The following is a 57,671-nucleotide window of genomic DNA, read 5'->3' as shown; positions in this document are numbered from 1 at the left end:
CTTACATAAATCTTTTAAGCTATCCCTTTATATACTTGGATTTTTTCTTTTAACTGCCCTATTTTTTATCGTTGCTCATTATTATAATCACCCTGTCTTTCACCATTTCAATCGTCAGATCCAATCTGGGCTTTATAATGCCTATGGAAGGATTGGGTTTGATTTTTTTGGCTTTTTTACGTACGTAGGCTCGATTTATCTCGCACTCCCCTTGACGCTAATACTTGTCTTCTACACCCTTATGATCAAGCGCTACATGCTGTCGCTTCTATTGTTATACAATTTTTTTAGTGTCCGTTTTTTTAATGCATACTTAAAACAAATGTACCAGGAACCGCGTCCGACGCTCGCCCATCTCCTCCCTGCAAGCTCCTATAGCTTTCCGAGTGGTCATGCCATGAATGCGATCGCCTTTTTTGGTTTTCTTGCCTTTTTGCTCGTTACAGCATGGCAAACCCAACACAGACGTTGCACTTGGATATGGCTCATCGCCAGCTGCATCATAGTATGTATCGGCCTCAGCCGTATCTATCTTGGTGTTCACTTTCCTACGGATATTCTAGGTGGTTATTTGGCTGGTGGGGCTTGCTTAATGATCACTCTTGTTCTCTATACTCTCTTTGTAAAGCGACCGAGCGATTCATAAAACAAAAGAAGCCGAACAATTTCTCGGCTTCTCACGGCTTGTTATTCAGTTAGCTTTTTAAGGGATGGCAACCCATGTTCTTCCTTTTACTTTAACTGTGACCGCCCCCTGGGGTAAATCATCCAGCGTCAACGCTGTGATTTCCCTTGTCATTTACTATTTACTTTATTTACAGCAAACGCAGTGAAAGTTTCCATGAAGGCCTTAACCTCTTTCCTTATTCCTCATATATCATTTTTCTCGTCATGCCGCCATCAACAACGAGATTAATCCCCGTAACAAAATCATTGTCTTCCTGTGTAAGATAGAGACAAGCCTTGGCAATGTCCTCTGGCTTGCCAACTCTTTTTGAAAAATGCTGGACATGATCCTCCGCCCGAAGCGTAGAATAATCGCCTGTCTCAATCCATCCCGGAGAAATCGCATTGACAGTGATATGCTCCTCACTGAGTGACGCTGCCAACGCATGAGTGAGCGCAACAATGCCTCCTTTGGTGGCAGCATAGGGCTCGGAATGGGGCTCAGACATCAACGCACGTGTGGAAGCAATATTGACAATGGCTCCTCCCTGTGGATTCTCACGCATCACTTTGGCTGCCTCTCTTGAGCAAAGGAATACACTTCGCAGGTTGGTATGAATGACATCCTCCCACTCGTCTACAGTAAGCTGTGCCATTGGCTTAAATGCCCCTTTTCCAGCATTATTAACTAAAATATCAATTGTACCAAAGGCTTTAGTTGTCTCTTCCATCAAGTGCTGAATAGCCGCTTCACTGCGGACATCTGTTTGGATAAATTGTGCGGTTATTTGCCTGTCACGCAAGTGCTTTACCGTCTCATGACCCAGTCTATCATCTATATCAGCAATGATAATCTTTGCTCCTTTTTCACCATAAGCAAGTGCCACGCCTCGGCCAATGCCCTTTGCCGCACCGGTTACAATAACGACCTTATCAGAGAAGCTCACGTTCGTCTCACTCCTTATTGTCCCATTATCTCTCTTCACGACGCCGCGGTAAACGGAACCAGAGCTGATCAAGCCACTCTAAATCCTCTTCAGTTAATGGTTTGGAATCCGCAGCAGCAAGACTTGCATCTAATTGTTCCGGACGACTGGCCCCCATGATCGCAGACGTAATCCCTGGCTGTTGTGTTACCCAACGTACTGCGGTGGTCACCATATCATAACCATGCTCTTGGCACCACTTTTGATAGCTTTCCACGACATTAAACGTCGCTTCATGCCAATAACGACTCTGATAGAGATCCCCCGCTTTACTTACACCACCAAGACCAAAACGCGTGCCTTCTTCCACCTGATTCCCCCATTTGTAACGTCCTGTAAGCATCCCTCCTGCCAATGGATTATAGCTGATAATGCCCACGCCTTCGCTAACAGCCATTGGAACAAGCTCTTCCTCTATCATCCGGAATAATAGATTATAACGTGGCTGCACGCTTTCAATGCGAACAAAATTTTTCTGTTCAGAAATACCAAGAGCCTTTGCCACCTGCCAGCTGCGCCAATTGGATACCCCGATATAACGCACTTTTCCTTGAGTTACCAAATCGTCAAAAGCCCTCAATGTTTCATCTATCGGTGTACTTGGATCAAATTGATGGGCTTGATAGAGATCGAGATAGTCCGTCTTTAAACGACGCAAGCTTTGATCGACTGCATCAATAATATGCTTGCGGCTCAGGCCACGCTCATTGACGCCAGGTCCCATTGCCCCAAAGCATTTTGAAGCAAGAACGATCTTTTCCCTTTTTCCTTGCAGCCAATCGCCAATAATGGCTTCTGTTGCCCCCAGTTGCTCATAAGAACCACCAAGCGGATACATGTCTGCCGTATCAAAGAAGTTCACCCCTGCATCAAACGCTTTATCCATAATCGCAAATGCGGTTTCTTTATCAGCCTGATTCCCAAAGGTCATTGTTCCCAAGCACAAATTTGTAACTTTTAATCCTGAACGTCCAAGTGATCGTGTTTCCATAGTAACCTCCTTAGATGTGACTCACCGAGAAGAACGGTTTGTCTTATTAGCTTTTACTATAATGGATTGGGAGCAGGAATGCCTGTAAAATGCTTATTTCTCTCCTCACTTTAACGCTGGATGTGACACACCACGGTTATGGGTGCTGATCCCAAGGCGCCAATTGGCCGACGATGCTTTTTCCGCGATCGGTTTGAATGGCTTCAATCACACCGCCAGCAATTTCATCATGTGTAAGCCACCGAGAGGCGCCTGATTCCTCTACAATAAAGCCAAGTAAAATTTCTCGATATAGACAGTGATTAGGGATAGCTACAAGGGGCTTCGAAAGATACGCGGCACTTCCCCTAACTCTGAAAAGGCGCCAGACGTTAGTCTCTGAACCATTCACACCCTTTATTAAAGTATCGAAAGCTTCAGGCGCATCAGAATGAATCCAACTGACGACTAAGTGAATCGCCCCCCGCTGCACTTGTATAGTCTCTAGCATTGTATTGAAGAGATCCGTTTGGCGATAATCAATCGCAACCGGATGGATATCCCCTTCTCCATCAGCTGCCTCCACAACCGCCTGTAAACGCTCCTGATTTCTTCCCATTACAGACACAGCATAGCCTTGCTGAGCAAGCCAGATACTCACCTTCTTCAACATTCCTGTTCCTCCAACAACCAATACATGCTTCTTCATTCTTATTCCCCCATGAACTGATAGTATATGACCATAATTTTATCATGCTTAATAGGCTGCTAGCTTTTAAATGTCCCCTGCCACACTGATTGAGAAAATATGACCTCTTTGACAAAACATGATAATCTGAATATATGAACAGAAAATTGTCAATATTTCTTTTAAAAGGAATATTTTCTAGGGAGTGTGACCATGACTGTGATACGCTTGCTATGTCTAGTCCTATGCTTTATCACACTAGCTTCTTGTACCCCTTCTCACCCGTCTACTGAAAAAGCCAAAGTCTCCCTATCTCAACGTGCTTATAGTCGACAAGCTGTTGATTATTTTGAAGCTATCGCTTTAGGGGCAGAATATGGAGGTGCACCCGTGATTCGTAAGTGGCAGCACGCCACCATTAGTATCCGTCCTTTTGGTACACCAACCACTGAGGATCTTCACACCATAAAACAAGTGGCTCAGGATCTCAATCCCCTTCTCACAACAGTCAAAGTGAAAGTCATTTCTCAGGGTAAAGCCAATATTAATGTTTATTTCGTTCCCGAATATGACTTTCCTCACTACATTCCAAGCTATCATGCCGGAAACCTCGGTTATTTCAATTATCGGTCTAATGATAAGAACGTGATCACCCATGCCGATGTGGTAGTTGACAGTCAAACCATAACTCAAAGAATCCGGAATCACTTAATTCGAGAAGAGATCACTCAAAGCTTTGGCTTAGCTAAGGATTCGATGCGCTATAGTGATAGCATTTTCTATCAGCCGGCTTCCTATGTCCAGGCTTATTCATCTTTGGATAAAACAATCATTCAACTGCTTTATAGCCCCCTCATTCACCCCGGTATGACAAAGAGCGATATTGAAAAAACATTGAAGCCATTCATCCCTAACGAATAGTCCGTCTCTTTAAGGAAAAACTAGACATCAGGAGGTGTAAAACATTGACAGAGACCAGCAACAAGAAGAGAGCTCCACAAGATATTAAAGATATAGCGGAAAAGCAAATGAACGAAGGCGGGATTTGGTCAAGCAGCAACAGCAGCGAAGCTATTGCTGAAAAACCAACTGAAACAAAGACAGAGGACTAGAATCGAAAATATAAGACAGTGGAAGAAATCTAATCAATAAAGAGCAAATCCGCGGTGTAAGCTTCCGAATTTAGGGGGATGCATAACTAATGGTTGCGGCATGTTGACAAATCCAGGGGGGAGCGCAACAAAAGGCAGACCCTTTTTAACAAAAGCCTGCCACAAAATAACGAATAACCCCCGAAGTTTCCAAAAAGAGAACAAATCCGCAAGGTCAGTTTCCAAATCCATGGGTAAGCGTAACAAAAGGCTGCGGCATGTTGACAAATCCAGGGGGGAGCGTAAAAAAAGGCTTCCTCAAATAACAAAAGCCTGCTACACATACAGGGGACTACTTCTTTTTACTTAAAAAGGCCCCATAGTTTTTTCTGGTTTTTATTAAGGTATTTAATTGTTTTCACTCCAAGACAAGTGTTGGACATTCCTTTATGATCTTGTAAGCAAAAGAGAGGCGCAGCATTAAGTTTATTATGATGCCGCCTCTTTGCTCCTTTGATTGTTGCGAATGAACATATAGATTAGCGCAGCGAGTATGCAAGCATAACCGATGAGGCTATATCCGTCTGGCCATTGCTTGAAAATAACAATGCTTAGAATCGTCGAATAAAGAACAGTTGAATAGAAAAAAACTGAAATTTCACTTGCTGGAGCAAATTTATAAGCCAAGGTAATGCCAAATTGCCCAATGGTCGCAAAAACCCCCGCAAGTAAGAGATAGACGAGCTGTTTAAGTGACATCGGCTCATAATAATAAATCGTAAACGGCAGCAAAACAACCGTTGCAAAAAATGAAAAATAAAAAACAACGGTATAATATTTTTCTTTGTTTCCTAAGACACGCAAAAAAGTATAAGCTCCCGCTGCAAAAACAGAACCTAGAAACCCAAAGGCATAAGGAATAGTCGCTGCCGAAAACTCTGGTTTGATAATAAAGAGCGCTCCGACCAAAGCAACGATGACACACAGCCATTGATAAGGTTTAACCTTCTCCTTCAAAAAGAGCGCCGAAAAGATAATGAGTAGGAATGGACTGAGTTTATTCAGCATTTCTGAGTCTGATAAAATCAAATGATCAATCGCATAAAAATTGAGCAGGATGCCCAATGTTCCAAAGGTCGACCGTAATATTAAAATCACCTGATTTTCTTTTCGTCCAAAAACACGTTCCTTGTGATAAAGAACAAAACCAAAGGCGACAACCGCCGACACAAGATTTCTAAATAAGGTTTTTTGTACGGTTGGCAAATCCCCTGATAGCTTCACAAAAACAGCCATCATCGCAAAGCCAAAGGCTGAAGCTAACAGTAATAAAATGCCTTTATTTTTATTGCTCATCATAGCCTCCAACAAATCAAAAGATAACGTGCGACAAGCGCGTGGTCTACTACTTGGACTTTTAAACTTTTTGCGATAGTGGAACAAAAAAACGAACCTACCATCGGCAAGTCCGTTTCTATCGTAATATAGTTTTTGATTATGCGCAAATCACATTGCCTTAGTAATCTTAGGCTTGCTTTTTCGAGAGGTCAGAAAGCTCTTCCCCGAAACGTTCTCTTTCAATATCCCTCAGCGATTTTCCCTGAGTATCTGGAGCCAAGATTACTCCGATAATAAAGTGAATGACCAAGAAGATGATCATGACAATTCCAGCGACTTGAAAGCCAAGCGTATCCATAATTGTTGGCAGTAAAAATGACCAAATCGCGATCCCCGTGCGCACCACAAAGTACATAAAGCCTTGAGCTCCAGCACGATACTTGGTCGGGAATAATTCACTCGCCCACAGGCCATAAAAGGCTTGAGCACCAAATCCAGCGGCACTTCCCCATAAAATAACAAAGGCAAAGAGAGTAAACCAGTTCATTGCAGCAAAGGTTAGCAACAGCCATGCCACAATGCCCATCACTGCTCCTAGCCCAAAGAGAAAACGCCGACTATACTTATCACCAAGCTTCATAAAAACAAAGAATGTAGTGGCCACAGTAAGTCCCCATAGAAGCACTTGAAGCAGGTTAGCTTGGACGTTTGACAGCCCGCCGACATGCTCATAAATATACGGCATAAAATACCCCATGGCACCAGCGGTCAGATTCCAAAAAAGATAGATCCCGACTAACAAAAACAGGGCTTGACGATTCATCTTTAAGCTAAATAGTTCTTTAAAGGAACGCTTCGATACGACCTGTGCTCCTTTATTATTTTCAGCTTTTTCTTGTTCTTCCTTCCAAAGTGTCGATTCCGATAACCCTTGGCGAATATACCATGTTATAAATGCGATAATCAGTAAATGAATAAAAATAATGCGGCTACCTAAAAGTCCGAGTGGCGCAAGTAATACAGCTAATAAAAAGGTAAGGGCAGGGCCGGTTGACCAAGCTAATTGTGCTGTCCCAACATGTGCCGCCCGTTTTTCATGAGGCGCTTCTTCAGCAATATAAGTCCATGAGGCCGGAACGCCTGCACCAACAGCGATACCTGTAATAATAGTACCAATGAGAAGCATCGGCAGGTTAAATGAAAAAGCAATTAGTAAAACCCCGAGCATATAGAGCAGCAAATCATAGGCATAAATAAATTTACGACCGTATTTATCGCATAAATAACCTCCCAATAACGCACCAACTGCCGCTCCAAATGCGTTGGCACTTAACGCGCTCAACAAGCCAATTGCTACACTATTGAGATGGAGGTAGGCCTGCCACAATGATAAACTACTTGCAGCTGCGATAATGGATCCCGCTTCAATGTAATTGGCCATCGCTACTGATATCGTTGCCTTCCAACCTGTCGTTGATCGACTACCAATTTTAACCATCGGTATTCCCCCTTGCGATTGTTGCCTATACGTAGACAACGGATCTTAATGTTGATCAAATACTCACTTGAAGTGAAGCGTATTCAAAAATGGACCTAAGTGACAAATGACAAGTTCTAATCATTTGGATTTTCTTTTGAATATAAAATATTCCAAAGCTGTTATTAAAATGATAGCGCTTTTATCCTTATAAGTCAACATAAAACAAACATATTACAGATTGTTTAATTTTGTTTATTTATTTTTATTTGGTTTAAAAATATCACTGCTTAAAAACCATACTTAAATAGGCCTTTTTGTCTATATATATTGCGGCTAACTCAAAAACACCAGAGTTTTTAACCTTTCGATACATCACCGCTAATTCTGATTTTACGAATGTCTAGTTTTGGTTATATTTTTTTTGTTAACATAATCAGAAAAATTAAGTTATCACTATGCCTTTAACAGCGAAAATCAAAGTTACACTTATACTATCTTCCTTTGAAAGCGCCAGCGAAATTATAAATTGTGCTAGTATAAAAAAATTCTCCTTATGCCATGCATAAGGAGCAGCCCAATCGTGTTAAAATTTTAGTTTTCTATATATTCAATGCATTTTCTTTCATCCAAGCACTCATGAAGAGTGCGACGCCGACGATCAAGGTAATCGGGAGATTGAGGGTATCATTTCAATCCACGCACTCATGAAGAGTGCGACTTCGGTACGTATTTAGTTACCGTAACTTGCTTCGATTTCAATCCACGCACTCATGAAGAGTGCGACAGTGATCGCGACGCAACGATGACGGCAATCATCATTTCAATCCACGCACTCATGAAGAGTGCGACGTCGTTGCAGTCTTGGGGGATGATGATAGTACAGGAGATTTCAATCCACGCACTCATGAAGAGTGCGACGCTTCATAAAAGTTCTGAGGTGTTGGGTTATCAACATTTCAATCCACGCACTCATGAAGAGTGCGACATATTCTACAGCTTTGCATGATTCGTTCGTACTACATTTCAATCCACGCACTCATGAAGAGTGCGACACGTAAAAGCTCGGCGTGCGGTCGCTGCGAAAAGGCATTTCAATCCACGCACTCATGAAGAGTGCGACGTTTTTAAAGTATAGTTACACTACAGTATAGATATTTCAATCCACGCACTCATGAAGAGTGCGACAGCCACGGTTGACGGCGTTAAACGACGTAGTCCCTACATTTCAATCCACGCACTCATGAAGAGTGCGACTTAACTTTCTTTGATTCTTCTGTTTTACTACTCTATTTCAATCCACGCACTCATGAAGAGTGCGACTGCGAAATCTAGTAAAAATCTCCTAATAAAATTACATTTTTACTAAAAAACCGCTTTTATTTTACAATAAAAACCCATTAAAGGAAATGAAAATAATAAAATTAGACGTATATGTGGTGCGAATCTCCCTAGTATTTTATGTTCGCTTCACATTCGCACCTAAGTTTTTGCCTTTTATAATCCTAGTATAACATGCTTGCTTGTCCGTATTTAAGAAAAAGTGGCAAAAAGGATTATACCTTTTAATTAAGGATTTTTATTTATCGTTTTGTTATTTCCCCCATAGATTGATTATGCCCTCCTCTCATTTGGAAACCTGTCCTTGAATTTGTTAGATTGCACGTGACTTTTGTTATAATAATCATGCTATTTGTTACACCCGCATCCTGATTCGGAAACTTATACCTCGGATTTGTTCTTTATTTGTTCTCTTCAGCCTTGATTTGTTCCGTTGGGCTGGAGATTTGTTAAAAGGCGCCTGCCTTTTGTTCCTTTGGAGCCGCTTTTGTTAACTTGTCCCTGTCATTTGTTACGCTCACCCTCTGATTCGGAATTTTGCCCCCTGAGTTGTTCTCCATTTTGTTCACATCAGCATTATGAAGCCTTAAAAATGGCACCGGCTCATTAATGACAATAGAAAAAGCCTAGTTTTCACTAGACTTGGAGTTATTCTAAATAAAAAACTTCATCTAAATCCTCGCTGACTGGACTTGCATCAGGATTAGTCGTCATTAGTGGCTCCATATATGCCCACCATCTTCGACAAACCTCAGTATTGGCCATCTCTGCCCATCTTTCTTCACTTTCAATTTCTAAGTAAGCAAATAGCTGTCCAGTTGGACGATGGAGGAAAATGGAGTAATGATGAACACCATGTTTTTTTAATTCGGCAGCCATATCCGGCCAAAGTTCATCATGGCGGCGTTGGTATTCGTCGAAGGCAGCTTTGTTGACGTACATGATCGACGCTTTTCTCAGCATAGATTCCCCTCTTTTCATTGAATCAGTTTAATAAAAGGCATTACTTTAAAACAGGAACAACCTCGTATTCAATAGCATGCTCGAGCAAAGTCGCACGATAGGTCTCATCTAAGTGATCTGTCATTACACAATCTACATCAGCCAAGGGCGCAATTTGAACAAAGGTCTGACTATCAAACTTTGTGGAATCGACCATCAATATCGTCTCGTCCGCAATGGCCATCATCTGTCTTTTCAATAAAGCCTGCCATTCGTTAGAGTCTGTTAATCCGCCTTTCAAGTCCACGCCTTTGCAGGATAAAAAGGCTTTGTGCACATGGTACATCGTCAATGAGCGTTCTGCCAGCGGGCCTACATAAGAGAGTGATTTTGGTGATAGCATGCCTCCTGTTGAAATGACCTTAATGTGTTCTTTTTTGCTAAGTTCCAGACATACTTTGATAGAATTAGTGATCACCGTAAGTGGCTGGTCTGGCAATTCCTTCGCCATGTACCATGCCGTAGTACTCGCATCCAAAACAATATATTCACCTGGCTGTATGCGTTTGACCGCTTCAACAGCAATCGCTCGCTTCTCAGCCGCGTTCGTAATCTCTCTTTCCGTATAAGAAATCTCTGACTGTTCATCAGCAATGCTGATCGCCCCGCCGTGACTTCTTAATAACAGCTTCTCTTTTTCGAGCTTTTCCAGATCTCTGCGAATCGTCTCCTCAGTTACAGAGAATATTTTGCTTAGCTCTGTGACGCGAATACTTAAGCGTTCATTTACAAGTTCAACAATTTTTTTCTGTCTCTCAGCAACAAGCACCTTTATCCATCCCATCTCTTTATTTTTGTTCTATGTTGTTTTTTTTGTTTTTGTCTGTTCTCATACCACTATACCATAATATGAGGAGAGGGATGTCTCGTCTTTTCTCTAAATACGTTTAAGAGCGAAGGGAGAGAACAGCCTTTTCATAGGTTTTGATGTCGTCCAACCACGCCTCTCTTGTTGGAACACCCATGGTCTCACAATAATAATCCCATACCGCTCCAAAGGGATAGGTTTTAAACTCCTCCATCAATGCCAGCCGTTCTGTAAAATTCCCCTCTTCCTGCAGCGCTTTAAGCTGTTTTGCAGGTGTGAGTAGAGCATAGAGCAGAGCCTTGAGCATGTTCCGTGTCCCAATCACCCAGGCAGCAACCCGGTTGATACTTGCATCAAAAAAGTCTAGACCAATCATCACTTTATCTAACGCATCATTTCGGACAATCTCATGAGCAATTTCACGAAGCTCATCATCTAAAATGACCACATGATCGCTATCCCAGCGCACGGGTCTAGAAACATGTAAAGCTAATTTATCACTGTACAACAGCATTGATGAAATCTTATTTGAGACTGCTTCTGTGGGATGAAAATGCCCCGTGTCTAACAAACATAACTTATTGTTTTTCAAGGCATAACCAAGGTAAAATTCATGAGAGCCAACGACATAGGCCTCAGAGCCAATGCCAAATAGCTTGCTTTCAATTGCATCCAAATTGTAGGCTTCATCAATAGCGACAGCAAAAATTTTATCTAAGGACTCTTTTAAGCGTTGTCTTGGTGTTAAACGATCACTCGGAATATCCTTATAGCCATCTGGAATCCAAATATTTGTGAGAGCAGGAGTTCCAAGCTCCTTACCAAAGTATTCAGCAATCCGCCGGCTAGCAATACAATGCCGGATCCAAAACTCCCTTATTTCCCGATCAGGATGTGCGAGTGTCAGCCCGTCATCAGCCTTTGGATGGGCGAATAAAGTGGGGTTAAAGTCTAGGCCTAGACCATTTTCTTTCGCCCAGCTTACCCATTGCTCAAAATGCTTAGGTTCAAGCTGATCCCTTTCTACAGCCTCCCCAGCCGTTTCCGCATAAATGCTGTGAAGGTTGACACGGTGCTTGCCTGGAATTAAGGACAACGCTTTTTCCAGATCACTTCGTAATTCTTCAGGTGTCGATGCTTTACCAGGATAATTCCCAGTAACGTCAATCCCTCCAGATAATTCATTACGATTCACTTCAAAGCCACCAATATCATCCCCTTGCCAGCAATGAATAGAAATGGGAATCATCTTAAGCTTCTCCAGCACCTCATCAACCGAAATTCCCCATTTTTCATAAGCAGCCTTAGCGTACGCATAATTTTCTCTAATCGTCATGTCCATCATCCTCCTCATTATTGAACAAAATGTTCGGCTGGTAGATAGGTTTTCACGTCAAAAGACTGTCTGATTAACATACGCGCCTCTTGTAAATCAGTAATCTCACCAAGCGCCATGAGCTGTGCACTCAAATTGCCTATCGCTGTTGCTTCAACTGGACCCGCATTGACCCGTTTTTGAGTGGCATTCGCCAGCAGTTGATTAAGATATTCGTTTTGACAGCCGCCGCCAATTACATTGATCGTCTGAAAGGGTCTTTCAAAAATATCTTCAATTTCCTGAACCGCCTTTTTATAACTCAGCGCTAAGCTTTCATAAATGCATTTTGCCAGTTCGCCAGGTGTCTGTGGAACCGGTTGCCCCGCCTCACGACAAGCTGCCTGAACCTCGTCTATCATATGATCAGGGTTAAGAAAACGATCAGCATTAACATCAATCAGCGAATGAAAATGCGTTGCTTCCTTGGCAAGCTCCACAAGCTCACTAAATGAGTAAGCATGATCATAAAGCCGCTTGACTTCCTGGATCATCCAAAGCCCCATGATATTTTTTAAGAATCGGAAGCGGTAGTCGAGTCCCCCTTCATTTGTAAAGTTATAGTCAAGGGCTTTTGTCACACAGATTGGAAAGTGGTTCTCCACACCAATAAGTGACCATGTTCCAGAGCTAATATAAATTGAATCGGCTTGCTCCGGCATAGAAAGCACCGCCGAGCCAGTGTCATGCGTCGCTGGGAGTATCACCTGCATCTCCCAGCCAAAGCAATCGGTCAGTTCCTTTTTTACTGGGCCTAAAACGGTTTTTGGCCTATGGATCTCCTGAAACATCTCCTCATTAAGCCCTAAGGCTTTAAGCAATCCATGATCCCAACGCTTCGTGAAGGCATTTACCAATTGAGTCGATGTTGCATTTGTATACTCATTCGCTTTTCGCCCTGTTAGTAGAAAGTTAAAATAGTCGGGAATCATTAGAAAGGTCTTCGCCTTCTCAAGGACCTTCGGATGCTGTTTTTTTAGGGCATAGAGCTGATAGAGCGTATTAAATTTTTGAAATTGAATCCCAGTCTCCAAATACAGTCTCTCTTTCATGATGATTTGAAAGACTTCCTCCATCATCCCATCGGTTCTTGCATCGCGATACGCAACAGCATCCGTGAGGCGCTCGTCCGCTTCATCAAGAAGGACAAAATCGACTGCCCATGTATCAATACCGATACTTGCCGGTTGGATACCGATAGCTTTACATTTTTGAATCCCCTTACAAATTTCAGCAAAGAGGCGCTCAACCTCCCAGCACACATGACTGTCCTTTTTTACCAACCTATTCTCAAAGCGATAAACCTCCTGAAGCACAAGTCTCCCTGCCTCGATATGCCCGAGTATACATCTCCCACTCGACGCGCCAATATCTATGGCTAAACTATACGTTGTCATACACACCAGCCCTCTTTGTAAACGCTTGCTTTACATCTATTTTACGCTCCAAAAAAGCGAAAATACATGACCTGAGTTATCTTTTTATTGTCCTTATTTGCCAGTTATAGATGAGTACTTCTTGATAACTCCCCTCTTCTTTTAACCAAAACCAATGAAAAAGTTCCCTGTTCTTATTTTTATCATACACAAGAAAGGTTCGGAAGCTGATTGCAATGGAGGGTCCTCGCTTTCCACAGGGGAGTGGTAAGACTTCTCGAGCTGCGCCCTGTGGGGCTGACCGATCTCCCATATCATGAGTCAGCGGCGCCCGAAGAACACACGATTTTAAAGTGTTCCGAGTTTCTCGTGACTTCACACTTTTAGTAGTTTTCCACTGGCCTCCTTTTAACCTGCTGGGAAGAGCACCATTGAAAAAACAGCAACGGATTATGTCATCCGTTGCTGACGATATTGATTGGGTGTCACGCCATATTTCTTTTTAAAGATTCGATAAAAATAACTCATATTATCATAGCCCACTTGCTCAACAATCATAGCAATTGGTGTCTGCGTCGTCTCTAATAATTCCCTGGCTTTGCTAAGTCTCTTTTTCTGCAAGAGTGCTTTAAATGTAGCCCCGGTTTCTTTTTTGATAACTTTACTCAGTCCATAGTGGGTTTGATTCAATTGCTCTGCCAGAGCCTGTAAAGAACCGTCTTTAAAATGACTCTCAATATAATTCAATACTTCAATTAAAAGCTGATGCTGATGAGTGTATGCTTCATCATGCTCAATTTTCTCTAGATGCTTAGTCAATTCAAGCATCAATAATCCCATATACAATTTAATTGTTGGTTCCGACAAGGCGGTGGGCCGCATCATTTCCCATATAATTTTTTGAATAAGCGCCTGAATCTCCTTGACATGTGCCACTTTGAAAAAGAGAAATTGGCCATTCTGCGAGGTGTTATACAAACTATTGATTAAAAAATCAGTGACCATATTTTCAGAGGTTAGAAACGAAAAGATGAATTCAAAGAATTCCGGCTGGATAATAAAGTTAATGATGATGTCTTCTGTTTGACTAGCCGCAATCTCATGTTCAATATGTTGATTGAGAAACAATAACTCACCTTTCCTAAGGGTCAAAGCCTTGTTGCCAACCTTTTGTCGCAGCTGGCCATTAAAAACATAATTCAATTCAATGTAATTATGACGATGCTTCGGAAAATCAACGAACCGTGTATGCTTGCGGATCATGATCATTTTATCAGGATTAAGGAACTTCTCACTTTCAATTACAAAATGTTGCTGACTTGTGTATAGCTCTTTTCTTACCGCTTTATCGGTTTGCACAATCGCTTGTTCCTCATCGGTTAATACCAAGAGCTCTTTTAATAGCACTTCTCTCATACCTGTCATCCTTTACCCTATGAGCTTTTACTTTATTATATAAATTGGCGCATTTCTTAGCCAATTTACTATTAGAAAACTTGGCTTGCACCACTTCGCTGGTACTCCTGATGTGATTTTTGCAAATCACACACTTAGGGTGCCGGCAAGCCCCAGGTGGCGATAGTCAAAGCCCGACTTATACTCTCTTCCCTTATGCGCGTCAGCAAAGTTATACATTCTGATAGTATTAAAAAATGCAGCCAACGAAAGTATGAATCATTGACTGCACCTCTAGTTTTATTAAATTATTTTCAATTATCTCGTGAAGGCTGCCGGGACACCGCCATCGACAGTCAGCATACAGCCTGTTGTTTTTTCTGCTTTCGAAGAGGCAAAAAAAGCAATCGCATCAGCGATATCTTGCGGATAAATATTTACAAGTAATGTCGTGCGCTTGCGGTAGTGCTCCTCAAGCTGATCAGGGGCAATACCGTATGCGGCTGCTCTCTCATTGCGCCACGACGAATTCCAAATCGCTGAGCCTTGTAAAACCGCATCTGGAAGAACGGAATTGACGCGAATACCATACTGTCCCCCTTCTGCAGCAATGCATCTTGCGAGATGGGTTTCAAGCGCCTTAACTGAGCTGTAGGCTGCCGCATTTTTTCCTGCATAAACCGAATTCTTTGAGCCGATAAAGACCATGCTGCCACCAAGTGCTTGCTCTTTCATTTGTTTAAAAGCTTCACGTGCAACCAAGAAATATCCCGTGCCTAAAACGTTGATATTTAGATTCCACTCTTTTAAAGTCGTCTCTTCAATCGGGCTGGATGTCGCCAAACCTGCGTTGTTGACGATGATATCCACACCCCCAAAAGTGAGCGCTGTTTTCGTAAAGGCCGCCTGCACCTCTTCCTCCTTCGTGACATCCATTTTAACAGCAATCGCACGCCCCTCACCATATTCACTATTCATCTCTGAAGCTAACTTTTCCGCACCATCAACATTAAGGTCGGCAATCACCACATGAGCGCCTTCAGAAACGAAGCGACGACAGCTCGCACTGCCAATCCCACCAGCTCCTCCTGTGATAAAGGCAACATGGCGAGAAAATTCGGCTTCAGCGGGGGCAAGGGAGAGCTTGTAGAGCTCCAATGGCCAATATTCAACGTTATACGATTCATTTTCACTTAGGGAGACAAAGCGGCCAAGCGTTGTTGCCCCTTTCATCACAGCAATCGCTCGATGATAAAGTGCTCCGCTGATCCGTGCATTTTTCACATCCTTACCCGTATTCACCATGCCGATGCCTGGAATGAGCACCACTCTCGGTGCAGGTTCAAACATGACGTCTCCTTCATGCTTATTCCGAGCAAAATATTCCTGATAACTTACCTTGAAGTCTGATATACCCGCTCTTAATTTATGAATCAAGCTTTCTATCTCTTCTTTTTGAGGATCCCAATCTATATAAAGAGGGATGCGCTTCGTATGGACAAGATGGTCAGGACAGGCCGCGCCAATCTGTGATAATGTGGGAGCTTCATGACTGTTCACAAATTGTAAGACATCCTCACTGCGATCATAGGTTAAGAGCATCTTTTTATTATCGCTTACTTCCCCGCGAATGACTGGAAGCACTTTAGCCAGAATGGCTTCCGCTTCAGCCTCTGAAAGCGCCGTATATTTTGCTCCACCAAAAGCGGTGGTGTCATCTAATTTACTATTAATATACTCTTCGGCTTCGTTGATCATCGCGATGGTTTTGTCATAGCTTTCCTTAGCCGTCTCTCCCCAAGTCACTAGTCCATGCTTCTCCATTAGAACAAGCTCTGCGTTTGGATTGCTTTTCACACCTTCAGCAATCATTTTAGAAAGGGTGAATCCAGGTCGAACGTAAGGCACCCAAACAAAACGATCGCCATAAATTTCTTTTGCGATTTCCTTGCCATTATCTGCGCAGCAAAGGCTAATGATCGCATCCGGATGCGTGTGATCAACATGGCGGAAGGGCAAAAAAGCATGTAATAGCGTTTCAATAGACGCCCTTGGATGTTTGCTATCAATCATGCAATGGGATAAGTATTCAACCATCTCTTCATCAGACATTGCTTCCCGCTCCATCAAGGGGCGAATATCGTCAAGATTTAAACCTGTAAAATTAGCACGCGTCATCGTTGCTAAATCAGAGCCGCTCCCTTTCACCCACATCACTTCAATAGTGCGTCCCCGGAAATCCTTTTCCATTGTCTTCATTGAGGTATTTCCACCGCCCCAGTTACACACTGAGCGATCACTGCCAATCAAATTCGAACGATACACCAGCTCATCAACCCCTGGGGTTAATTGTTTAGCCACTGTATCCTCCCATAACTGTTTAACCATGTTTAAGCGCCTCCAATAATAAAATCTAGTCAAAATCATATATTCTGTTTATGTCTGTTTTAATTATACAATACTTTTGTTTATTTTTGAATATGTATTTTTGATTTATTTTACATAACTTTTTTAAAATGTTTAACATCCTTATCCACATACGTCCTGTTTTATGATATTATTTAAAAGTTATTCTCGTTATCTATGAATCACATTTTAAAAGGAGTTATTGTGTCTATGCATTTTGACTTACCCATTTATCATTTTTTCAATAATATGGCTAACCATAGTACCATTGTTGATGACATCATGATCTTTTTTACTAAATATTCTCCAGAGCTCTACGCTGCGTTTCTAGTCGTCTCTTGGTTTTTAATTCGAAAATCCCATCTCAAGGAAAGACAAACGCTCGTAACAGCTGTGTTTGCCATTGTGTTTGCACTGATCATTAACATGGTCATTGCTCACATCTGGTTCCGTCATCGACCGTTTACGACATTACCAGCAGGGAGCTATCATCTATTAGTATCACATGACGCTAACGCCTCGTTTCCAAGTGATCATGCAGCAATGAGTTGGGCACTTGCTTCAACCATATGGTTCAGCCAAAAACGTTGGCTACGCTGGACGATCACCATCATCGCTAGCATTGTTACTATTTCTAGGTTGTATGTTGGTGTTCACTGGCCATCCGATCTATTGGCGGGCATCATAGTCGGGTTAATCGCCACATTCATCGCCAGCAAATGTACCTTTATCACTGAACCCCTAACCAAATTCGGAACAAAAATCTTACCTCCGCTTCGAAGAAATCGAGATCTCTCTATTGGTAAGTAATACTAAAACAGCCAACCTCATGATAAGGTTGGCTGTTTTACTTCTATGATTTTTAAAGATGATTAGGTCGATTATTCTCCATTTACAGTAGATGCTGCTAAGTGTTTCAGCTCATCAATCAAGGCTTCTTGCACATACTCATCGACAGTAAGATGCAAGCCATAATGATAATCCTCTCCAGCGACTTCTTGCCAAATAATGTTCCCCTGAACCGTATATTCATTCTCGATTAATTTAAAACGAACAGAGATGTTGACTTGCTGTTCATCTGAAATTGGTATATCAAAGGGTGTTAACAGCTTCATACCCCTTGGACTTAAATCAAGGATATGCCCTTCCCCTTCATGACTGTGTGTTACCTGATCATTAATTCTTTCTATAGTAAAAAGAGCGGCTATCGGCGAATCAAATTCAAATCGAAAAGCCTCGTCTCTTCGTAGTCTCATCTCTCTATCTCCTTAAGTTTTTTTCACACTTCCTTATAATACGAAAACCCAAGACGATTTGCACGTGACTTTAAGAACATTTTTCTACAAATGTCATGCACATGCCTATATTCAAAAATAGAAGGGCTAATGACAGCTTACGAACCATCATTAAACCTTCTCTCTCGAATCGTCATCCATTATTTACATTTAGGGCTTTATTCTATTTCTCTACTGTCTTTTTAATCAGCTGAGCATAGCTTTTAGCACCAATAGGTGTTAAATGCACGCCATCCTCCGAAAAATATGAAGCCTTTCCTCTGCTGGCAGAAAGCCAGTTAATCAAGTGGACATTAGGATAACGCTGTGCCGCTTGACTTAAAGCCTTATTAACAACATCCTGCCAGGGGCGCGGAACACGAATATTTATTAAATAAATTTGCTGCTTTTTATCCAATACCTGAATCAATGCCGTGAGCTGGGATTTCGAAAAGGCCCCGTTTGTTCCTAATTCAATGACGACTTTTCCAGTCAATTGCTCTTTATTTTTAAGCTGGTGTAATAAGGCTGGGGCTTCATGCATCTGCCGACCAACCTTACCATTGATGATGGCCGAGGGTATAAGCTGTTTTAAATACGGTTCAACATCTTTTGTCAGCGAATCACCGATAAGTGTCACCGCCTCCTGTTCATCCGCCGTACTGTTAGTTCCCCCTTGCTTCCTCTCTTGTCCATCATGGACGTCGCTAACAGAAGGAACAGCTTTTTTAGACATCTCCACTGCAGCCCTACTCACTGCACTATGAGCCTCACTGTCTGCTGAAGGCGCATCATCGTCATTAGTTGCTGCAACAGTCACGCTTAAATAGGTTAAGGTGACAATAAATATTGCGCCGGCAATTAACGATAGCCGTTTCGTCAAACGCCCTTGAGCAAGACCCTTAACGGGTATCAAAATTCTGCCTTGCAGGATGGGTTTTTCTACAAAGCGCCATGAAAGATCAGCAATGAGAAAACAAGCTGCCACTTGCAAGAGTGACCGTCCCCAATTAATACCACCTGTATTGACTACAGGACTCGTCAAGACAATGATAGGATAATGCCACAAATAGATGCCATACGAACGCTTGCCTATCCAACGAAGGAGTGGAAAACTCAGAAGCGTGCTCATCCAACTCTTTGGATACACAAGGGCACCTATAACAAGTGCTGTTAGAACAGAGATAAATAGCATTCCACCATGGTATAAATAACTGCTATAGGCATTCCATATCCCCATCATGGACAAAAGCGCGAGGAAAGCCCCGGTTGCTATGTAGTTTAGCCAGCGTTTTGCCTTAAGAGCGCGATGAGCTATCACCTTATGACTCGGTAAAATAACGGCAACACCCGCACCTAAGAGTAAAGAAAAGGCGCGCGTGTCCGTTCCATAATACACTCTGCTTGGATCATGCCCTTCCTGATACAGAAGCACCATCATTAAAGCTGAAAAAGCCACACCTAGCCCCATCAGAGCGAGGAGCACACTTCGCCGTCTCACCCATCTTAGCCCAATGATAAGAAAAAACGGCCATAATAAATAAAACTGTTCTTCAATACCAAGTGACCAGAAATGTCCTAACGGATTGCTTAGACCGAATTGATCAAAATAAGAGACTTTGTGAAAAACGAGCCACCAATTACTCACATAAAGCAAGGTTGCTAGAACCAAGCCTTTGGATTCAAATAACTCGTTTTGATGGCTTATAGAGACCCAAATCAATACAACACTCATGACCAGTAGCATTGCCGGGAGTAATCGCTTGACTCGTCGCATCCAAAAAGCCCTCAGGTTAATGCGTCCTTGACTGTCCCACTCAAAAAATAAAAGATCGGTAATTAAATAACCCGATAGCACAAAAAAGACGGTAACGCCTAAAAATCCCCCCGGCATAAAACTAAAATGGAGATGATAAGCAATCACCGCAAGGATAGCAATGGCACGCAATCCATCTAATCCAGGCATATATCGCCGCTGGGGAACAGAGCTTGTTTGATCCTCTTCCAGTTCAGAGGCGTGAGCCTCCTTTTCAAAGGCTGGCATTTCTTTGTACAAGGCGAGAGTGTCCTGGGGGGCCTGAAGCACCTGCTCGACTTGCTTGAAAAAGGAAGGAGGAGCCACAAAAGGAATCCGTTGAATCCATTGTGGATGGATAATAGAAACCTGCCCTCTCATCTCAGAGGACCCTTCTATTCCCCCATAAACTGAAGAAAATCGAAAACGACTATCTGGATAATTCCTCACAATAGCACGCAATTGATGATATGTATGTTCTTCTACTATCAGTTTTATGTCATGGGTCTTTTCCCCATCTTGAAGCTTACAGTCAATCACACCGCTTTCCTGAAGCTTTACTAATTCTAAAGCCCGCATAAAACCCCCCCTTCTTCACCTTATCTCATCCTTTTGTTTGCAGACACAAATCAACAATGGTGCGTTGTAGCTCACATGCTCTCCATCATGCTTGTTGTGCCACAGATACCTACGTCATCTTGTGGATTCAATTCTGCAAACAGGATTAAACACCACTCACAATTTTTCTAGCCATTTCCATAATCTTGCCCTAATCACTTTGTGAGTTTAATCGCTCAAGGTAGGGTTGGCTTTGAAATCTAGATCATTCTTGCAATAGTGTATTTGCTTTGGTCTATTCAGGAAAAAGGCTTTCTTGATTAGACATCCTTGGGATTTCCGAGCTGCTTATTCTATGCTATATAAAATGACTCTATATTTAAATGACCTAAACGGCCACATTGGATGTTGCTTTAACGAAAAATGTATAGCGACAGAAATATTGTGTGTTACTTACTTTCCATACTTTGATTGCTGCTCGCAAAGGCGGTGGCCTCTGATGCAAAGTTGTTGATCACCTTTAATAAGCGTTCCTTCTCCGCAAACAATTTGTTGTATTTTTCATCTAGATGTTTGTATTTGATTTGCTGATCACGGGCATCCGACTCTAATTCACGAATCTTATGCTCCTTTTCTTGCTGACTTCTATTAAGATCTAACATTAATTGGCGATTTGTCACTTCTCGTTCCGTCAAAGTATCCTGTAACTCTTGGATTTCTTTTTCATGCTGAACTCTAAAGGCATTGAATTCATTTTGAAGCTGCTCATTTTGCACCTTCAGATCACCCGCATGATCTTCCATTTTAAGAATCTCTTTGGAAAGATTATTAATCTTCCCTTCAAGAAAATTCTTTTCATGTAAAATCTCTTTTATTTTTGCTTCGAGATCATTGATTTGATCATTACGTTCCTCTACTTGGTGCTTAAGTGCTTCCCGTGATTCAACGATTTCATGCACAACATTATGTAATTTCGTCGTTAATGAGTCCATAATAATAGGCTGATCCTCCACCGTTGATTCCTCTTGCTTAGACTCTTCCACTTGTGCTTCAACGGATTCCTCTGTTTGAACCGCTTGTTCGACCTTCTTCTTACTCGATAATCCTTTAATTAAATTCACCCAAATCCCCCCTGATCATATGAGTGTCTCCCGATTTCCTCGTATTATAAATGATTACTGCAACAAAATAGACATTATCAAAACCGGATTCTATGACTATACTTTTAGAAGTTTTCATTAGTAAAAGACTCACGTTATGTTCTCGTAATATATCATACTGTCAACCCTTTGTCGAAAATTGCCCCCTTATCAAAGTTATTCTCCATTTTTCTACATTATACAACAATGAACAGCAAAATAAACTTAAAAAATGGCGATTCAAACACAAAGCCTATTTTCTTATTTAAAAAGCACACCCATAGGGATAAACTCCCCATCTCCCTTCTGGTTTTTTGACTTCACACGCCGTAATAAAAATGATGAGTAGGGAATGTAAAAATTGTCTGAAGCTAAGCAGGAAAGAAGCTTCCTCTGAGGATCTGTAGGAGTAGGACTATCTTTCTATAAGTAGTATAGGGAACAGTTAGCGCACGTCGATCATTTGATAATTTCGTAATTTTCCAATCGATTAAAAAACTTAGCTTGTAGCACTTTGGATACTTCTGATTGGATTTTCAAATCACACACTAAGGGTACCTCGCAAGTCTCGGGTGGCGAAAGCCAAAGCCCACCTTATACTCTCTTCCTTTGAGAGCATCAGAGAAGTTATATATTCTATAGTATAAAAAGGATACCCTCGTCACAAGGGTATCTCCCTTGAACGTTATAGCTGCTCAAGATCAGCAACATGCCTAATGAGCATAGTAGGTGATTCAGCCTTCAGCTGATTCTCTTGATGGCTCCCCCATGTTACTGCACAAGAGTCGACATGGGCCGCATTTGCCATTTGGATATCAAAGACTGCATCTCCAATCATCATGACTTCTTCTGATTGCAGCTGAAAGGTCTTCATAATATAGTCAATCCCATACGGATGCGGTTTGTATTGAGCGACGTTATCTGAACCACATAACCCTCAAAATAACTAAAAATACCTAAGGCTACGAGATTGCGCTTCAACACTTCCGAATGCTTACTGGAAAGCACAAATAATCTTTTGCCCCTACGCTTTAAACTGTCAAGCACTTCCGAAATACCGTTAAACGGCTTGACCCACTCACTTTCATATTGTTTATACAGTGTCCGGAACGAAGCTAGAAGGTCTGCAAAAGCATCCTCCGTTAACGCCTCCACAGCCATTTTTTTTAAAGATACTTCGATAGGAATGCCCATATAACGATGGATGTCAGCCTCTTCCGGAAGTCGGAGTCCTACATCTAAAAAAGCTTCTTGGGTTGCTTTTACACCACATTGCGAGGAATCTCCAACGTGCCATCAAAATCAAAGATAAGTGCTGTTTTCAAAGCCTTTCTTCCCTTCTGCTCTATGCTTCTTACAAAGAATTACTTCTATTCTAGCACCGAATGTTCTAATAACAACAGTCATGCCTTAACTCGGTACCAGTATTGATAGCCTTCTTTAAAGCCTAACTTAGAATAGAGCCTTAAGGCAGGAGCATTATCCAGAAGGACTTGAAGATAAGCCGTTTCAGCACCATTTGCTTTTCCCCATTTTAATAGGTTTAATATTAACTGCTCAGCAAAGCCTTTCCTTCGATAATACCTGTCAGTGATAATATCAAAGATTCCCAGATAGCCTCGTTCTAACACGCCTAATCCACAGGCAACGGCCGTTTTTCCATGATATAGAGACATGAAACAGGCCTTAGGGATAATGAGCGACAGCATATTTTTCATTATCTCTAGGCTATCCTCATCCTGTTGATTGAAAGTGCACACCTGCTGTAGCCACTCATCACTGAAATGGTCATCCCATTTCACAGTATGTATGACAGGCGCCATGACATTTACCAAGTCTAACGTCTGAACACTCGTTGGATCGACGATACGATATCCGCTTTCCCCTAATTGTCTATCCAAATGACCAGGACTGGCGGTTTCAGTCATTTTGAACACAGTTGGCAACCGTTTTTCTCTATATAATGCTTCAACATAGCATAGCTTTTCTCTCAAATCTTCCGAGGAGCCATATAACGGTTGAATCGAATTAGCCCGCTTAGTAAAGCCATTGGATAGTCGGATAAGCCAACCATCATAGACAAGCGTTTGTAATGATTGCCAAGCGTTGAGAGATAATGCTTCAATGAACTGGATCAATCCATCTCCCCCTTTGTAATCACATATTTTAAAAATCACTAGCACTTTATAAAATGAGAACCTGGATACACCTTATATTAAAAAGCTTGTCTTATTCTTCACCTCTTCGTTAAGCACAGCTTGATGTTCATGCTTTCGCACTCACACACTAAGGGTACCCCCCAAGTCTCGGGTGGCGAAAGCCAAAGCTAGAACTTATAAGGGCTTCTGCAAAACTATAGATGCTGATAATACAAAAAAAGGAACGCTCTCACCCTGCATTCCCTTAACGCTAGAAACAGCTAGAACATTCCCCTGTTCTTCATCTCTTCTCATTCCATGATCTACATACATCAGCCTTCCTACATGAAAGGTTGGGAAGCTATATCTCTCCTAAAGCTAGGGCAATCCCTAAAAGGAAGACAATGATTCCTAAATATAGGAGTAATATTTCAAGTTCAAAAAAGTGTATAATCCAATATTTGATCTTTATTCTGCCTTTACTGCTATTTTTATAATCAAAGATGTTGAATTTCCTAATGTATATGTAGGATCCTATGGCCAAAAGCAAGCCAATGAACATAAAAATTGAACCTGAAATCATCTTTCAAGCCACCTCATTAACTAATAAGTCGTCTATGAATCAACTGATTACAGCATTTCTAAAAACGCCTCAACAAGAGCCATTATTTAGGAAAATACTACTTTAAAAGGCTTATAGTTTCATAGTTCAGTAAGGAGCCCAATGCTCCATATGTATGTTGCAAACCTCATTTCCCTGCTGACGAATAAGCAAAGGAACGGATTAGAAAACATATTATACTCTACTTAGACTGCTAAAGTCATCATTACAGATATCTTTTCTCAGTTCAATCCCCTTAGATCGCTTTCAAAAAGGAGAGCAATGCTACAAGCGACGGTGGAGACCCTTCCATTAAAGCTGATGTTTATTACCATTCATACCATAAATAGTATCATAGTAAGAAAATGTCTATGAAAGAGAGCTTCCCCCTGACTTGATATACAGTGACTATTTTATCAAAGTCTTTACTGAATGCGAATGTCATTTTTGTTAAAATTTGTTCGAATTCAACTGATATCTTTGGAAGACTGCCGCTGCAACAAATATCAGCCTTTCCGTAACATTAAAACAACAACGAAAAAATATAACGCATTAGGGATTAAATGAGAAGGTTTGGGCCCTAATGTGTTTTTATTGAAAATTAAAACTTGGCAATCAACAGTGTTGGTCTGTGGTAAGTGTGATTTATCTTTAAAAATATTTTCACCAAATTTAATTAAGATCCAATTCATTTTTTATGTCAAGAAGCTTTTTGACGTTAAGCTTGTATCGCAGCATACTGCTTTTTGTGGTATGTTCGCTTTTAATACTTTAGCTTTAACATGACAATTTGCAGGGAATTTATGAGAACAAGTGCTGATTAAAAGGGCAAGCTTCACTAGATCAACGAAGGATAAAATTTTTTATTTTAACATTTCCTTTTAAGAGTCATGCATTTTTTAAAGGGAAGTGGGGTTCTCGTCTATCACTTAGGCCGCGTTAAAACATCCCGCTCGGTTGAACAGGATAGAGCCTACCCTGAATTGCAAAGGAAATCCGTCCTGTCTCTTCAGACACAACTAAGACGAGACAGTCGGCCTTTTCAGATAAACCTATGGCGGCCCGATGCCTCGTTCCAAGATTTTCTTCTCCATTATAATGCTCAGCACTAGGAAAGATATTCCCTGCTGAAATAATCATGTTTTTATCGATGAGTACGCCGCCATCATGCAGAGGATTTCCTGGATAAAAAATAGCCTCTAAAAGGGCATAAGAGAGTAAAGCATTTATGGGAATGCCTGAATGGACGTAAGAATGGATTTCATCCCTTCGCTTAATCGCAATTAACGCCCCATGTCTATGCTCAGACAAATGCTGTACCGTAGCTGCTAACGCTTCATAGTGATCGGTATAAGGGGCAAGATACGCTCTCAAGTAATAAGAAGCCGCTGTGGAGTGAAGCGTCCTAAAGAGTGTATTCATCTCTTCAAAATCGTTTAATATACAACAATCATTATGCCCAATAGTTTCGAGAATCTCATCAATCTCCGCTTTTAGATTATGTAACTGATCTTTGAGTAGGGTTTGCATTGCAGTCGGAAGTCCAAGTGCGTCGATATCCAAACATGTCACCCCTTTTTCTAAATAAGCTTTCCATTTTAACAGGAAGTATGCAAGGCCTACGTAATTTCACTTACATAGGTAACGTCATGAGGATTAATTTTTTAATTAAGAGGATAAAGGAAAAAAGCAGCAATATTATTTCAAAAGGCGCAGAGCTTACGTGCTTTTACACGAAGTGTTTGCCAGCGTCACATATATAATGGAGCCAAATAAAAAGAACCATAAAGTTCCAAACGGAAATTTTATGATTCCTATCACAAATCAAAATAAAAAACCACCATAAATATGTATGGTGGAGACGGTGGGAGTCGAACCCACGTCCAAAGGCATCGTAATATAAGCATCTACGAGTATAGTCGACATATTAGCGGTTCGCGAGCACGTCGGCCTGTCGACAGGCACCGGTGTCGCTAGTCTGATTGTTCTCTTCTTCTGCCCTCAGACGGCGAGCGCGAAGCGTATCCCACTAAAGTGAGTTCCTTACCCTACCACGTGGGCGATGGAGGGGGGAACCGCTAAGCTACTTAGGCAGCTAAAGCGTAGTTATTATTAGTTTTGCCAGTTATTGGCTTTGGCGTTTTAACGAGGCCGACCCCCTCGACTCGCAGCTTATATCCGACCTACCCCTGTCGAATCCGGAACGTCCCCATGAAAAGGTTCTAAAGGCTACTTTAAGAGCCTTGAACACAAAGGAAGAACGTTATCCCGGAGGATAAGTCAATTATCAATGAACTACATCTAGTAGTATAGCACGAATGACGCACTATATCAATGGATCCATGCGTTGCCAATTCTTTCATAGATTGCCCAGAGGTGCCAGGCTTAAAAGGCTGGCACCTCATGTCCCGCGTTTATTCCCCCTTTTCAGCACGACGGAGCGCTTTTTGCATTTGTCGTTCAGCTGTTTTCTTCCTCAGGGTATCACGCTTATCATAATTCTTCTTCCCTTTACCAACACCAAGCAATACTTTAGCATAGCCATTTTTCAAGTACATCTTTAAAGGAACGATTGTATAGCCTGATTCTTTGGAAATGCCGATCAACTTATTGATTTCCTTTTTATGTAAAAGAAGTTTCCGTGTGCGCAAGGGATCATGATTGTAACGATTGCCTTGCTCATATGGTGCAATATGCATGTTGTGAAGGAAGACCTCGCCGTTTTCCACGCGAGCAAACGCATCCTTAAAGTTTGCTGATCCTTTTCTAAGGGATTTAATCTCAGTTCCTTTAAGAACAATGCCCGCTTCATAAGTATCTTCTATAAAATAATCGTGATGTGCGCGGCGATTTTGCGCAAGCTGTCGTCCTTGTTGCTCAGCCATAGCGTTCCCCTTCTTTCTATCCAAACGTTCTATCAAGTCCACCATTGGCAAAACTTTGCGTTTCTTATTTTTGAATGCGCCCTCTATAAGTCATCGCGTAGGAGCCAATGATCACTTTTAAGTCTTGTTATAGTATAAAATGAAAATCAAGAGGAAAGCAACCGCTGGCTTGATGCTTTAGATTTCAAAATCAAGTGCCAGCTTATCTTCTACACCGATTTCATCTAAAAAGGCGACAAAGGCTTGATGCTCTGGTGATGGGCCATAATGCTCAAAAGCAGCCATCGATTCAAAACGCACGGTTAAGCCTATTTCATAACCTTTGCTGCGATCGGTAAAATTAAAATTCGTTTGTAGATCCAAAATCCCTGGTAATTTATTTTTCAACTCCCGAAGCCGTTTTAACGCTTCTTCCTTTTGCGCCTTTGTTGTTTCTGGTTTGAATTTAAAAAGGACAATATGTTCAATCACATCAACCACTCCTTCTCTGCCTAAAAATAGCCTTCCCTTTTAATATAATTCAGTCATTAACAATACACAAGGCATGCGATCACAGTACAAAAGCAATAGAGCATGGTATGACGGAAATTTGGCAAAAATAAAAATGGGATTCTAGCTATGTTATCCTTGAATCCCAAATTGTTTTATAAAACATTATTTCGCCTCGTATAGGGTCTCTTCCTTGCTCCGTCGATGTCTTCTGATGGCATTAATGATCGCTAGGGCCCACGCTAAGCCAAAAACAATATAAATAATGGAAATGACACCGGGTGACAGCCCAATAGCATATAAAATGGTCCTTGCGTTGACGAACACAATCATGCCACCGACGGCTACACCTAGAAGATAAGCCGGAAGAATTTTAATAAACCAAGCTGCAATGGGAGCCGCCACCAAACCACTGGCAGCGAAAGCAGCCACGTATAACCAATTGATATCCTGAAAACCGAGGGTAATGAGAAAACCTAATGTGCCTGCAACAGTGACTACAAACTCGCTGGTATCTACAGAGCCTATCACCTTACGGGCAGCAATCCCCTTTTGCGAAAGCAATACAGGGGTGGCAATGGGCCCCCAACCGCCGCCGCCAACAGAATCACAGAAACCGGCAATTAACCCTAACGGCACTAATTGTTTTTTTGAGAACTCTTTCGTGTGTTCTTTAGGATCGAAATTAAACAGAAAGCGAAACACAATATAAAGTCCTAAAATTAACAAAAAGAAGGAGATATAGGGCTCAATCTTATCACCTGGGAGGTTGCTTAAAAAACAGGCACCAACAAAGGCACCAATAGCGCCTGGCAGCATCATACGATATACAATTTTCTTATCAACATTCCCTAAACGAATATGAGAAATCCCTGAAGCTCCTGTCGTCGCAATCTCGGCTAAATGAATTGAGGCTGAAGCAATAGCTGGTGCAATACCAAACGCCAGTAACAATGAAGAAGAGGTCAAGCCGTAAGCCATTCCCAAAGAACCATCAATCAATTGTGCAAAAAAGCCAACAATGACAAAGACGATTAATTTGTTCATCTCAAACATCCTTTAGTTTATTTTAGGGAGTAAAAGGAACCCTGAATTTTTACCTCAAGAGGGCATCCCAATCTATTTAATCCGCATCTTTTTACTTGGTTTTATGCCTATTATCATTAAGTTTTGTACCTGGTTTTAACAGTGGTGCGTCACTTTGGACGGTATTTGGGTACTTTAACCCATTGCCCGTATTTAACGTGACAACTGTCTCCTCCGCCTTAATCCACCCTTTATCTCTCAATTGTCTGGCAGCAGCAAAGGTGGCCGCTCCTTCTGGACAGATAAAAGCTCCCTCTAGCCGTGCCACTCTTTGTTGCTCCTGTAAGACTGTTTCATCGTCGATAGCAATGGCATAACCCTCGGTCGCTTTTAGCGCCTCTAAAATCAAAAAATCACCTAAAGCTTTTGGCACATTGATCCCGAAGGCCACGGTCTTAGAATGAGGCCAAAACTCAGATTCTGCTCGCCCTTCTTCCCATGCTTTAACAATTGGGGCACAGCCCTCTGCTTGAACCGCAACAAGACGTGGCAGCCTATCTCCAATCCATCCTAAGCGCTGTAATTCACGCAGAGCCTTATAAATCCCAATGAGCCCGACACCCCCGCCACATGGATAAAGAATGACATCAGGAACTTGCCAATCTAATTGCTCTAAGATTTCAAGGCCCATGGTCTTCTTTCCCTCAATACGATAAGGCTCCTTTAACGTGGAAGCATCGTAAAGGTCTGGAGCTTCCTTAAGCTCTGCAGCAACCATCTTGCCAGCATCACTAATGAGCCCATCAACTAGATACAAATTAGCACCCGCAATCGTACATTCTTTTCGAGTGATCTCCGGTGCCTCTACAGGCATGACAATGGTTGCTTGGATACCCGCTCGAGACGCATACAGGGACCATGCTGCCCCTGCATTTCCATTCGTGGGCATGATGATACTCTTGACACCTAATTCTAAGGCTTTGGATATGCCGACAGCTGCACCACGTGCTTTGAACGTCCCCGTTGGAATGCTCCCTTCATCCTTCATCAATAAGTGTTTGATGCCCATGGACTCTGCCATTTTTGGCATGGAATTAAGCGGCGTCATGCCTTCACTTAATGAAACCACGTGATGTGCTGATTGCACGGGCAGCAGTTCATGATAGCGCCACAGACTCGTACCACGAATTTGTAAATCCTCAGGATGCCATTGCGCTCTGAGACTATCTATATCATAGTCTACTAATAATGGGGCCCCGCAAGAACACAAATGCTGTTTTTCTGTATGTGCGTAAATTTTTTTACACTTTGGACATTGGAGATGAGAAATATAGCTAAAACGCGGCAACTTATCACCTTCATCTTTATAAAGTTATAGGCCTACAAGGGAGCTTCCTAAGCCATTCCACCTATTTTTAAATTCAGCGACGTGATGATGTAACAGCAATGAGCAAAATGAATTTTCATTTAATTGGTAGTCATTATATATACATTATTCCGATGAGTCAAGTTGGTTTTATTTTTTTTGAATTCTCTTATCCGTTTTTAAGTCTCTTAACAAAAAGCAAAACAACGTGTTAGAGACACACGCTGTCTGATTTTATTCTATTCAACTTTTAGAAATAGAGTTCGGGACGACGATCCTCATATATTGGAATCATTTTTCTTACTTCCTCAACCTGCATGGGGTCAATATCCTCAATGATCAGCTCTTCTTGGTCACTCCCTTCAGCAATAATATTCCCCCAAGGATCAATAATGAGCGAATGACCAGCAAAAACATTTTTCGGATCCTCTCCCACTCTATTGCAGGCAATGACGAAGCATTGATTTTCTATGGCACGACTTTGAAGCAATGTGCGCCAATGGTCCAAACGTGGAGCAGGCCACTCAGCGGGGACAAACAACAGCCTTGCGCCAGAAAGTGTGTGGGCACGTATCCACTCTGGAAATCGGATATCATAACATATTACTGTAGCTGCAGGAATGCCCTCTAATTGAAACTCTCCCTTCGTATGGCCTGCCGCTAAATACTTTTCTTCCTCCATCAGCCGAAATAAATGCACTTTTTTATATTCCGAAATAAGGGTTCCCTTGCGATCATAAACGAATGAGGTATTGTAAATATGAGCACCCTCTCGCTTAGCTACCGAGCCTGCCATAATATTGACCTGATTCACCTTAGCAAGCCTAGACATTAGTGATTGGACAGTGTTCTCTGTCATATTATGTAGACGCGCCAAATCATAGCCTGTCGTCCACATCTCAGGAAGCATGATAAGATCAACCTTCTGATTGGCAGCTTTCTCGATCCATTTCTCAGCCTTTTTAATATTGGCTTGTGGATCTCCAAAGGCGATATCGATTTGCAACAGAGCAACTTTTAATGTCATCCTATCCTCTCATTTCTAAAAGTTTGCTCCCATTATGTCAGTATCTCTTGACTGATGCAACAGATATTCTTTGAAAATAAAAACTTTTCTATTTACAAATCCCTGTTCACAGGCTACCCTTTAATACATAAACCTTTAATCAAGCTAGGACGTGACACTGATGCTACATTTTGAAGCCTCACAGGCCTTACAGCGCTTGCCCAAACAATTCTTTGCCGCTTTATCCCAAAAAGTCAATGCGCTTGTGGAATCAGGAGTAGATGTCATTAATTTAGGGCAAGGAAATCCTGATCAACCGACACCTGCTCATATTGTTCAGGCCTTACAGCACGCAGCGGAAAACCCTCTTTACCACAAATACTCTCCCTTCACTGGACACCATTTTTTAAAAGAAGCGATTGCGACCTATTATCAAAGGGAATATCAAGTCACCGTAGATCCCACCTCCGAAGTTGCAGTCTTGTTTGGGGGAAAGGCAGGCTTAGTTGAAATCAGTCAATGCTTGCTTAATGCTGGAGATATTGCACTCGTTCCCGATCCTGGATACCCTGATTACTGGTCGGGAATTTCTATGGCGGGAGCTGAGATGGCCACCATGCCACTTGAAGAAGCTCACGGCTTTCTCCCTGATTTTTCAGCGGTATCGTCTGAGACGCTGAAACAAGCCAAATTAATGTTTCTTAATTATCCGAATAATCCTACCGGTGCTATCGCTGACACTTCCTTTTTCAAAGAAACGGTTTCCCTTGCTGAAGCCCATCAAATTGCCATCGTGCATGATTTCGCCTATAGCGCCATTGGCTTTGATCAGCACAAACCAATCAGCTTTTTACAAACGCCTGGGGCAAAGGGAGTGGGCATCGAAATCTATACAATGTCCAAAACCTATAACATGGCGGGATGGCGGATTGGCTTTGCCGTGGGAAACCCTGACCTGATTGCTATGATCGATCTCATTCAAGATCATTTTTATGTGAGTTTATTTGGCGGGATTCAAGACGCAGCAGCTCAAGCATTATTGGGACCACAAGACAGTGTAAGTGCCCTGGCCCATACATATGAATCACGACGTAATGCCTTAATAACAGCCCTCAATGAAATTGGCTGGTCAGTCCAACCACCAAAGGGGGCCTTTTTTGCCTGGCTTCCTGTTCCTGCCCCCTTCGACTCGGAAGGCTTTGCTGAACTCCTTTTAAACCAAGCCCATGTCGCTGTTGCACCTGGAATTGGTTTTGGCACCCATGGAGAGGGCTATGTCCGCGTTGGCTTACTTACTGAAGAACAGCAACTTTTAGAAGCAGTCAAGCGTATCGAAGCATTAGGAATTTTTCAATAGGTGAGTCACCCCATTCTCAAACATATAAAAGAGAAAAATAGAAGCCTCTCCTGATCCGAGTCAAGAGCGTAACTTTTGTTAAAATGGGGAAGGCCATTTGTTATTTTGAACCCGGCTTTTGTTCTCTTGCCTCTGTCTTTTGTTACGCTCACATCCGGATTCGGAAACCTGCACCCCAGATTTGCATTCTGCCAATGCGAATCATAGCAAGAAGGGGCCACGAAGCTTTACCCTCTTGCCTTTTAAAAAGCCTGACCCTTATGTAAAGGATCAGGCGCCATGTGTATCATTTATTTTTCTTGCGGCGGTTTGATCTGCTTTTACCATTTTTCTTTCCTTTTGGTCCGCCATTTCCGCTGTTTTTGTGGGCACCGCTGTTTCGATAACCAGATGTTTTCTTTTTGCCAGAGCGCTGCTGTCTTGGTTCCCCTGGACCTGTAATCACTTTGGGACGTTCCTTACGGCGGCTAGGTCGATTTTCTTTTAAGCCGACGACTTCAAAATCAATCGCTCGTTCATCGACATTAACATTGATTACCTTAACCGTGATTTCATCACCAATTCTGAATACCTTCCCTGTGCGCTCTCCAATCAAGGCCATGTGATCCTGATTATAGTGGTAATAGTCATCGACCAAATAGCTGATATGCACGAGCCCTTCAATCGTATTGGGGAGTTCGACAAAGAGACCAAAGCTAGTGACACTACTGACCACACCTTCATAAGTCTCACCGATTTTATCCTGCATGAATTCTGCCTTTTTAAGATCATCGGTTTCCCGCTCCGCGTCAACCGCACGACGTTCCATCTCTGAGGAATGCTTAGCGATATCATAGACTTTCCCATCCCAATACTGCTTCGTTTTCAGATCAATCTGTTGTTCAAAAAGATATTTGCGAATTAAGCGATGAACAATAAGATCGGGATAGCGGCGAATCGGTGATGTGAAATGCGTATAAAAGTCTGTTGAGAGACCAAAATGGCCCAAGCTCTGATCGCTGTATTTCGCCTGTTGCATTGAGCGCAGCATCATTGTACTAATAACGGCTTCTTCTGGCTCTCCCTTAATCTCCTCAAGCAAGGACTGCAGGGTTCTTGGATGAATTTCATCTACTGTCCCTTTAATGACATACCCAAAATTCACAGCAAAATTATAAAACCGCACTAATTTTTCGGGATCTGGATCTTCATGAATTCTGTAGATAAAGGGCAACTCCATCCAGTGAAAATGCTCAGCAATCGTTTCGTTTGCAGCCAGCATAAATTCTTCAATTAACCGTTCAGCTACTGAGCGTTCGCGAATGACCACATCTGTCGGATGCCCGTCTTCATCAACTAAAATTTTTGCCTCGGTAAAATCAAAATCAATCGCACCGCGCTGGCGTCGTTTTTCCGTTAAGATGGCCGCTAATTCACCCATTTGTTCAAAAAATGGAATCAGGTCTTTATACCGCTCAAGGACCTCTTCATCCTCCTTCAAGAGGATTTTCCGAACGTTGGTGTAGGTCATTCGCTCAGTTGTGCGTATGACACTTGGGAAAATCTCATGATTAACGACCTTACCTGAAGGCGTAATTTCCATTTCACACGAGATGGTCAAACGATCAACCTGTGGATTTAAGCTACAGATGCCATTTGACAGGCGATGGGGAATCATTGGGATCACACGATCAACAAGGTAGACACTTGTTCCCCGTTCAAAAGCCTCTTTATCTAAAGCACTCTCTTCCTTGACATAATAACTGACATCAGCGATATGTACGCCTAATTTATAATTGCCATTATCAAGCTTCGTGACGGTCACGGCATCATCAAGGTCTTTGGCATCCTCACCATCAATTGTAACGATCGTTTCCTGACGCAGGTCGCGGCGCCCTTTGATTTCTTCAGAATCAATCTCATCTGGAGCCGCATTGGCCTCAGCAATGACTTCTTCTGGAAATTCAGTCGGAATTCCATGTTTATGAATGATAGAGAGAATATCTACCCCAGGATCATTTTTATGCCCAAGAATCGCAATGATTTCGCCTTCAGCGCTTTTCTTCTCCTCTGGATACTGGGTGATTTTCACAACAACCTTATGACCCTCAGCCGCCCCGCCTGTTGCTTCTTTTGGAATAAAAATATCATTGGCAATACGTGAATCATCGGGAATGACAAAGCCAAAATGCCGACTATCTTGATAGGTCCCTACAACGGTCTGTGTTCCTCTTTCAATAATGCGAACGACGACACCTTCGGGACGATCCCCTGATGATTTTTCGGACAAGCGCACTAAAACGATGTCGTTGTTCATGGCGCCATTTAAATCGCCTTGAGCGACATAGACATCTTGATCATCCGACTCTATAGGTAATATAAAGGCAAAGCCTTTAGCATGCCCCTGCACCTTTCCGCGCACAAGATTCATTTTTTCAGGCAGCCCATAACGGTTAGAGCGTGTTCTTACAATAAGCCCTCGTTCCTCCATGGCATTGAGCGTTTTAACTAAATCTTTAAAATCATCCGAGGCGGTTAAGCCAAAGGTTTCCTCTAAATCTTCAAGGGTTAAAGGCTTGCTCATCTCTTCATTCATAAAAGTTAGAATGCGTTCTTTTAATTGTTCGTTCAAAATAATTCTCCTCCGTTAATATTAGGAGTCCGACCAATCCAATCCCTCGAGAAAATCATAAATATCCTGATGAAGCTGGGCCTTTTCATCTCCCAAGGTGATGACATGTCCCGATTGCTTATACCATTTGATCTGTTTATCTTCGGACTCAACTGTTTCATAAATAATGTTGGCACTGTTGGTATCAATCATTTTATCTAAGCGCCCCTGTACGACAAAAATAGGATTATAAATTAAATCGATATGAGCGCGAACCTCTTCAATTAATTCACTGAGCTTAGCCAGTGTTTTCATTGGTGCATCTTTAAAAGGCTTCATTTCCCTTTCAATTTGTTCTTTCGATTTGCCTTCAAGCTGCTTCCACTCTTGGGCATATTCAATCACACCCTGCCGAATTTTTTCTTCCGTTTTTGTAGACATCGGTGTACACATTGGAACAATCCCTTTTACTGGGAAAGTATAACCAACTTTTAGAGAAAATACGCCTCCTAGTGACAATCCTGCCACCGCAATTTCGTCATAGCCAAGATTTTTGAGATGTTTATAGCCATTTGTGACGTCCTCCCACCAGTCCTCAGGGTCCGTCTTCAGAAGCTCCTCTGGTGGTACACCATGACCCTTATAATGTGGAGCATGTGAGGTATAGCCTCTATCCTGTAAAAAGCGCCCTAACATGCGGACATCAGCAGAATTTCCTGTAAAGCCATGTAATAATAAAACCGCACGCTTTCCCGCTTCAAATGTAAATGGTTTTGGTGGTAATACTTTCATGTTGCCAACACTCCTTACTCATATTCCATGCCGTCCCCTATTCCATCCACTAGGGAACACTTCTATTTCATCTTATCATCATTTGCTACGAGAAGTTGGGAAAACGCCTTGTCCTTACTTTCCCCTAATTCTCTTGCATAAAACCATTTATATCAATATAAAAATACCACAATATACCAATAAATGGAATTAAAAATAAAACAGCACCAGGATTCAGGTGCTGACGCCATCATTTCTTGCTTGCTATCAATTAATAGTAAAAGCCAAGAATAAACGCTGCAACAAAAAAGACAATTGCACAGATAATTGTTGTCCGATGTAAAAATTTATCTAAACCACGCGCTTTTTGTTTTCCAAAAAGTTGTTCTGCACCACCGGTAATGGACCCCGACAGGCCTTCGCTCTTTCCTGGCTGTAAAAGCACGATGGCAATGATGCAAAGCGCCGCTATGACAATCAGCGTAATTAATAAGGCTTCCATATGACTCCTCCTCAAACGAATCACAAACATTACTTTTAATTTAACATAGTTTGCTCAAAAAGGGAAATGCCTTTTCATATCGGAGCTCGGGCTGTAGCACACCAAACAAATCTATAGAAGTCTAATCCCCAACAGGCATAGTGGGAAGAGACAAACAGAGCCTTCCATAATGGTTTGACAATACAGTAAGAATTTTGCCGCTCGATTCTCTGCTTCAGCCCCTTCGCTGCTTTACATTAGAAAACTTGGCTTGCACCACTTCGCTGGTACTCCTGATGGGATTTTTGCAAATCACACACTTAGGTTGCCCACAAGCCTCAGGTGGCGAAAGTCAAAGCTACACTTATACTCTCTTCTTTTATAAGCGTCAGCGAAGTTATACATTCTGATAGTATGAAAAAAACCGGGCGAAAAGCATGCCCGGTCCTTACTTGGTATAGAGCATCATCCAATATGAAAGAGGCTTCGCTGCCTGGTCAAGTGGATGAGAGCGCAATGTGCGAGATTCGGAACACTCTAAAACCGTGTGTTCCTTGGGCGCCGCTGACTCATGATGCGGAGACTAGAGTCCTGCGGGAGCGGGAGATCGGTAAGACCTTAACAGTGCGAAGGCACGAGGAGGCTTACCACTCCCCCGCAGAAAGCGAGCGGCCTGAAGCGGAAATCTGCACCGTCCTCATGATCAGAAATTTTATACTTGCTTTTCTTTTGAAAAAAACCCCTCAACTTTCATTGAGAGGTTTCTCTATTAAATAAAATTAGATGTTTTTCAAGTTATAGAATGCCGTTTTACCTGCATAGTGACCTTGTTCTTCTAATTCGTCAGCAATGCGAAGTAATTGGTTGTATTTCGCAACGCGGTCGGTACGAGAAGGTGCACCTGTTTTGATTTGACCTGCGTTGGTTGCAACAGCAATGTCAGCAATTGTTGTATCCTCGGTTTCACCAGAGCGGTGTGAAATAATTGCCGTATAACCTGCACGTTTGGCCATTTCAATGGCTTCAAAGGTTTCAGTGAGTGTACCGATTTGGTTCACTTTGATGAGGATCGCATTACCGATACCCTTTTCAATCCCCTCGGAAAGCTTTTTAGTATTCGTAACGAAAAGATCATCGCCCACAAGCTGTACACGATCGCCAAGTTCAGCGGTAAGCTTCTTCCAGCCTTCCCAGTCGTTTTCGTCCAAGCCGTCTTCGATAGAAACGATAGGATACTTATCAAGCAGATCACGATAAAGCTCGATCATTTCTTCTGATGTTTTTGTTACACCTTCGCCTTTAAGAACATACTTGCCATCTTCATAAAGCTCTGATGAGGCCACGTCCATAGCAATTTTAACTTGCTCACCTGGCTTATAACCAGCTTTTTCAATCGCCTCAATGATGGTTTGGATGGCTTCTTCATTAGAACCAAGGTTAGGAGCAAAGCCACCTTCATCGCCAACAGCTGTATTCAACCCTTTGCTTCCTAATACCTTTTTCAAGTTATGGAAAATTTCAGCCCCCATGCGAAGTGCTTCTGGGAAGCTTTCAGCCCCAACAGGCATAACCATAAACTCTTGGAAGTCCACGTTATTATCAGCATGCTCTCCACCATTTAAAATGTTCATCATTGGTGTTGGAAGTGTCACACCGCTGAAGCCACCAAGATAACGATATAATGGAATTTCAAGATAAGCGGCTGCAGCATGAGCAACGGCCATGGAAACACCTAGAATAGCGTTAGCGCCTAGCTTCCCTTTGTTTTCAGTACCATCAAGGGCGATTAACGCGCGGTCAATAGCCACTTGATCGAGTGCATCGTAGCCAGCAAGAGCTGGAGCGATCACAGTGTTCACATTTTCAACGGCTTTAAGCACACCTTTACCTAAATAACGATTTTTGTCACCGTCACGAAGTTCAACGGCTTCATATTCACCCGTTGAAGCACCACTTGGAACAAGGGCGCGACCAACAGCACCAGATTCTAAAACAACTTCTACTTCAACAGTAGGATTACCACGAGAATCTAAGACTTCGCGGCCATAGATATCAACGATCATAGACATGAACTGTCACTCTCCATTTCAATCACATTTAAATTTATTTTTGTATTAATGTTGCACCCGTCATTTCCTTAGGTTGCTGAACACCTAACAAATCAAGCAGGGTTGGTGAAAGATCAGCAAGCTTGCCATCCTCACGAAGGGTCACACCTTCTTTGGTGACGATGACAGGAACTGGATTTGTCGTATGGGCAGTTTGCGGCTTGCCATCCAAGGTAACAACCTCATCTGAGTTCCCATGGTCAGCTGTGATAATTGCATCGCCACCTTTAGCAAGGAGCGCTTCAATGACACGACCAAGACATTCATCCACCGCTTCGATGGCTTTAATCGTTGGCTCCAGCATACCAGAATGGCCCACCATATCTGGATTGGCGAAGTTCAGAATAATAGCGTCGAATTTTTCTGCCTCAATTGCTTTGACAAGCGCATCAGTCACTTCATAAGCACTCATCTCAGGCTTCAAATCATAGGTGGCAACCTTTGGTGAATTGATTAAAATGCGCTCTTCACCTGGGAATTCCTGCTCACGGCCCCCGCTAAAGAAAAAGGTTACGTGTGGATACTTTTCAGTTTCTGCAATTCTAAGCTGGGTCATTCCCGCTTGTGAAACAACTTCACCTAACGTGTTATCCAAATTCGTTGGCTTGAATGCGACTGTTCCATTAACTGTTTCACTGAAATGTGTGAGACAAACAAAATGAACATCTTTAGGATACTTGTCCCCACGGTCAAAGCCACGGAAATCATCATTCGTGAAGACCTGAGAAATTTGAATAGCACGGTCTGGACGGAAGTTGAAGAAAATGATGGCATCACCATCTTCTACCGTGGCTACTGGCGCCCCATCTTCCTGCTTGATAACAGACGGAAGCACAAATTCATCATAGATTTCATTTTTATAGGAATCATCGACAAGAGCGATTGGATCGGTATAATCAGGACCTTCAGCATAAACCATCGCACGATAGGCCTTTTCAATCCGCTCCCAGCGATTATCGCGGTCCATTGCATAATAACGTCCAGATAAAGTCGCAATGGCGCCAACACCGATTTCATTTATTTTTTCTTGTGTTTCCTTGATATATGTTTTAGCAGACTGCTGGCCAACATCACGGCCATCAAGAAAGCCGTGGATGAAAACATCCTTGATATTTTCTTTAGCCGCTAGCTTTAATAAAGCAAACATATGATCAATATGGCTGTGAACACCGCCGTCAGATAATAGCCCCATGATATGAAGCTTTTTACCCTTTTTCTTGACGATTTCCATAGCCTCTAAGAAGGTTTCATTATTATAAAATTCACCTTCCTTTATTGAAAGGTTCACACGAGTCAAGCTTTGATAAACGACGCGACCAGCCCCAATATTGAGGTGACCAACCTCAGAGTTTCCCATTTGTCCTTCAGGCAAACCAACAAATTCACCGTCAGCACGCAATGTTGCATGGGGATACTTTCCCCAGTATTTATCAAAGTTCGGTTTCTTTGCTTGAGCAACAGCATTCCCCATCGTTTCCTTGCGACAACCAAAACCGTCTAAGATGATAAGGGCATGTGGTGTTTTACTCATGATTAGCCGCCTCCAGTAGTTGGAGGAAGGCATCCGATTCGAGGCTTGCTCCTCCAACGAGTGCACCGTCGATATGTTCCTTGCCAAGAAGCTCAGCAATATTAGCAGGCTTTACGCTACCGCCGTATTGAATGCGGACAGCATCAGCAGTCGCTTGGTCATATAATTTAGCCACTGTTTGACGGACAACGCCGCAGACTTCATTGGCTTGATCAGAAGAAGCTGATTTTCCTGTGCCAATCGCCCAAATAGGCTCATAGGCAATGACCGTTGCCTTAACTTGTTCAGTACTAAGACCTTTCAACGCTTCAGTCACCTGAGCTTCAACTAAACGATTGGTTTGTCCAGCTTCACGCTCTTCCAAGGTTTCACCTACACAAACAATAGGTACTAGCCCATGGTTAAAGGCAGCATGTGTCTTCTTATTGACCGTTTCATCGGTTTCAGCAAAAAGTGCTCGGCGTTCTGAATGACCTAAAATAACATATTGAACACCAAGATCTTTCAGCATGACAGGACTGACTTCTCCTGTGAACGCACCGCTTTCTTCGAAGTACATGTTTTGGGCACCAATAGCGATAGCCGTCCCCTTTGTTTCTTTAACCAGTGCGTCTAAAAACAATGCAGGTGCACAAACCACTGCATCGACAACGTCATTTGCTGGAATAGAACCTTTTATCTCTTGGATGAATTGTGTTGCTTCACCAAGTGTTTTGTTCATTTTCCAGTTCCCTGCAATAATCGGTTTTCGCAACAGAGACCCCTCCTATTCCTTGTCGTTTAAAACCGCTACACCTGGAAGTGTCTTGCCCTCCATTAATTCGAGAGAAGCACCTCCACCTGTAGAAATATGATCCATTTTCTCAGCCAAATGGAATTTTTCAGCTGCCGCAGCAGAATCGCCACCACCAATGATAGAATAAGCATCGGATGCAGCCAGCGCTTCAGCCACGCCTTTAGTTCCTTTAGCGAAGGTATCCAGTTCAAAGACACCCATTGGTCCATTCCAAATCACAAGTTTAGATTCTTTGATGACCTTGCTATACGTTTCAACCGTTTTTGGACCAATATCCAATGCTTCCCAATCGGCAGGAATGTCACTGATGGCCACCACTTTTGTGTTTGCAGATTCGGAAAAATCATCCGCTACAATCACATCCTCAGGCATGTAAAAATGAACACCCTTAGCTTTGGCTGTTTCAATGAATGAACGCGCAAGATCAATTTTTTCTTCATCTAAAAGTGATTTTCCCACTTCATACCCTTGTGACTTGATGAAGGTATAAGCCAGTCCACCACCAACAATTAAATTATCCACTTTATCTAACAGATTTTCAATAACGCCGATCTTGTCCTTGACCTTTGCACCACCGATGATCGCAGTGAAAGGACGGCTTGGATTATCGAGTGCCTTCCCAATGACCTCAAGCTCTTTTTCTAATAAAAAGCCCGCAACCGCCGGTTTGAGATATTGGGCAACCCCTTCTGTCGAGGCATGTGCTCTATGAGCAGCCCCAAATGCATCATTGACATAAACATCAGCAAGAGCTGCAAATGCCTTGGCTAATTCAGGATCATTTTTCTTTTCACCTGGCTCAAAACGAACATTTTCAATTAAAATGACGTCGCCAAATTGAGCGTCGTTGACAGCTTTATTGACTTCCTCACCAATGACCTGATCGGTTTTTACCACTGGCTTGCCGAGTAGATCGCTCAAGCGCTGCGCAACCGGGTTCAGGCGAAGCTCTTCTTTCACTTGTCCATCAGGACGGCCTAAGTGTGAGGCTAAGATCACCTTTGCACCTTGTTCAATGAGGTATTGAATGGTAGGAATAGCCGCACGAATCCGAGTGTCGTCCGTAATCTTATTGCCCTCTAAAGGGACATTAAAATCAACTCGACAAAAGACCGTTTTTCCTTTGAGTTCGATATCACGAATCGATTGTTTTGCCATGTCAAAACTCCTCCTTCGCCAAGCTATAAATAATATGTAGCGGTAGACAAAGTCAAAAGAGGAGGCATAAAGTCTCCTCTTCGCCCTGACTATCCCTGTACTATATTATAGGCCTTTTTTAGCAATATAATTTACGAGGTCAACAACACGGTTTGAGTAACCGGATTCGTTGTCATACCAAGAGATAACTTTTACAAGATTATCTTCAAGGACCATGGTGGAAAGCGCGTCAATAGTAGAGGAAACTGTCGCACCATTGTAGTCTTTTGAAACAAGTGGTTCTTCGCTGTAAGCAAGAATACCTTTCAAGGCACCTTCAGCTTCAGCTTTTAATGCTGCATTGATTTCATCAACAGTAACATTTTGATCAAGCTCTGCTACTAAATCAACCAAGGAAACGTTTGGTGTTGGCACACGCATGGCCATACCATTTAATTTTCCTTTTAATTCAGGTAAAACAAGGGATACAGCTTTTGCAGCACCAGTTGTTGTAGGAATGATGTTTTCAGCTGCTGCACGTGCCCGACGGTAATCTTTATGTGGTAAGTCTAAGATTTGTTGGTCGTTGGTATAAGAGTGAACAGTTGTCATCAAGCCACGTTTGATGCCGAATTTGTCGTTTAATACTTTAGCCATAGGCGCTAAGCAGTTTGTTGTACATGATGCATTGGAAAGCACATGGTGGTTAGCTGGATCATATTTATCTTCATTAACACCCATAACGATCGTGATGTCTTCATCAGAAGCTGGAGCAGAGATCACTACTTTTTTCGCACCTGCTTCAAGGTGTTTCGCTGCATCAGCACGTTTTGTAAAACGGCCTGTTGATTCAACAGCCACTTCTACACCAAGATCTCCCCAACCAAGCTGTGCTGGGTCACGTTCGGAAAGGACTTTGATTTCTTTGCCATCAACAACAAGATTGTTGCCATTAACAGAAACCTCAGCATCTAATTTGCCATGCACTGTATCATATTGTAAGAGATGTGCAAGCATGTTAGCATCTGTCAAATCGTTAACTGCTACCACTTCAACATCTGGGTTTTTTAAAGCTGCACGGAAAACGTTACGTCCAATACGACCAAAACCATTAATTCCAACTTTTACTGCCATTTTAATTCCTCCTAAAAATGATTGTTTTGTAAGATTTGTTGCGCAGCCCCTTCGTCGGTTACGAGAACTGAATCAGGGCCCTTCTTAAAAAAGGCTTCAATAGCATTTGCCTTTGACTTTCCTCCAGCAACCGTAATTACTGGACGCTCGTCATTAAGTTCCTCTAACTGCAATCCAATTGTCTTGACCTTATGGATGACTTTCCCGTTTTGATCAAAATAATAACCAAACGCCTCGGCCACTGCGTGTTCTTTACGAATTTTATCCAAAAGTTCTTGACTCGAACGCCGCCGTTTAGCCATAGTCATAGCGTCACCAATGCCATGGATAACCATTCCTGCTGACTGTATCAGAAGAAGTGATTCTCTTATGGAAGGCTCCATGCTCAAAGAATGATAAGACTCCTCGCTCAACTGATCAGGGACATGAAGCATGCGATAGTGACCATCGGCCTTTTCTGCCATTTTGGCACAAATCGTGTTGGCCTGATTTTCCACTTGCTCCCCAAGTCCTCCACGTGCGGATACAAATAACGGCTTCTTCTGTGATTGCTTGAAAGGATGCATCATTTCTGCCACAGCAGCTAATGTGGTTCCTCCCATGATAGCAATGACCGTGTTATCCGTGATCAAGGATTCCATCACTTTGACACAGGTCAACCCCATTTCATTCTTGACCCATGGTTGTTCATCACTATTACCGGGTACAATAACGACGCGAGATAAATGAAGGATGTTCTTTAATTGTTTCTCCAATTGCGGGATTCCTGATACATGCTTCATCACATTCTCAAGACGATGGAGAACACGCTCTCCTTCATCGGTCAAACGCATCCCCGTGCTTTGTGAATGAACAAGACCTTGCTGACTGAGAAAGACCACCTCACCTCGTAGGACTCTTTCAGTCATACCTAAATGAGTGGATAACACTCTCCGGCCAATGGGTTGCAAAAAATGAATGGATTGCAATATGCGATAGCGGTTAGACATAATAGTGATGACATCGGGGACGAGCTTTTTTTGTATATTGATTAAATCATCCAATATGCCTTCCCCCTGGACTTAAATTGTCCCGCATAGTCATATAATGTCCCGTCATTACATTTATTATTTTAGCGATAAAAAAAACACTTTTCAAGTGAAAAGTGTCAGGATTTTGTAATATTATTTTTTTATATACGGCATAAGCGTTTTCTCTATCTCTTGATAACTTATCCGACCAGCTGCTGCAACTTCTCCATCAACGGCCACAACTGGGATCATCAATTGATACTGTTCAAGTAACGCATCGTCCGAATAGATATCAATCTCTTTATAAGACAGGTCATGCGCCTCACACAGCAGATCAAGCCAAGCCTTCACTTCGTCACAAAGCGGACAGCGTTCCTTACTATATAAAATGATCTTCGGCTGAATCATGTTCATCGGATAAACCCCTTAAATATAAAAATGATTTAAGGCAACCCTTCAAAAGTATTTCTTTTTCCAAAAGATCAGTGCAGTAATAACAGAAAGTGTCGCTGAGATTAATATCGCGATGATAAAGCCTAAAGGATTATGCTCCAAGGGCAGCTTTACAAAGTTCATGCCGAAAAAACTCGCCACCATCGTTGGTAAAGAAAGCACGATCGTGATGGCTGTTAAAAATTTCATGACGATATTAACATTATTCGATATAACCGAGGCGAAGGTATCCATTAAGCCATTTAAAATATTGCTGTAAACCTCAGCCATCTCAAGCGCCTGCTTGACCTCAATCATGACATCCTCAAGCAGATCCTTGTCATCCTCATACATTTTGAAATAATTCAATCTAAGAATCTTTTCCATAACAATATTATTCGCTTTTAATGATGTCATAAAATAAACGAGTGTTTTTTCAAGACTGAGCAATGAAAACAGCTCTTTATTCTTCATCGATTCATGCAATTCACGTTCAATTTCATTAGTCTTCCGATTGATCTGGCGGAGATATTTTAAATAATATGTCGCCATCACATATAATAATTGCAATGTAAAACGGGTTTTTTTATAAGTAAAAAAGCCCTTGATACGATTTTGGGTAAACTCATTAATGATCGGATTATCATCCAAACAAACGGTGATAAAGCAATCCTTGGTCACAATAATACCAAGCGGAATGGTATCATAGAGCGCAGAATCACTATCATCCTTGACATGGATGGGAATATCAACGATCGTAAGCACATCATTTTCTTCTTTTTCGATACGCGATCTTTCATCGTCATCCAAAGGGTCTTTAATAAAGTCTTGAGGAATTTGTGTATGCTCAACGACCCTTGTGATTTCTTCTTGAGTTGGCGCAATAAGATTGATCCAACAGCCCTTCCTAATCTGATCAATTTCTCGAAACTGCCCATCTACTGATGTTAAATAGATGTTTAACATGCGTGTCACCTCCACTAGTTTCTGGAGGTCGTATCACCTAGAGATAAAGAGGTTGATAACGACAATCGTTATGTGACCTACAATAATTGGTGCTCGCCCTCCACCTTAAATACTCAGAATCAGGACGACTGCCCTCTTCACTTTGCATTGCGCTACCAACCCCTTTCATCCTTTTTTTAATAGCCTATGCATTCTTATCTTACATGGTATCACGGGATTGTACAAACAAATTCCTTTTAAGCATGAAAAACTGACACTTTGTTTGTTTCCCACGGCTATACCTATCAGTGGTCCGGTTAACGTTCACGGTGATCGTAACGGCTTTTGACAAGAACACGCGCCCATCCCTACGCCCCACCAAAACTAAAGAAAAAGGATTAGCTGGGCATACGGCTAATCCTTGTCATTTTATTAATATCAAGATAATATGGCGCGCCCGGAGGGATTCGAACCCCCGGCAGACATGGTACCGGAAACCATCGCTCTATCCAGCTGAGCTACGGGCGCTAGGCAATAGTCTAATTCAAAAGACAAGTACAAGTATACAGGATATCAAGGAACTTTTCAAGTCATGAATAAAACCGTAATAAACAACAAATTTTAACATTAAAGACTCAAATCAATGCGTGCAAAAGTGTGTTAGAAAAACCGTTTCACACCTTAACCAATAAACAGCACGTGAGCTTGGGGCGTCTCATGAAGGCTTTCTTGGCTTTTTTAGCCTCATCTCTAAAATGACAACAAGCAAGGAGGAATCTTTTTATGACAAAATGGATAGTCACGGGTATGGCTTGTCTTGCTCTCATACTTACTGGTGTTTTTGTTCTCGACAATCACCCTGACAGGTCAAAGGCTTCTGGAAACCATGCGACTTTTGAAGGGGTGAACTTAAGCTGCGCTAACTGTCAGGCGAAGGCAGAGCAAGCACTCAGCAATATCATCGGCATTGAGCATTACACACTCTCTCCTAAAAAACAAACCATTACTGTCTCTTTTGATCCAAAAGTGATGAAGGCAGACTGGATTGAAAAATCATTAGAAGCCGCCGGCTTCCAAGCAACAGACATCGCACCCTAAACTCAGAAAATCGCTTCAAAACACCCATAGCGTGATTTATACAAAAGGTGAGTTTCTGTGAAGCATAACCAGCTCTCTTATTATAGGAGCTGGTTTTCATTATATGGCCATTGGCGACCCGCATTTTCTTAGTGCGGTCTGATTGTTAATTTGAAACCTGTATTTGTTTTGCCAGCACTTTTGTTAAAAAGTTAGGGGCTTTTGTTAAAATGTATCTGGCTTTTGTTGCGCTCAACTGGATTTGGAAATTTACCCTACGGATTCGTTCTCTTTTTGTTAATTCCGAGCTCTATTTGTTATTGTGTAGCTGGTTTTTGTTAAAATGGCCAGGTCTTTTGTTCCTTTGTAGCTGGTTTTTGTTAACTTACTCCTGGCTTTTGTTGCGCTCACTTCTGGATTCGGAGGCTTACCCCTCGGTTTTGTTCTCTATTTGGAAATTTCGCGTTTTATTTGTTATTTTGGCTGAGGCTTTTGTTAAAATGCCAACGCCTTTTGTTACTTTGCAACTGGCTTTTGTTAACTTACTCCTGGCTTTTGTTGCGCTCACTTCTGGATTCGGAGGCTTGCCCCTCGGATTTATCCTCCATTTGTTTTTGGCGCCCCCCGCTTTGATTAGGTAATTTATAATTCGCCCTCTTTGAAAATTTTTAAGCCTGCTTATAGTCTTTATTCTCGACTTTCTCATAAGATAAATGAGAAAAGGTGTGGTTTCATAGTAGATGTCGTTTGAAAGTAGGCAAAGATGGGTAATATGAGTATTGAGTTTTTACACCCTTTACATAGCACAGCAAAATATTTGACCTTTATTGACCTTTGGGGTATGATGAACTCACAAACAAGTCATATAGAAGAAGAGTGTCTTCTGCCTCTAGGTATCTAGAGGTATGGACAGCTTCTCAAGAAGAGCTATCTCTTCTTGAATTTCATTCATTCCACCACTACTCTTGTAGGCGGTGACTATTAAAAGGAGGAAGAAACCTATGCCGTTAATTCCAACAGTTATTGAACAAACCAACCGTGGTGAAAGAGCTTATGATATTTATTCCCGTTTATTAAAGGATCGTATTATTATGCTCGGGACTGCCATTGACGATAATGTCGCTAATACGATCGTCGCCCAACTTCTATTTCTAGAAGCTGAAAATCCAGAAAAAGAGATCTCACTCTACATAAATAGTCCTGGTGGCTCCATCAGTGCAGGGATGGCCATCTACGATACTATGCAGCATATTAACGCTAAGGTCTCAACGATTTGTATTGGTATGGCCGCTTCCATGGGCGCATTCTTGCTCGCAGCGGGTGAGCCTGGTAAACGCTTTGCACTTCCTAATAGTGAAGTTATGATTCACCAGCCTCTTGGCGGGACACAAGGTCAAGCGACAGATATTGAGATTCATGCACGCCGCATCATTAAAATGCGTGAACAGCTCAACAAAATTCTTTCTGAACGCACAGGACAGCCACTCGAAGTGATTGAACGTGATACAGATCGTGATAACTTCATGCCTGCTGAAGTTGCCAAGGAATATGGTCTTGTTGATGAAGTGCTTTATCCAAAAAGCGCAAAAAAATAATAGTGAACCTTAAGGAGCTGAGATAGAAGTATTCAGCTCATAGAGTGAGCCGAACGCATTCATAAATTCTATGCGTTCGGCTTTTTGAGTGAATCATGAAATGCTACGGTCAAAATACTTCGCTTTCCGCGTGGGGAGTGATAAGCCTCCTCGCGCCGCGCGCTATGAGGTCTTACCGATCTCCCGCTTCTCGCAGGAGTCTCCGTATTTTGACTGGGCTTCCGTTTTCCGTATTTCCTTTTAAAGTCTTATCGTTCGATATGGGGCCATCTCTTTATTTTTGTCTCAGCTCTTTTTTATAACTCACTATAACGACGCTGACTCTTTGTCTGCTGTTCAACTCTGCAAACAGCTATTGTATGTGAAAACATGAACAAGCACATGTCTCAAATGAGGCATGTGCTTGTTCATTGTGACAGGTCTTTATATCGTTTTATTTAAATATCATCTTTTGATACAAAGGCTTTCATTGCTTTCAGTGCTTCGTTTTCATCTGGTCCAGAGACGATTAAAGTAATTTCCTCACCTGGGCGAATGGCGATGCTCATCATCCCCATGATGCTTTTGGCATTCACTTTTTTATTTGACTTTTGGATTTCAATTTTACTGCTATAGTGATTGGCTTCTTGAACAAACAAGGCCGCTGGTCGAGCTTGAAGCCCCGATTTTAATTGGACAACCACATTTTCCTGTACCATTTTTTTCCCTCTCTTTCACGTTCACAATTAAATTATTTCAATCCGCGAGCGGATGTGCTAAAAGTTTGATAAAAAATGATTATCATATTTAAGTACACATGAAATAGTGTCGAAAATCAAGTGATTTCAATGAAGCGTAACACTTTCTCCCTATTCTTCTCCTATTTTCCACCTAAACCTTCAAATCTTTTACATCAAAAGCCCCTTGACGAATTTTATCTGCTATATTACTGATTTTTCTAAAGCGGTGGTTGATCCCGGACTTGCTGATCACCTCATCTGTTAGTTCCCCAAGCTCTTTCAAGGTAACATCCGGGTTTTTAATCCGCAATTCTGCGATTTCTCTGAGCTTCTTAGGGAGTTGATCAATGCCAATTTCCTTATCAATCAGCCGGATATTTTCTACCTGCTTCATAGCTGCTGTGACCGTTTTGTTGAGATTGGCTGTTTCACAATTGACAAGACGATTGACAGAGTTACGCATATCCTTAACAATGCGAATATCCTCGAAATAAAGCAGGGCTTGATGGGCACCAATGATATTTAAAAACTCGGTGATGCGCTCCCCTTCCTTCATATAAAGAACAAAACCATTCTTTCTCGGGAGAACCTTTGCTTTTAAATGATACCGATTCATAAGCTGGGATAATGAGCGAATATGCTCTTCATAGCTAGAAAAAATCTCGAGGTGATAAGAGGATTCTGGATGATTAAGAGATCCTCCAGCTAAGAACGCTCCGCGCAGGTAAGCCCTTTGGCAGCATTCATCTTTAATGATCTCCGGTGAGATCTCACGAGTAAACATCAATTGATGATTGACGATTTTTAAATCCTCCAGCATCTCTTGAGCATGCTCATTCAACCGCACAATATAGACATTATTCTTTTTCAATCGCATTTTCTTGCGTACAAGCACCTCTGCAACATAATGATAGACAGATTTAATCAATGTATAAACCCTGCGGGCAATCGCAGCGTTTTCCGTGGACATATCCAAGCTCAAGCGCTTATTAATAATGGATATAGACCCATTCATCCTGATCAATGCCGCCAGTTCGGCCTTTGCACAGCACCCATCAACCTCTAATTGTGTTAACTCTTTTTTTGTTTCCGCCGCAAACGACATGCCTTTCACCTCCTGCCTTTATAAATTATTTTAATAATCCCATTAACAAATTGGCAACGATTTGTTCATTATGGCGAATGACATTATGATCTAATTTAATTATATCATCACTGATCACATCAATTCCATAATCTTCTAGTTTTTGTTTATCATAAATAACAGGAATCGCCCCTTCCAAGGCATATCTATCCAAAACATGCTGTGGAACAGAACGCTTATTAACAATGATGACATCAATCGTTGAAGGTTTAATATGATCAAGTAACACCTTAAGGTGATCACTGGCTGTAAAATTATCCGTCTCGCCTTTTTGCGTCATCACATTACAGACATACACCTTTCGGGCTGAGGCTTTGGCGATCTCTTCCCCTAGACGTGGCACAAGTAAATTAGGGAGAACGCTTGTATAAAGGCTTCCTGGACCTAGGATAATGAGATCGGCCTCTTGAATGGCTTGAACACTTTCAGGCAAAGGTTCGATATTCTCTGGTGTCAAAAAGACACGATCAATTTTATCCTGGCGCTTCGGTATATTGGACTCCCCCTCCACCAGTGTGCCATCCATCATCACAGCATTTAAAACAATGCTGTGATTGGCAGCAGGCAGAACGCGCCCCTTAACATTTAACACCGCACTTAATTCTCTGATGCCTTGAGCAAAGTCACCAGTGATATCGGTCATTGCCGCCAACAATAGATTTCCTATGGAATGCCCGCTTAATCCATTCCCGTTAATAAAGCGGTGCTGCAGCAGTTTTTCAAAAATTGGCTCCGTTTCTGATAAAGCAACTAAAACATTACGAATGTCGCCCGGAGGAGGAATCTGCAATTCATTGCGAAGGCGCCCAGAACTGCCGCCATCATCGGCAACGGTTACGATCGCAGTAATATCTATATCATGGTATTTTAAACCTCTTAGTAGAACAGATAGACCGGTTCCTCCACCAATGGCTACCACTTTTGGTCGTTTATTTGTCATGTGTCTTCTCTTTTCCTTTTTCTATATCCCGATGGTAAACGTTGGTCACAGAATAGGCTTTTAAAGCTTGACCCAAATATTCAGCTAACGCAACGGAACGATGCTTTCCTCCCGTACAGCCAATGGCAATGACGAGTTGGCTTTTGCCTTCGCGTTTATAATGCGGGAGCATAAAAATCAGCAAATCCGTCAGCTTTTGTAAAAATTGTTTCGTTTCCGTCCACTTAAAGACATAATCAGAGACATCCTTTTCCAGCCCTGTTCGTTCACGCATATGTTCGATGTAATAAGGATTGGGAAGAAAACGCACATCAAAAACAAGATCGGCATCGATTGGAATCCCATATTTAAATCCGAAGGACAGGACATTAACGTTAAAGGTTGAGGTTTTTTCCTCTGTAAATAACTCAATCATTTTTTCCTTTAACTGCTTTGGTTTTAGCCCAGTGGTATCAATGTAATATTGAGCATGGCCTTTGATATCCTCGAGTACTTTCCGTTCCGCTTGAATCCCCTCAAGAGGCGTCCCATGAGGCGCTAATGGATGTGCTCGCCGGGTTTCCTTATATCTTCTGACAAGCGCTTCATCCTCGGAGTCTAAGAAGAGAATTTGCGGTTGAATATGTTCTTTATTGCTCAAGGAGTCAATCGCTCCAAAGAGGGAATCGAAAAACTCGCGACCACGTAAGTCCATAACAAGAGCGAGCTTATTTAATTTATCCCCGGCTTCATCTACCATGTCTAAGAATTTTGGCAAAAGAGTTGGCGGTAAGTTATCGATGCAAAAAAAGCCCATGTCCTCCAGGCTTTGAATCGCTACCGTCTTTCCAGCTCCCGACATACCTGTAATAATGATGATTTGTAACTTCTGATTCATGACCTGAGCACCTCCACTATTCCTACAGTATCGTCCTTATTCTCCTCAGTTTGGATCTAGGCGATAACTTAATAATTCAAAATCAGGCGAATAATAAAAGGTTCCGAAAATCATGCCGCTTCCATGAATGACGTAATCAAGAAGATGGCGGTCACCCTCTGCCATCGGTAATTCTTTTATAGCATCAGCTGGCTGCCAAGCCAATTTTCCTTCTGCGCTTTCTCTGAATAACTGTCCTTGATAGTGGTCAGCAAAGAAGGTAAACATCATCCACTCAGACTCGGTGACATCACCATTCTTAATTACAAACGTAAATACACCTTTTAATGTAGGGTTTTCTAGATATAATCCTGTCTCTTCTCGGAATTCACGGACAACCGAATCTTTAACCGATTCACCAGTCTCCATTTTTCCTCCTGGAGCCACCCACCAATTTCGGCGTGGCTTTTGAAGCAGAAGGACCTTATTTTCTTGGAGTAAAAGACAATTAGTTACTCTTTGCATCCACATTCACCTCTAGCACATTGGCCTTTCATCACATTTATATTCATACTTAAACGTTAGTAATCATATCATCTTATGTTAAGTATACACTGTTTTATTTGCTGCTCAAAATTTAAAATCCAAAATACCGTGGCAAACCAATAAACGTATCAAACTCAAATCGCACCGCTCTCTCACATTTAAAAGCCTTATCCTATTTCATATGTAAAAACAGGTCCCTGTACTTACAAAGCAACAATAAAAATGATTAAATAATATCATCATATATAAAAACTTATCATCCCGCACTTTTCGAGTGTATGCCCTGCCTTATGAAGTGAAAAACCAATCCGCGAGTCTCGTTTTTCGAATCCAGGTGTGAGCGCAACAAAAGCCGATCCTAATTGAACATAAGACGGATGCCTTATAACAAATCCTTAACTCAACGGAACAAATTCAAGCCGAGGTTTCCAAATAGGGCATGAATCTGAAGGGAGAACTGTCGCATTTCCCTTTTTAAGTCAAACTTCAGACACCTTTTGCCTTCCTGCTCCGCTCACTGTTCGAAGAAGTGCAGGGGAGGCGCTATTTCTTCTTAAGTTTTTTATGAACAGTTTTCCACAAGGCGATTATTTTAAATTTCCTAAAAAAAGCAGGGTGAAAAACATGCCCGGACCTTATTCAGTTGGGCATTAAAAAGCTTTTTTACCAAAATGCTTCGTCAGTATCAAGTGGATTGGAACGGAAATCTGCACCGTCCTCATGATCAGAAATTTTATACTTTCTTTTCCTTTTAAAAAAAAAGCACGGGCGTCTTGCTTTGCCCGTGCCAAACTATATAAAAGGGGGTCAATTTCTTAATTCTAATCATACACCTTATTTATTTCATCGATGTTACAGCGGAGTTAAAATAGAGTAACGTTGTTAAAAGCTTTAATGAATTAAAGTAAATTTTGTATGGTTATTTTACCGCTGTTTTTTTCTCTTCAATATAAGCCTGAGCCGCTTGAGCAGCGATTGCTCCATCACCGGTTGCCGTTGCAATTTGTCTCAGCTCTTTGTCCCGGATATCACCGGCTGCAAAAATCCCTGGAATGGCTGTCTCCATGTTCTCATTGGTCTTAATGTACCCTTCTTCATTCGTAATGCCTAAGTGTTTTACAGCATTATTTAATGGCAGTAAGCCAATATAAATGAAGACGCCATCTGCTTTAAATTCTTGCTCACTTCCATCCTGCGTATTAACAAGGGTGACTTTGCCAACCTTACCGTCCTTTTCATGAATTTCTTTAACAGTATGGTTCCAAATAAAATCAACCTTTTCATTATTAAACGCGCGATCTTGAAGAATTTTTTGAGCGCGAAGCTTATCGCGGCGATGCACAATAGTCACCTTTGAAGCAAAGCGTGTTAAGTACACCCCTTCTTCAACGGCTGAGTCCCCGCCACCGACTACGACAAGCTCTTTTTCCTTGAAAAAGGCGCCATCACAAACCGCACAATAAGAGACACCACGTCCACCAAGTTCATCTTCACCTGGCACGCCAAGCTTTTTATATTCTGCACCGGTTGTCACGATGACTGCTCTGGCTTTATACTCCTTATTGCCAGCGACAACTGTTTTGAGCTCTTCTCCATCGCGGATTTCCGTAATATCCCCATAGGCATATTCCGCCCCAAATTTCTTTGCGTGATCAAACATTTTGTTTGATAAATCAGGGCCTAAAATGCTTTCAAAGCCTGGGTAGTTTTCAACCTCTTCTGTATTCGCCATTTGTCCACCAGGTATACCGCGTTCAATCATAAGTGTATCTAAATTGGCGCGTGATGCGTAAACGGCCGCTGTCATTCCCGCTGGTCCTGCGCCTGCAATAATAACATCATAAATTTTTTCTGTATCCGCCATTCTTGGTCACCCCTTACAATAATTGTCTTGTGTTTTATATCTTTTATCTGCTGACTTCACTTTATCCACTTAATATTAAAAGAAATAGGCCACCTTTTTCAAGAAATTGAATTTCGATGCTATCCCTGTGCACACTTAATGCTGTTTAAAGACGTTTAACAGCTTACGCACGCGATACAGCGTTGTACCATACATTTCAGCAACTTCTAATTGCGACACCGTTATCCCTTCAGCTTTTTGCCAGTAATAAGCAATGACAGCCGCCCATGTAGAAACATCTATATCCTCTTTTACATGAACATCCAACGTATAAAATTTATACCACCACAGATAGATACCATAATAATCTACAAGCGGTTTTCCTGCCCCAAGCTTCTTTTCTATGCCAAACATGACTTGTAATTTGCAGTCCTGTGAAGCAGCTTGACGATCTTTGAGTAAGTGCGCAAGCGTTCTAAGGGACTCCTCTGCCGAATCCCGCTGACTAAAGGCATCTAGGATCGCTTGTGAGGCAGGATTTTCCCAAGAGCTGAGCATGAATAAGGCAAACACTTTATCCTTCTCCTGCCCTGCTTCTAACTGCTGCTCGAGCAAGGAATGGACAAGTGGATTGTCCTCGGCATCCTCTGCCTTGAGCAGCTCTTGAATTTTTCCGTATTCGAACGGAGCAAATGGGGAATCACTAAAAAAGTCAACGCGTTTCCATGCCTTTAAGGCTTCCTGTTTTTTGCCCACACGATATGCCGAAACGGCAAGCCAATAATAGAAGGTTTGATCCCACGCGCCTAAAGGCTCTGCTGACTTCAACCAACGATAAGCAAACTCATATTCACCCAAGAAGAAAAACGTCGATCCAAGCTTACTGCGATGCTCAGGGTATAATGGATAAAGATTAAGAAGTCCTGTATATAAGCTTTCTACACGATCAAACTGCTTCAATTGGAAGTAGAAGGTCATCCGATTACACAACGCATGGATATTCCCTGGATCCTTTTGCAGCACTTCTTCTAATATATCAAAGGCAACCTTTGTTTTTCCTAACGAATAATAAGCAATTGCGAGATTATTATAGGCTGCCCAATACGTTGAACGTTGATCGATAACTTTTTTAAAAAAGGCAATGGCCTCCCAAAATTCACCGCGTTCTAAAGCTTGTCTACCTTTTTCATGATCGACAACGTGACTATCCTCACCGAAGAAAGCTTCATCTGATTCTAATATTAAGATTTTATATAATTCATGGGCCTCTTCAATAAAGCCTCCATTTGGTTCACTTGCAATATATTGTTTAACTTCCTTTAACGCTTCTTCATAATTGCCTAAATGCGCAAAGTTGTTGGCAAGGAAGAAATAGCATTCTGTCATATTTTCATCAAGTTCATAAATGACTTTTTTTAACAATGTATTGGATTCATTATATTCCTCAAGCTCAGCTAATATTGCCGCTTGCTGGCAAAGATATTCCGTTTCATTCGGATTGAAGGCAATCGCACGATTAACGAATTTTTTCGCACGTGCAAGATCACCTTTTTGATAAGCGGTTATCCCTTTTTGAAAATAATAATCACCGTTGGGTATAAACGAAATAACCTGACTTTTCTTTGATGAATGCTCTGTTTTCATAATGTCCCCCGGTATCCTTTAATCTCTATAGAATTATATCATAAATAGTGACATATAATGACGAAAAATAGAAGAATCCTGCTTGGGCCTCAATACGTAAATATTGGAATAAAGCTTTTTATATAAATTGAGCTCTATTGTGGATTCCATTGTGAAAAACACTTAGCTATACTAAACGTATCTTACGTTTTGGTTCTTTGACCAAACGTACATTTTACATATATAGTGGAGGATTGTAAAGAATGAATCGTCTTTTTTTCATCGTATCTATCATAGGTGTCCCATTATCCATAGTCGGGAGCTTTCTGCACTGGTCTGATCTATTGATGTTTTTAATTTACTGTATAACAATCATTGGATTAGCTAGTTTTATGGGGCGTTCGACGGAAAGCTTAGCGATTATTACCGGCCCAAGCGTGGGGGGCTTGCTCAATGCCACATTTGGCAACGCTGTTGAGTTGATCATCTCTTTTTTCGCTTTAAAACAAGGCTTATTTGCGGTCGTCATGGCGTCGATCACTGGGTCGGTTATCGGCAATCTCTTACTTGTTGGCGGGCTTTCTATCGTTGTTGGCGGATTAAAATACAAGCGCCAGACCTTCAATGTTCATGATGCCAGACATAATACGGGGATTATGATGTTTGCCATTATCGTCGCTTTTGTTTTTCCTTTTATTTTCTCAATGAAAATGCCGAGTCACAATATTCAATTGCTGAGTACTGTTATCGCTATTGTCATGATTTTTATTTATCTCTTTTCATTGCTTTTCCGCTTAGTCACGCATCGCGGTGTCTATGTTTCTAAGGAAGAGGTAAAGGAAGATGAACAGGCTGAAACTCCTGAGTGGAGCGGCTTAAAAGCTGTTATCGTCCTTGCGGTAACAACGCTAATAGTTGCCTATATCAGTGAGCATCTGGTCGATACGATTAAACCTGTTGGGGAGTCATTTGGCTGGAGCGAAACCTTTATCGGGGTGATCATCGTCGCCATTGTTGGCAATGCTGCTGAACACGCCTCCGCGATCTTAATGGCTTATAAAAATCGCATGAACGTGGCAATTGAAATTGCCATCGGTTCTACCTTACAAATCTCGATGTTTGTTGCTCCAATTCTTATCTTGGTTTCCTGGGCACTTGAATCCTTTATGCCTCTTGTTTTCCCTATAAAGGAACTGACAGCTATGGTGCTCGCTACCTTTTTAACAATGAGCATTACAACAGATGGAGACACCAATTGGTTCGAAGGCGCGATGCTCCTAGCGGCTTATGTTATTATGGGGTTTGGTTTTTATTTATTATAGCATTCAGACATGGGACAATTTTTTATCAAAAAGATTAAAACAGAAAATGACAGGAAATAATTACCTATTATTACTTTTTTCCAAAAATAGGGGTCATTTCGAGAGGCAACAAGTGGAGTGGAGCAGAAGGTGCGAGACTCCAAGGAAATAGGGCGAGGGTGACTTCACGAATAAACGAGGCGTTGTTCCGAGGAAGGTGACGACGAAGCAAGTCTAGCAGATGCAGGAACAGGGGCTTCTTACATTTTCAAGCACTCCGGCTAAGTGCGTCACATCCATATGACAGCGCCGAAGTTAGGTCATCAATACCACCCGCAAAAAGTAAAGAAGACTTTTCAGGGGACCTGATTGTACGCCTGAGTCCATGCCCGTGGAAAGCGAGCGCTCTGCTCTGGAGCGAATAGAGCATCATCCAATATGAAAGAGGCTTCATTGCCTGGTCAAGTGGATGGGAGCGCAAGGCGCGAGACTCGGAACACTCTAAAATCGTGTGTTCCTCGGGCGCCGCTGACTCATGA

At 42.0% G+C, this 57,671-nt stretch carries 48 protein-coding genes, 1 tRNA gene, 1 other RNA gene, 1 pseudogene and 1 CRISPR repeat array (1 of these 52 only partly in view); of the genes and pseudogenes, 9 read left to right on the top strand and 42 right to left on the bottom strand.

Going from position 1 to position 57,671, the window contains the following annotated elements; all coding sequences use genetic code 11:
* On the top strand, positions 1 to 646 hold the 3' portion of the coding sequence (locus tag IEW82_RS07180) for a phosphatase PAP2 family protein (RefSeq protein ID WP_188691445.1). It extends 5 nt beyond the left edge of the window; the window shows 646 of its 651 coding nt (coding positions 6-651); its start codon lies off the left edge, out of view; it ends in the stop codon at positions 644 to 646.
* Between the two features lie 217 nt (positions 647 to 863).
* Here IEW82_RS07180 and IEW82_RS07175 read toward each other — a convergent pair whose 3' ends face one another.
* The 3 genes from IEW82_RS07175 to IEW82_RS07165 form a co-directional block, all read right to left on the bottom strand.
* Positions 864 to 1,613, bottom strand: a complete 750-nt coding sequence (locus tag IEW82_RS07175) for a glucose 1-dehydrogenase (protein WP_188691442.1) — start codon at positions 1,611 to 1,613, stop codon at positions 864 to 866.
* A 25-nt stretch (positions 1,614 to 1,638) separates the two neighbouring features.
* Positions 1,639 to 2,643: an aldo/keto reductase gene (locus IEW82_RS07170; RefSeq protein WP_188691439.1), complete on the bottom strand. Its 1,005-nt coding sequence runs from the start codon at positions 2,641 to 2,643 to the stop codon at positions 1,639 to 1,641.
* A gap of 136 nt (positions 2,644 to 2,779) precedes the next feature.
* Positions 2,780 to 3,331, bottom strand: coding sequence for an SDR family NAD(P)-dependent oxidoreductase (locus tag IEW82_RS07165; protein ID WP_188691437.1), 552 nt, complete (start codon positions 3,329 to 3,331; stop codon positions 2,780 to 2,782).
* A gap of 192 nt (positions 3,332 to 3,523) precedes the next feature.
* Between IEW82_RS07165 and IEW82_RS07160 the strand changes: the two genes are divergently transcribed.
* Together IEW82_RS07160 and IEW82_RS07155 are read left to right on the top strand one after the other, a co-directional pair.
* A complete protein-coding gene (locus IEW82_RS07160; protein ID WP_188691435.1) occupies positions 3,524 to 4,231 on the top strand; it encodes a DUF2927 domain-containing protein in 708 nt (235 codons plus the stop codon).
* A 44-nt stretch (positions 4,232 to 4,275) separates the two neighbouring features.
* Positions 4,276 to 4,422 (top strand): hypothetical protein, encoded by a 147-nt coding sequence (locus tag IEW82_RS07155; protein WP_188691433.1) that lies wholly within the window; start codon positions 4,276 to 4,278, stop codon positions 4,420 to 4,422.
* 468 nt (positions 4,423 to 4,890) lie between these two features.
* Here IEW82_RS07155 and IEW82_RS07150 read toward each other — a convergent pair whose 3' ends face one another.
* The 8 genes from IEW82_RS07150 to IEW82_RS07115 all read right to left on the bottom strand — a co-directional run bounded on the left by IEW82_RS07150 (position 4,891) and on the right by IEW82_RS07115 (position 16,901).
* A complete protein-coding gene (locus IEW82_RS07150; protein WP_188691709.1) occupies positions 4,891 to 5,757 on the bottom strand; it encodes a DMT family transporter in 867 nt (288 codons plus the stop codon).
* 169 nt (positions 5,758 to 5,926) lie between these two features.
* Entirely contained in the window at positions 5,927 to 7,237 is a 1,311-nt protein-coding gene (locus tag IEW82_RS07145; RefSeq protein ID WP_188691431.1) for an MFS transporter, read from the bottom strand.
* A gap of 600 nt (positions 7,238 to 7,837) precedes the next feature.
* Positions 7,838 to 8,539: direct repeats of the CRISPR family, unit length 32 nt; unit sequence ATTTCAATCCACGCACTCATGAAGAGTGCGAC.
* 666 nt (positions 8,540 to 9,205) lie between these two features.
* Positions 9,206 to 9,520, bottom strand: coding sequence for an L-rhamnose mutarotase (gene rhaM / locus IEW82_RS07140; protein WP_188691429.1), 315 nt, complete (start codon positions 9,518 to 9,520; stop codon positions 9,206 to 9,208).
* Positions 9,521 to 9,560: 40 nt separating this feature from the next.
* Positions 9,561 to 10,328, bottom strand: coding sequence for a DeoR/GlpR family DNA-binding transcription regulator (locus tag IEW82_RS07135; RefSeq protein WP_188691425.1), 768 nt, complete (start codon positions 10,326 to 10,328; stop codon positions 9,561 to 9,563).
* Positions 10,329 to 10,446: 118 nt separating this feature from the next.
* Positions 10,447 to 11,703, bottom strand: a complete 1,257-nt coding sequence (rhaA, locus tag IEW82_RS07130) for an L-rhamnose isomerase (RefSeq protein ID WP_188691422.1) — start codon at positions 11,701 to 11,703, stop codon at positions 10,447 to 10,449.
* A gap of 17 nt (positions 11,704 to 11,720) precedes the next feature.
* A complete protein-coding gene (gene rhaB, locus IEW82_RS07125; RefSeq protein ID WP_188691420.1) occupies positions 11,721 to 13,139 on the bottom strand; it encodes a rhamnulokinase in 1,419 nt (472 codons plus the stop codon).
* A 429-nt stretch (positions 13,140 to 13,568) separates the two neighbouring features.
* A complete protein-coding gene (locus tag IEW82_RS07120; protein ID WP_188691417.1) occupies positions 13,569 to 14,534 on the bottom strand; it encodes an AraC family transcriptional regulator in 966 nt (321 codons plus the stop codon).
* Between the two features lie 297 nt (positions 14,535 to 14,831).
* On the bottom strand, positions 14,832 to 16,901 hold the full coding sequence (locus IEW82_RS07115; RefSeq protein ID WP_188691415.1) for a bifunctional aldolase/short-chain dehydrogenase: 2,070 nt from the start codon (positions 16,899 to 16,901) through the stop codon (positions 14,832 to 14,834).
* A gap of 228 nt (positions 16,902 to 17,129) precedes the next feature.
* Here IEW82_RS07115 and IEW82_RS07110 point away from each other — a divergent pair, with 228 nt between their 5' ends.
* Positions 17,130 to 17,729, top strand: a complete 600-nt coding sequence (locus IEW82_RS07110) for an undecaprenyl-diphosphatase (protein ID WP_188691413.1) — start codon at positions 17,130 to 17,132, stop codon at positions 17,727 to 17,729.
* Positions 17,730 to 17,800: 71 nt separating this feature from the next.
* Here IEW82_RS07110 and IEW82_RS07105 read toward each other — a convergent pair whose 3' ends face one another.
* The 12 genes and pseudogenes from IEW82_RS07105 to IEW82_RS07050 form a co-directional block, all read right to left on the bottom strand.
* Positions 17,801 to 18,175: a PilZ domain-containing protein gene (locus tag IEW82_RS07105; RefSeq protein WP_188691412.1), complete on the bottom strand. Its 375-nt coding sequence runs from the start codon at positions 18,173 to 18,175 to the stop codon at positions 17,801 to 17,803.
* 202 nt (positions 18,176 to 18,377) lie between these two features.
* Positions 18,378 to 20,567 carry an acyltransferase family protein gene (locus IEW82_RS07100; protein WP_188691410.1) on the bottom strand — a complete coding sequence of 730 codons (2,190 nt, stop codon included), beginning with the start codon at positions 20,565 to 20,567 and terminating at the stop codon, positions 18,378 to 18,380.
* A 428-nt stretch (positions 20,568 to 20,995) separates the two neighbouring features.
* Positions 20,996 to 21,667, bottom strand: coding sequence for a hypothetical protein (locus IEW82_RS07095; protein WP_188691408.1), 672 nt, complete (start codon positions 21,665 to 21,667; stop codon positions 20,996 to 20,998).
* Between the two features lie 703 nt (positions 21,668 to 22,370).
* Positions 22,371 to 22,909 (bottom strand): annotated as a pseudogene (locus IEW82_RS07090) (HAD family hydrolase); the annotation flags it as partial.
* A gap of 179 nt (positions 22,910 to 23,088) precedes the next feature.
* Complete coding sequence (locus IEW82_RS07085) at positions 23,089 to 23,823, bottom strand: GNAT family N-acetyltransferase (RefSeq protein ID WP_188691406.1); 735 nt, start codon at positions 23,821 to 23,823, stop codon at positions 23,089 to 23,091.
* 1,540 nt (positions 23,824 to 25,363) lie between these two features.
* Positions 25,364 to 25,987: a sporulation-specific diadenylate cyclase CdaS gene (cdaS, locus tag IEW82_RS07080; protein ID WP_229672414.1), complete on the bottom strand. Its 624-nt coding sequence runs from the start codon at positions 25,985 to 25,987 to the stop codon at positions 25,364 to 25,366.
* A 290-nt stretch (positions 25,988 to 26,277) separates the two neighbouring features.
* Positions 26,278 to 26,635: a transfer-messenger RNA gene (gene ssrA, locus IEW82_RS07075) on the bottom strand.
* 203 nt (positions 26,636 to 26,838) lie between these two features.
* Positions 26,839 to 27,309 carry an SsrA-binding protein SmpB gene (gene smpB / locus IEW82_RS07070; RefSeq protein WP_188691403.1) on the bottom strand — a complete coding sequence of 157 codons (471 nt, stop codon included), beginning with the start codon at positions 27,307 to 27,309 and terminating at the stop codon, positions 26,839 to 26,841.
* Positions 27,310 to 27,486: 177 nt separating this feature from the next.
* Entirely contained in the window at positions 27,487 to 27,780 is a 294-nt protein-coding gene (locus IEW82_RS07065; RefSeq protein ID WP_188691401.1) for a Dabb family protein, read from the bottom strand.
* Between the two features lie 183 nt (positions 27,781 to 27,963).
* Positions 27,964 to 28,845, bottom strand: coding sequence for a sulfite exporter TauE/SafE family protein (locus tag IEW82_RS07060; RefSeq protein ID WP_188691398.1), 882 nt, complete (start codon positions 28,843 to 28,845; stop codon positions 27,964 to 27,966).
* Between the two features lie 91 nt (positions 28,846 to 28,936).
* On the bottom strand, positions 28,937 to 30,172 hold the full coding sequence (locus IEW82_RS07055; protein ID WP_188691395.1) for a threonine synthase: 1,236 nt from the start codon (positions 30,170 to 30,172) through the stop codon (positions 28,937 to 28,939).
* A 268-nt stretch (positions 30,173 to 30,440) separates the two neighbouring features.
* The gene (locus IEW82_RS07050; RefSeq protein WP_188691391.1) at positions 30,441 to 31,217 is read right to left on the bottom strand and encodes a carbon-nitrogen family hydrolase; all 777 of its coding nucleotides are present in this window, start codon (positions 31,215 to 31,217) and stop codon (positions 30,441 to 30,443) included.
* 160 nt (positions 31,218 to 31,377) lie between these two features.
* Here IEW82_RS07050 and IEW82_RS07045 point away from each other — a divergent pair, with 160 nt between their 5' ends.
* Positions 31,378 to 32,553 carry a pyridoxal phosphate-dependent aminotransferase gene (locus tag IEW82_RS07045; RefSeq protein WP_188691387.1) on the top strand — a complete coding sequence of 392 codons (1,176 nt, stop codon included), beginning with the start codon at positions 31,378 to 31,380 and terminating at the stop codon, positions 32,551 to 32,553.
* 286 nt (positions 32,554 to 32,839) lie between these two features.
* Here IEW82_RS07045 and rnr read toward each other — a convergent pair whose 3' ends face one another.
* The 12 genes from rnr to IEW82_RS06985 all read right to left on the bottom strand — a co-directional run bounded on the left by rnr (position 32,840) and on the right by IEW82_RS06985 (position 46,016).
* Positions 32,840 to 35,164 carry a ribonuclease R gene (rnr, locus tag IEW82_RS07040; RefSeq protein ID WP_188691384.1) on the bottom strand — a complete coding sequence of 775 codons (2,325 nt, stop codon included), beginning with the start codon at positions 35,162 to 35,164 and terminating at the stop codon, positions 32,840 to 32,842.
* 21 nt (positions 35,165 to 35,185) lie between these two features.
* Positions 35,186 to 35,935 carry an alpha/beta hydrolase gene (locus tag IEW82_RS07035; RefSeq protein WP_188691382.1) on the bottom strand — a complete coding sequence of 250 codons (750 nt, stop codon included), beginning with the start codon at positions 35,933 to 35,935 and terminating at the stop codon, positions 35,186 to 35,188.
* A gap of 250 nt (positions 35,936 to 36,185) precedes the next feature.
* On the bottom strand, positions 36,186 to 36,416 hold the full coding sequence (gene secG, locus IEW82_RS07030) for a preprotein translocase subunit SecG (protein ID WP_188691378.1): 231 nt from the start codon (positions 36,414 to 36,416) through the stop codon (positions 36,186 to 36,188).
* 758 nt (positions 36,417 to 37,174) lie between these two features.
* The gene (gene eno / locus IEW82_RS07025) at positions 37,175 to 38,464 is read right to left on the bottom strand and encodes a phosphopyruvate hydratase (RefSeq protein WP_188691375.1); all 1,290 of its coding nucleotides are present in this window, start codon (positions 38,462 to 38,464) and stop codon (positions 37,175 to 37,177) included.
* A gap of 34 nt (positions 38,465 to 38,498) precedes the next feature.
* Positions 38,499 to 40,034 carry a 2,3-bisphosphoglycerate-independent phosphoglycerate mutase gene (gpmI, locus tag IEW82_RS07020; RefSeq protein WP_188691372.1) on the bottom strand — a complete coding sequence of 512 codons (1,536 nt, stop codon included), beginning with the start codon at positions 40,032 to 40,034 and terminating at the stop codon, positions 38,499 to 38,501.
* Positions 40,027 to 40,788 carry a triose-phosphate isomerase gene (gene tpiA / locus IEW82_RS07015; protein ID WP_188691369.1) on the bottom strand — a complete coding sequence of 254 codons (762 nt, stop codon included), beginning with the start codon at positions 40,786 to 40,788 and terminating at the stop codon, positions 40,027 to 40,029. The genes gpmI and tpiA overlap by 8 nt, the downstream gene beginning before the upstream one ends.
* 12 nt (positions 40,789 to 40,800) lie before the next feature.
* The gene (locus IEW82_RS07010) at positions 40,801 to 41,988 is read right to left on the bottom strand and encodes a phosphoglycerate kinase (protein ID WP_188691366.1); all 1,188 of its coding nucleotides are present in this window, start codon (positions 41,986 to 41,988) and stop codon (positions 40,801 to 40,803) included.
* 105 nt (positions 41,989 to 42,093) lie between these two features.
* Positions 42,094 to 43,101 (bottom strand): type I glyceraldehyde-3-phosphate dehydrogenase, encoded by a 1,008-nt coding sequence (gene gap / locus IEW82_RS07005; protein WP_188691364.1) that lies wholly within the window; start codon positions 43,099 to 43,101, stop codon positions 42,094 to 42,096.
* 11 nt (positions 43,102 to 43,112) lie between these two features.
* Positions 43,113 to 44,144 (bottom strand): sugar-binding transcriptional regulator, encoded by a 1,032-nt coding sequence (locus IEW82_RS07000; RefSeq protein WP_188691347.1) that lies wholly within the window; start codon positions 44,142 to 44,144, stop codon positions 43,113 to 43,115.
* A gap of 120 nt (positions 44,145 to 44,264) precedes the next feature.
* Entirely contained in the window at positions 44,265 to 44,525 is a 261-nt protein-coding gene (locus IEW82_RS06995) for a glutaredoxin family protein (protein ID WP_373285703.1), read from the bottom strand.
* A 42-nt stretch (positions 44,526 to 44,567) separates the two neighbouring features.
* On the bottom strand, positions 44,568 to 45,509 hold the full coding sequence (locus IEW82_RS06990) for a magnesium transporter CorA family protein (RefSeq protein ID WP_188691342.1): 942 nt from the start codon (positions 45,507 to 45,509) through the stop codon (positions 44,568 to 44,570).
* A gap of 428 nt (positions 45,510 to 45,937) precedes the next feature.
* Positions 45,938 to 46,016, bottom strand: a tRNA-Arg gene (locus tag IEW82_RS06985).
* Between the two features lie 255 nt (positions 46,017 to 46,271).
* Here IEW82_RS06985 and IEW82_RS06980 point away from each other — a divergent pair.
* The 3 genes from IEW82_RS06980 to clpP all read left to right on the top strand — a co-directional run bounded on the left by IEW82_RS06980 (position 46,272) and on the right by clpP (position 48,160).
* Positions 46,272 to 46,586: a heavy-metal-associated domain-containing protein gene (locus IEW82_RS06980; RefSeq protein ID WP_188691339.1), complete on the top strand. Its 315-nt coding sequence runs from the start codon at positions 46,272 to 46,274 to the stop codon at positions 46,584 to 46,586.
* A gap of 209 nt (positions 46,587 to 46,795) precedes the next feature.
* The gene (locus tag IEW82_RS06975; protein WP_188691336.1) at positions 46,796 to 47,206 is read left to right on the top strand and encodes a hypothetical protein; all 411 of its coding nucleotides are present in this window, start codon (positions 46,796 to 46,798) and stop codon (positions 47,204 to 47,206) included.
* 360 nt (positions 47,207 to 47,566) lie between these two features.
* On the top strand, positions 47,567 to 48,160 hold the full coding sequence (clpP, locus tag IEW82_RS06970) for an ATP-dependent Clp endopeptidase proteolytic subunit ClpP (RefSeq protein ID WP_188691334.1): 594 nt from the start codon (positions 47,567 to 47,569) through the stop codon (positions 48,158 to 48,160).
* Between the two features lie 437 nt (positions 48,161 to 48,597).
* Here the strand turns inward: clpP and IEW82_RS06965 are convergent, their stop codons facing one another.
* The 7 genes from IEW82_RS06965 to IEW82_RS06935 all read right to left on the bottom strand — a co-directional run bounded on the left by IEW82_RS06965 (position 48,598) and on the right by IEW82_RS06935 (position 55,852).
* Positions 48,598 to 48,858, bottom strand: a complete 261-nt coding sequence (locus IEW82_RS06965; RefSeq protein ID WP_188691331.1) for an HPr family phosphocarrier protein — start codon at positions 48,856 to 48,858, stop codon at positions 48,598 to 48,600.
* Positions 48,859 to 49,030: 172 nt separating this feature from the next.
* Positions 49,031 to 49,984, bottom strand: coding sequence for a DNA-binding protein WhiA (gene whiA / locus IEW82_RS06960; protein ID WP_188691330.1), 954 nt, complete (start codon positions 49,982 to 49,984; stop codon positions 49,031 to 49,033).
* Positions 49,985 to 50,009: 25 nt separating this feature from the next.
* Positions 50,010 to 50,963, bottom strand: coding sequence for a gluconeogenesis morphogenetic factor MgfK (gene mgfK, locus IEW82_RS06955; RefSeq protein ID WP_188691328.1), 954 nt, complete (start codon positions 50,961 to 50,963; stop codon positions 50,010 to 50,012).
* Positions 50,953 to 51,840, bottom strand: a complete 888-nt coding sequence (gene rapZ / locus IEW82_RS06950) for an RNase adapter RapZ (RefSeq protein ID WP_188691326.1) — start codon at positions 51,838 to 51,840, stop codon at positions 50,953 to 50,955. Before rapZ ends, mgfK begins: the two co-directional genes overlap by 11 nt.
* Positions 51,841 to 51,885: 45 nt before the next feature.
* Positions 51,886 to 52,344 carry an 8-oxo-dGTP diphosphatase gene (locus IEW82_RS06945; protein ID WP_188691325.1) on the bottom strand — a complete coding sequence of 153 codons (459 nt, stop codon included), beginning with the start codon at positions 52,342 to 52,344 and terminating at the stop codon, positions 51,886 to 51,888.
* Positions 52,345 to 53,284: 940 nt separating this feature from the next.
* Complete coding sequence (gene trxB / locus IEW82_RS06940) at positions 53,285 to 54,229, bottom strand: thioredoxin-disulfide reductase (protein ID WP_188691322.1); 945 nt, start codon at positions 54,227 to 54,229, stop codon at positions 53,285 to 53,287.
* Positions 54,230 to 54,364: 135 nt separating this feature from the next.
* Positions 54,365 to 55,852, bottom strand: coding sequence for a tetratricopeptide repeat protein (locus IEW82_RS06935; RefSeq protein ID WP_188691319.1), 1,488 nt, complete (start codon positions 55,850 to 55,852; stop codon positions 54,365 to 54,367).
* Between the two features lie 242 nt (positions 55,853 to 56,094).
* On the opposite strand from IEW82_RS06935, the gene cax reads away from it, so the two are divergent.
* Positions 56,095 to 57,153, top strand: coding sequence for a calcium/proton exchanger (cax, locus tag IEW82_RS06930; protein ID WP_188691317.1), 1,059 nt, complete (start codon positions 56,095 to 56,097; stop codon positions 57,151 to 57,153).
* Positions 57,154 to 57,671: the final 518 nt, after the last annotated feature.

This window comes from Pullulanibacillus camelliae (genome assembly GCF_014642655.1).
GTDB classification, from domain to species: domain Bacteria; phylum Bacillota; class Bacilli; order Bacillales; family Sporolactobacillaceae; genus Pullulanibacillus; species Pullulanibacillus camelliae.
This window is presented reverse-complemented; position numbering and strand designations above follow the sequence as displayed.

Coding starts and splice junctions, on each gene's coding strand:
- IEW82_RS07170 (WP_188691439.1), bottom strand. CDS start 2,643: ATGGAAACACGATCACTTGGACGTTCAGGATTAAAAGTTACAAATTTG.
- IEW82_RS07165 (WP_188691437.1), bottom strand. CDS start 3,331: ATGAAGAAGCATGTATTGGTTGTTGGAGGAACAGGAATGTTGAAGAAG.
- IEW82_RS07160 (WP_188691435.1), top strand. CDS start 3,524: ATGACTGTGATACGCTTGCTATGTCTAGTCCTATGCTTTATCACACTA.
- IEW82_RS07150 (WP_188691709.1), bottom strand. CDS start 5,757: ATGAGCAATAAAAATAAAGGCATTTTATTACTGTTAGCTTCAGCCTTT.
- IEW82_RS07145 (WP_188691431.1), bottom strand. CDS start 7,237: ATGGTTAAAATTGGTAGTCGATCAACGACAGGTTGGAAGGCAACGATA.
- rhaM (WP_188691429.1), bottom strand. CDS start 9,520: ATGCTGAGAAAAGCGTCGATCATGTACGTCAACAAAGCTGCCTTCGAC.
- rhaA (WP_188691422.1), bottom strand. CDS start 11,703: ATGACGATTAGAGAAAATTATGCGTACGCTAAGGCTGCTTATGAAAAA.
- rhaB (WP_188691420.1), bottom strand. CDS start 13,139: ATGACAACGTATAGTTTAGCCATAGATATTGGCGCGTCGAGTGGGAGA.
- IEW82_RS07120 (WP_188691417.1), bottom strand. CDS start 14,534: ATGAGAGAAGTGCTATTAAAAGAGCTCTTGGTATTAACCGATGAGGAA.
- IEW82_RS07115 (WP_188691415.1), bottom strand. CDS start 16,901: ATGGTTAAACAGTTATGGGAGGATACAGTGGCTAAACAATTAACCCCA.
- IEW82_RS07110 (WP_188691413.1), top strand. CDS start 17,130: ATGCATTTTGACTTACCCATTTATCATTTTTTCAATAATATGGCTAAC.
- IEW82_RS07105 (WP_188691412.1), bottom strand. CDS start 18,175: ATGAGACTACGAAGAGACGAGGCTTTTCGATTTGAATTTGATTCGCCG.
- IEW82_RS07100 (WP_188691410.1), bottom strand. CDS start 20,567: ATGCGGGCTTTAGAATTAGTAAAGCTTCAGGAAAGCGGTGTGATTGAC.
- smpB (WP_188691403.1), bottom strand. CDS start 27,309: ATGGCTGAGCAACAAGGACGACAGCTTGCGCAAAATCGCCGCGCACAT.
- IEW82_RS07060 (WP_188691398.1), bottom strand. CDS start 28,845: ATGAACAAATTAATCGTCTTTGTCATTGTTGGCTTTTTTGCACAATTG.
- IEW82_RS07050 (WP_188691391.1), bottom strand. CDS start 31,217: ATGACATTAAAAGTTGCTCTGTTGCAAATCGATATCGCCTTTGGAGAT.
- IEW82_RS07045 (WP_188691387.1), top strand. CDS start 31,378: ATGCTACATTTTGAAGCCTCACAGGCCTTACAGCGCTTGCCCAAACAA.
- IEW82_RS07035 (WP_188691382.1), bottom strand. CDS start 35,935: ATGAAAGTATTACCACCAAAACCATTTACATTTGAAGCGGGAAAGCGT.
- secG (WP_188691378.1), bottom strand. CDS start 36,416: ATGGAAGCCTTATTAATTACGCTGATTGTCATAGCGGCGCTTTGCATC.
- eno (WP_188691375.1), bottom strand. CDS start 38,464: ATGTCTATGATCGTTGATATCTATGGCCGCGAAGTCTTAGATTCTCGT.
- gpmI (WP_188691372.1), bottom strand. CDS start 40,034: ATGAGTAAAACACCACATGCCCTTATCATCTTAGACGGTTTTGGTTGT.
- IEW82_RS07010 (WP_188691366.1), bottom strand. CDS start 41,988: ATGGCAAAACAATCGATTCGTGATATCGAACTCAAAGGAAAAACGGTC.
- gap (WP_188691364.1), bottom strand. CDS start 43,101: ATGGCAGTAAAAGTTGGAATTAATGGTTTTGGTCGTATTGGACGTAAC.
- IEW82_RS06995 (WP_373285703.1), bottom strand. CDS start 44,525: ATGAACATGATTCAGCCGAAGATCATTTTATATAGTAAGGAACGCTGT.
- IEW82_RS06990 (WP_188691342.1), bottom strand. CDS start 45,509: ATGTTAAACATCTATTTAACATCAGTAGATGGGCAGTTTCGAGAAATT.
- IEW82_RS06980 (WP_188691339.1), top strand. CDS start 46,272: ATGACAAAATGGATAGTCACGGGTATGGCTTGTCTTGCTCTCATACTT.
- IEW82_RS06975 (WP_188691336.1), top strand. CDS start 46,796: ATGTATCTGGCTTTTGTTGCGCTCAACTGGATTTGGAAATTTACCCTA.
- clpP (WP_188691334.1), top strand. CDS start 47,567: ATGCCGTTAATTCCAACAGTTATTGAACAAACCAACCGTGGTGAAAGA.
- IEW82_RS06965 (WP_188691331.1), bottom strand. CDS start 48,858: ATGGTACAGGAAAATGTGGTTGTCCAATTAAAATCGGGGCTTCAAGCT.
- whiA (WP_188691330.1), bottom strand. CDS start 49,984: ATGTCGTTTGCGGCGGAAACAAAAAAAGAGTTAACACAATTAGAGGTT.
- mgfK (WP_188691328.1), bottom strand. CDS start 50,963: ATGACAAATAAACGACCAAAAGTGGTAGCCATTGGTGGAGGAACCGGT.
- rapZ (WP_188691326.1), bottom strand. CDS start 51,840: ATGAATCAGAAGTTACAAATCATCATTATTACAGGTATGTCGGGAGCT.
- IEW82_RS06945 (WP_188691325.1), bottom strand. CDS start 52,344: ATGCAAAGAGTAACTAATTGTCTTTTACTCCAAGAAAATAAGGTCCTT.
- trxB (WP_188691322.1), bottom strand. CDS start 54,229: ATGGCGGATACAGAAAAAATTTATGATGTTATTATTGCAGGCGCAGGA.
- IEW82_RS06935 (WP_188691319.1), bottom strand. CDS start 55,852: ATGAAAACAGAGCATTCATCAAAGAAAAGTCAGGTTATTTCGTTTATA.
- cax (WP_188691317.1), top strand. CDS start 56,095: ATGAATCGTCTTTTTTTCATCGTATCTATCATAGGTGTCCCATTATCC.